This is a genomic window from Micromonospora sp. WMMA1998, assembly GCF_027497375.1.
Classification (GTDB): Bacteria; Actinomycetota; Actinomycetes; order Mycobacteriales; family Micromonosporaceae; genus Micromonospora; species Micromonospora sediminicola.
In genome coordinates this window covers 6,219,439-6,276,533 of the sequence record NZ_CP114911.1, presented here as the reverse complement: position 1 = coordinate 6,276,533, position 57,095 = coordinate 6,219,439, and the positions used below count along the sequence as shown (strand labels likewise).

General features: G+C 73.8%; 51 protein-coding genes and 1 riboswitch (2 of these 52 only partly in view). Of the genes, 24 read left to right on the top strand and 27 right to left on the bottom strand.

Going from position 1 to position 57,095, the window contains the following annotated elements; genetic code table 11:
* Together O7600_RS29245 and O7600_RS29240 are read right to left on the bottom strand one after the other, a co-directional pair.
* Positions 1 to 574, bottom strand: partial view of an IS30 family transposase gene (locus O7600_RS29245; protein ID WP_281588100.1) — the 5' portion only. The gene continues 473 nt to the left of window position 1, outside the view; only the first 574 of its 1,047 coding nucleotides appear in the window; its start codon is at positions 572 to 574; the stop codon falls past the left edge of the window.
* A 366-nt stretch (positions 575 to 940) separates the two neighbouring features.
* Complete coding sequence (locus O7600_RS29240; protein ID WP_281591575.1) at positions 941 to 1,981, bottom strand: phosphatase domain-containing protein; 1,041 nt, start codon at positions 1,979 to 1,981, stop codon at positions 941 to 943.
* 118 nt (positions 1,982 to 2,099) lie between these two features.
* Between O7600_RS29240 and O7600_RS29235 the strand changes: the two genes are divergently transcribed.
* From O7600_RS29235 to O7600_RS29220, 4 genes are all read left to right on the top strand, one after another.
* A complete protein-coding gene (locus tag O7600_RS29235) occupies positions 2,100 to 3,677 on the top strand; it encodes a hypothetical protein (RefSeq protein ID WP_281594296.1) in 1,578 nt (525 codons plus the stop codon).
* Between the two features lie 16 nt (positions 3,678 to 3,693).
* Complete coding sequence (gene yaaA / locus O7600_RS29230; RefSeq protein WP_281591574.1) at positions 3,694 to 4,497, top strand: peroxide stress protein YaaA; 804 nt, start codon at positions 3,694 to 3,696, stop codon at positions 4,495 to 4,497.
* A gap of 109 nt (positions 4,498 to 4,606) precedes the next feature.
* Positions 4,607 to 5,260: a hypothetical protein gene (locus tag O7600_RS29225; RefSeq protein WP_281591573.1), complete on the top strand. Its 654-nt coding sequence runs from the start codon at positions 4,607 to 4,609 to the stop codon at positions 5,258 to 5,260.
* Between the two features lie 60 nt (positions 5,261 to 5,320).
* Entirely contained in the window at positions 5,321 to 6,274 is a 954-nt protein-coding gene (locus O7600_RS29220; protein ID WP_281591572.1) for a TAXI family TRAP transporter solute-binding subunit, read from the top strand.
* Between the two features lie 6 nt (positions 6,275 to 6,280).
* On the opposite strand, the gene O7600_RS29215 is transcribed toward O7600_RS29220, so the two are convergent.
* Together O7600_RS29215 and O7600_RS29210 are read right to left on the bottom strand one after the other, a co-directional pair.
* Positions 6,281 to 7,711: a HAMP domain-containing sensor histidine kinase gene (locus tag O7600_RS29215; protein ID WP_281591571.1), complete on the bottom strand. Its 1,431-nt coding sequence runs from the start codon at positions 7,709 to 7,711 to the stop codon at positions 6,281 to 6,283.
* A gap of 10 nt (positions 7,712 to 7,721) precedes the next feature.
* Positions 7,722 to 8,378 (bottom strand): response regulator transcription factor, encoded by a 657-nt coding sequence (locus O7600_RS29210; protein WP_174528970.1) that lies wholly within the window; start codon positions 8,376 to 8,378, stop codon positions 7,722 to 7,724.
* A gap of 85 nt (positions 8,379 to 8,463) precedes the next feature.
* Here O7600_RS29210 and O7600_RS29205 point away from each other — a divergent pair, with 85 nt between their 5' ends.
* A complete protein-coding gene (locus tag O7600_RS29205) occupies positions 8,464 to 8,802 on the top strand; it encodes a DUF952 domain-containing protein (RefSeq protein WP_281591570.1) in 339 nt (112 codons plus the stop codon).
* Between the two features lie 68 nt (positions 8,803 to 8,870).
* Entirely contained in the window at positions 8,871 to 9,413 is a 543-nt protein-coding gene (locus tag O7600_RS29200) for an acyltransferase (RefSeq protein ID WP_098745492.1), read from the top strand.
* Between the two features lie 54 nt (positions 9,414 to 9,467).
* Here the strand turns inward: O7600_RS29200 and O7600_RS29195 are convergent, their stop codons facing one another.
* The 3 genes from O7600_RS29195 to O7600_RS29185 all read right to left on the bottom strand — a co-directional run bounded on the left by O7600_RS29195 (position 9,468) and on the right by O7600_RS29185 (position 14,271).
* The gene (locus O7600_RS29195) at positions 9,468 to 11,216 is read right to left on the bottom strand and encodes a CDP-glycerol glycerophosphotransferase family protein (protein WP_281591569.1); all 1,749 of its coding nucleotides are present in this window, start codon (positions 11,214 to 11,216) and stop codon (positions 9,468 to 9,470) included.
* Between the two features lie 204 nt (positions 11,217 to 11,420).
* Positions 11,421 to 12,704 carry a nucleotide sugar dehydrogenase gene (locus O7600_RS29190; protein WP_281591568.1) on the bottom strand — a complete coding sequence of 428 codons (1,284 nt, stop codon included), beginning with the start codon at positions 12,702 to 12,704 and terminating at the stop codon, positions 11,421 to 11,423.
* Between the two features lie 4 nt (positions 12,705 to 12,708).
* Positions 12,709 to 14,271 carry a glycosyltransferase gene (locus O7600_RS29185; protein WP_281591567.1) on the bottom strand — a complete coding sequence of 521 codons (1,563 nt, stop codon included), beginning with the start codon at positions 14,269 to 14,271 and terminating at the stop codon, positions 12,709 to 12,711.
* Positions 14,272 to 14,534: 263 nt separating this feature from the next.
* Between O7600_RS29185 and O7600_RS29180 the strand changes: the two genes are divergently transcribed.
* Complete coding sequence (locus tag O7600_RS29180; protein ID WP_281591566.1) at positions 14,535 to 15,731, top strand: hypothetical protein; 1,197 nt, start codon at positions 14,535 to 14,537, stop codon at positions 15,729 to 15,731.
* A gap of 9 nt (positions 15,732 to 15,740) precedes the next feature.
* On the opposite strand, the gene O7600_RS29175 is transcribed toward O7600_RS29180, so the two are convergent.
* Both O7600_RS29175 and O7600_RS29170 read right to left on the bottom strand, forming a co-directional pair.
* Positions 15,741 to 17,618 carry a hypothetical protein gene (locus O7600_RS29175; protein WP_281591565.1) on the bottom strand — a complete coding sequence of 626 codons (1,878 nt, stop codon included), beginning with the start codon at positions 17,616 to 17,618 and terminating at the stop codon, positions 15,741 to 15,743.
* Entirely contained in the window at positions 17,615 to 19,093 is a 1,479-nt protein-coding gene (locus O7600_RS29170) for a hypothetical protein (protein WP_281591564.1), read from the bottom strand. Before O7600_RS29170 ends, O7600_RS29175 begins: the two co-directional genes overlap by 4 nt.
* A gap of 176 nt (positions 19,094 to 19,269) precedes the next feature.
* Here O7600_RS29170 and wecB point away from each other — a divergent pair, with 176 nt between their 5' ends.
* Positions 19,270 to 20,358, top strand: a complete 1,089-nt coding sequence (gene wecB / locus O7600_RS29165; RefSeq protein WP_099161699.1) for a UDP-N-acetylglucosamine 2-epimerase (non-hydrolyzing) — start codon at positions 19,270 to 19,272, stop codon at positions 20,356 to 20,358.
* Between the two features lie 51 nt (positions 20,359 to 20,409).
* On the opposite strand, the gene O7600_RS29160 is transcribed toward wecB, so the two are convergent.
* From O7600_RS29160 to O7600_RS29145, 4 genes are read right to left on the bottom strand one after another with little or no spacing between them, the layout of a single operon-like run.
* Complete coding sequence (locus O7600_RS29160; protein WP_281591563.1) at positions 20,410 to 21,015, bottom strand: hypothetical protein; 606 nt, start codon at positions 21,013 to 21,015, stop codon at positions 20,410 to 20,412.
* Positions 21,012 to 22,400, bottom strand: coding sequence for a glycosyltransferase (locus O7600_RS29155; RefSeq protein WP_253866572.1), 1,389 nt, complete (start codon positions 22,398 to 22,400; stop codon positions 21,012 to 21,014). The genes O7600_RS29160 and O7600_RS29155 overlap by 4 nt, the downstream gene beginning before the upstream one ends.
* Positions 22,397 to 22,963, bottom strand: a complete 567-nt coding sequence (locus O7600_RS29150; RefSeq protein ID WP_281591562.1) for a hypothetical protein — start codon at positions 22,961 to 22,963, stop codon at positions 22,397 to 22,399. Before O7600_RS29150 ends, O7600_RS29155 begins: the two co-directional genes overlap by 4 nt.
* Positions 22,964 to 22,992: 29 nt before the next feature.
* Positions 22,993 to 24,207, bottom strand: coding sequence for a glycosyltransferase (locus O7600_RS29145; RefSeq protein ID WP_281591561.1), 1,215 nt, complete (start codon positions 24,205 to 24,207; stop codon positions 22,993 to 22,995).
* Positions 24,208 to 24,348: 141 nt separating this feature from the next.
* Between O7600_RS29145 and O7600_RS29140 the strand changes: the two genes are divergently transcribed.
* Complete coding sequence (locus O7600_RS29140) at positions 24,349 to 25,995, top strand: glycosyltransferase (RefSeq protein ID WP_281591560.1); 1,647 nt, start codon at positions 24,349 to 24,351, stop codon at positions 25,993 to 25,995.
* A gap of 48 nt (positions 25,996 to 26,043) precedes the next feature.
* Here the strand turns inward: O7600_RS29140 and O7600_RS29135 are convergent, their stop codons facing one another.
* From O7600_RS29135 to O7600_RS29125, 3 genes are all read right to left on the bottom strand, one after another.
* A complete protein-coding gene (locus O7600_RS29135; protein WP_281591559.1) occupies positions 26,044 to 27,069 on the bottom strand; it encodes a Gfo/Idh/MocA family oxidoreductase in 1,026 nt (341 codons plus the stop codon).
* Positions 27,066 to 28,172: a DegT/DnrJ/EryC1/StrS family aminotransferase gene (locus O7600_RS29130; protein ID WP_281591558.1), complete on the bottom strand. Its 1,107-nt coding sequence runs from the start codon at positions 28,170 to 28,172 to the stop codon at positions 27,066 to 27,068. The genes O7600_RS29135 and O7600_RS29130 overlap by 4 nt, the downstream gene beginning before the upstream one ends.
* Before the next feature lie 151 nt (positions 28,173 to 28,323).
* The gene (locus tag O7600_RS29125) at positions 28,324 to 28,956 is read right to left on the bottom strand and encodes a TetR/AcrR family transcriptional regulator (protein WP_099161704.1); all 633 of its coding nucleotides are present in this window, start codon (positions 28,954 to 28,956) and stop codon (positions 28,324 to 28,326) included.
* A 154-nt stretch (positions 28,957 to 29,110) separates the two neighbouring features.
* On the opposite strand from O7600_RS29125, the gene O7600_RS29120 reads away from it, so the two are divergent.
* The 4 genes from O7600_RS29120 (at position 29,111) to O7600_RS29105 (ending at position 34,107) form a co-directional block, all read left to right on the top strand.
* On the top strand, positions 29,111 to 30,013 hold the full coding sequence (locus tag O7600_RS29120; RefSeq protein WP_281591557.1) for an ABC transporter permease: 903 nt from the start codon (positions 29,111 to 29,113) through the stop codon (positions 30,011 to 30,013).
* Positions 30,006 to 30,806: an ABC transporter ATP-binding protein gene (locus O7600_RS29115; RefSeq protein ID WP_281591556.1), complete on the top strand. Its 801-nt coding sequence runs from the start codon at positions 30,006 to 30,008 to the stop codon at positions 30,804 to 30,806. Before O7600_RS29120 ends, O7600_RS29115 begins: the two co-directional genes overlap by 8 nt.
* A 105-nt stretch (positions 30,807 to 30,911) precedes the next feature.
* A complete protein-coding gene (locus tag O7600_RS29110; RefSeq protein ID WP_281591555.1) occupies positions 30,912 to 32,411 on the top strand; it encodes a bifunctional cytidylyltransferase/SDR family oxidoreductase in 1,500 nt (499 codons plus the stop codon).
* Positions 32,412 to 32,430: 19 nt separating this feature from the next.
* Positions 32,431 to 34,107, top strand: a complete 1,677-nt coding sequence (locus O7600_RS29105) for a CDP-glycerol glycerophosphotransferase family protein (protein WP_281591554.1) — start codon at positions 32,431 to 32,433, stop codon at positions 34,105 to 34,107.
* Between the two features lies 1 nt (position 34,108).
* Here the strand turns inward: O7600_RS29105 and O7600_RS29100 are convergent, their stop codons facing one another.
* Positions 34,109 to 34,861 (bottom strand): alpha/beta hydrolase, encoded by a 753-nt coding sequence (locus O7600_RS29100; RefSeq protein ID WP_281591553.1) that lies wholly within the window; start codon positions 34,859 to 34,861, stop codon positions 34,109 to 34,111.
* A 610-nt stretch (positions 34,862 to 35,471) separates the two neighbouring features.
* Here O7600_RS29100 and O7600_RS29095 point away from each other — a divergent pair.
* The gene (locus O7600_RS29095; protein WP_281591552.1) at positions 35,472 to 36,023 is read left to right on the top strand and encodes a hypothetical protein; all 552 of its coding nucleotides are present in this window, start codon (positions 35,472 to 35,474) and stop codon (positions 36,021 to 36,023) included.
* A 58-nt stretch (positions 36,024 to 36,081) separates the two neighbouring features.
* Here O7600_RS29095 and O7600_RS29090 read toward each other — a convergent pair whose 3' ends face one another.
* From O7600_RS29090 to O7600_RS29075, 4 genes are all read right to left on the bottom strand, one after another.
* A complete protein-coding gene (locus O7600_RS29090; RefSeq protein WP_281594295.1) occupies positions 36,082 to 36,936 on the bottom strand; it encodes a C39 family peptidase in 855 nt (284 codons plus the stop codon).
* Positions 36,937 to 37,133: 197 nt separating this feature from the next.
* Positions 37,134 to 37,273, bottom strand: a riboswitch (cyclic di-AMP (ydaO/yuaA leader).
* 307 nt (positions 37,274 to 37,580) lie between these two features.
* On the bottom strand, positions 37,581 to 38,345 hold the full coding sequence (locus O7600_RS29085) for a hypothetical protein (RefSeq protein ID WP_281591551.1): 765 nt from the start codon (positions 38,343 to 38,345) through the stop codon (positions 37,581 to 37,583).
* 148 nt (positions 38,346 to 38,493) lie between these two features.
* A complete protein-coding gene (locus tag O7600_RS29080; protein WP_281591550.1) occupies positions 38,494 to 38,853 on the bottom strand; it encodes a hypothetical protein in 360 nt (119 codons plus the stop codon).
* Positions 38,854 to 38,932: 79 nt separating this feature from the next.
* The gene (locus O7600_RS29075) at positions 38,933 to 40,117 is read right to left on the bottom strand and encodes an acyltransferase (protein ID WP_281591549.1); all 1,185 of its coding nucleotides are present in this window, start codon (positions 40,115 to 40,117) and stop codon (positions 38,933 to 38,935) included.
* Positions 40,118 to 40,264: 147 nt separating this feature from the next.
* Here O7600_RS29075 and O7600_RS29070 point away from each other — a divergent pair, with 147 nt between their 5' ends.
* From O7600_RS29070 to O7600_RS29060, 3 genes are all read left to right on the top strand, one after another.
* Complete coding sequence (locus O7600_RS29070) at positions 40,265 to 41,590, top strand: polysaccharide pyruvyl transferase family protein (protein WP_281594294.1); 1,326 nt, start codon at positions 40,265 to 40,267, stop codon at positions 41,588 to 41,590.
* A 40-nt stretch (positions 41,591 to 41,630) separates the two neighbouring features.
* Entirely contained in the window at positions 41,631 to 42,275 is a 645-nt protein-coding gene (locus tag O7600_RS29065) for an alpha-ketoglutarate-dependent dioxygenase AlkB (protein ID WP_091578626.1), read from the top strand.
* A gap of 96 nt (positions 42,276 to 42,371) precedes the next feature.
* Positions 42,372 to 43,709: a solute carrier family 23 protein gene (locus tag O7600_RS29060; RefSeq protein ID WP_281591548.1), complete on the top strand. Its 1,338-nt coding sequence runs from the start codon at positions 42,372 to 42,374 to the stop codon at positions 43,707 to 43,709.
* A 552-nt stretch (positions 43,710 to 44,261) separates the two neighbouring features.
* On the opposite strand, the gene O7600_RS29055 is transcribed toward O7600_RS29060, so the two are convergent.
* The gene (locus O7600_RS29055) at positions 44,262 to 46,751 is read right to left on the bottom strand and encodes a DNA topoisomerase IV subunit A (protein WP_281591547.1); all 2,490 of its coding nucleotides are present in this window, start codon (positions 46,749 to 46,751) and stop codon (positions 44,262 to 44,264) included.
* A gap of 32 nt (positions 46,752 to 46,783) precedes the next feature.
* The gene (locus tag O7600_RS29050; RefSeq protein WP_281591546.1) at positions 46,784 to 48,883 is read right to left on the bottom strand and encodes a DNA topoisomerase IV subunit B; all 2,100 of its coding nucleotides are present in this window, start codon (positions 48,881 to 48,883) and stop codon (positions 46,784 to 46,786) included.
* 164 nt (positions 48,884 to 49,047) lie between these two features.
* Between O7600_RS29050 and O7600_RS29045 the strand changes: the two genes are divergently transcribed.
* The gene (locus O7600_RS29045) at positions 49,048 to 49,701 is read left to right on the top strand and encodes a methyltransferase domain-containing protein (protein WP_281591545.1); all 654 of its coding nucleotides are present in this window, start codon (positions 49,048 to 49,050) and stop codon (positions 49,699 to 49,701) included.
* A 96-nt stretch (positions 49,702 to 49,797) separates the two neighbouring features.
* Positions 49,798 to 51,054, top strand: coding sequence for a hypothetical protein (locus tag O7600_RS29040; protein ID WP_281591544.1), 1,257 nt, complete (start codon positions 49,798 to 49,800; stop codon positions 51,052 to 51,054).
* A gap of 39 nt (positions 51,055 to 51,093) precedes the next feature.
* On the opposite strand, the gene O7600_RS29035 is transcribed toward O7600_RS29040, so the two are convergent.
* Both O7600_RS29035 and O7600_RS29030 read right to left on the bottom strand, forming a co-directional pair.
* Positions 51,094 to 51,726, bottom strand: coding sequence for a class I SAM-dependent methyltransferase (locus O7600_RS29035; RefSeq protein ID WP_281591543.1), 633 nt, complete (start codon positions 51,724 to 51,726; stop codon positions 51,094 to 51,096).
* A complete protein-coding gene (locus O7600_RS29030; RefSeq protein ID WP_281591542.1) occupies positions 51,726 to 52,163 on the bottom strand; it encodes an Rrf2 family transcriptional regulator in 438 nt (145 codons plus the stop codon). Before O7600_RS29030 ends, O7600_RS29035 begins: the two co-directional genes overlap by 1 nt.
* A gap of 163 nt (positions 52,164 to 52,326) precedes the next feature.
* Between O7600_RS29030 and O7600_RS29025 the strand changes: the two genes are divergently transcribed.
* The 4 genes from O7600_RS29025 (at position 52,327) to O7600_RS29010 (ending at position 55,659) form a co-directional block, all read left to right on the top strand.
* The gene (locus O7600_RS29025; protein WP_281591541.1) at positions 52,327 to 53,538 is read left to right on the top strand and encodes a globin domain-containing protein; all 1,212 of its coding nucleotides are present in this window, start codon (positions 52,327 to 52,329) and stop codon (positions 53,536 to 53,538) included.
* An 82-nt stretch (positions 53,539 to 53,620) separates the two neighbouring features.
* Positions 53,621 to 54,490, top strand: a complete 870-nt coding sequence (locus O7600_RS29020; RefSeq protein ID WP_281591540.1) for an alpha/beta fold hydrolase — start codon at positions 53,621 to 53,623, stop codon at positions 54,488 to 54,490.
* Between the two features lie 53 nt (positions 54,491 to 54,543).
* Positions 54,544 to 55,164: a hypothetical protein gene (locus tag O7600_RS29015; RefSeq protein ID WP_281591539.1), complete on the top strand. Its 621-nt coding sequence runs from the start codon at positions 54,544 to 54,546 to the stop codon at positions 55,162 to 55,164.
* 117 nt (positions 55,165 to 55,281) lie between these two features.
* Positions 55,282 to 55,659, top strand: a complete 378-nt coding sequence (locus O7600_RS29010) for a hypothetical protein (protein ID WP_281591538.1) — start codon at positions 55,282 to 55,284, stop codon at positions 55,657 to 55,659.
* 9 nt (positions 55,660 to 55,668) lie between these two features.
* On the opposite strand, the gene O7600_RS29005 is transcribed toward O7600_RS29010, so the two are convergent.
* Together O7600_RS29005 and O7600_RS29000 are read right to left on the bottom strand one after the other, a co-directional pair.
* A complete protein-coding gene (locus O7600_RS29005; RefSeq protein WP_281591537.1) occupies positions 55,669 to 55,854 on the bottom strand; it encodes a GTPase activator in 186 nt (61 codons plus the stop codon).
* A gap of 63 nt (positions 55,855 to 55,917) precedes the next feature.
* Entirely contained in the window at positions 55,918 to 56,808 is an 891-nt protein-coding gene (locus tag O7600_RS29000) for a DUF72 domain-containing protein (RefSeq protein ID WP_281591536.1), read from the bottom strand.
* Between the two features lie 120 nt (positions 56,809 to 56,928).
* Here O7600_RS29000 and O7600_RS28995 point away from each other — a divergent pair, with 120 nt between their 5' ends.
* Positions 56,929 to 57,095: the beginning of a DinB family protein gene (locus tag O7600_RS28995; protein WP_281591535.1), read on the top strand. Its footprint extends 340 nt past the window's final position; the window shows 167 of its 507 coding nt (coding positions 1-167); the start codon lies at positions 56,929 to 56,931; its stop codon lies beyond the right edge, outside the window.

Genomic DNA, 57,095 nt, shown 5'->3' with positions numbered 1-57,095 from the left:
CCTCCCAATGCCCGGGCACCGCCCGATCGGCGACCTCAGCGGGTCGGGCGCTGATGTTCAACCCGAGCCACGGCCGCACGGAGCGAACCGCCGCCGCGGCCACCGGCCGGCGCCGACGCGCCGCCCGCCCAGACCGCAGGGCCACCTGACGGGACAACTCGGCACGCAGATTCCCCCGCGCCTGCAGGTAGATCGCCTGATAGATCGTCTCGTGCGACACATGCATCTCCGGCCGCAGCGGGTACTCCAGCCGCAGCCGAGCGGCGATCTGCTGCGGCGAACGACGTCGACGCAGCATATCCAGCACCGTCTGACGCAACAGCCCGTCAACAGCTAGCCGCGGCACACGCTTGGCGCGGTTATGCCGCAGAAACGACGCCCACTGCGCCATCGACGGCTGATACCGCTGCCCGTAACGCTCGAACCGGCCCACCTCCCGCGAGACAGTCGACACCGCCCGCCCCAACCGACGCGCGATCGACCGCAACGACTCACCAGCCGCCCGACCCAACCCAATCTGCTCCCGCTCCAGCGGGCTCAACCTCGACGCCACAACCACCCCAACGAAGATCATCCGAAGGGTGTTGCAACCACCGGTTGAACCCGCCTCTGAGGGCCATTTCCTACCAAGATCTCGGGGCTTCTCAGCCTCTGGATTTGTTGTCCCGAGTGGTGGATACGGGTGGGTCGGCCGAGCAGTGGTCGGCTCGCGGAGAACATGGGCCGGGCTCCACCGTCGCGGCGAGCCTCACCCCGTCCCACCGAGAACCGCCGAGGCCACCCAAAACCACCGAAAACCACCGACAGCACCGACAGCACCGACAGCACCGACAGCACCGACAGCACCGAGGATCCCGGGCTCGCAGGCGGGACCACCGACGACCCCCACCCGCCCCGGACCGTCTGGCGACCGCCGACGAGACGAGGGCAGGGGCAAGGTTCAGACCAGATCGGCTTCGCGGAGGAGCTTCCACAGGCCGGCGCCGTCGGGGGCGCTCAGCCACTTCTGGCCCACCGGGCCGGACGAGGAGCGACCCGCGGGCGCGGGCAGGCTGCCGGCCAGCACCGACTGGGTCGGCGACAGCCGACGGATCGCCACGCCGGCCACGTTGTCCGGGTGGGCGGCGGCGAACTCCCGATAGATCTCCGGGTCGTGCTGGCCGTCGTCGCCGATGAGCAGCCAGCGCACCTCGGGGAACTCGCGGGCCAGCCGGGCCAGCGTGGCCCGCTTGTGCTCCCGCCCGCTGCGGAACCAGCGGTCGGCCGTCGGCCCCCAGTCGGTGAGCAGCAACGGGCCGGCCGGGTAGAGGTGGCGGGAGAGGAACCGGGTCAGCGTCGGCGCGACGTTCCAGGCGCCGGTGGAGAGGTAGAAGACCGGCGCGCCGGGGTGGGCGGTGGCCAGGCGCTCGTAGAGCACCGCCATGCCGGGCACGGCGTTGCGGGCGTGTTCGTCGAGGACGAACGTGTTCCACGCGGCGAGCATCGGTCGGGGCAGCGCGGTCACCATCACCGTGTCGTCGATGTCGGAGAGGATCCCGAACCGGACGTTCGGGTCGAGGATGCGTACCAGCGCCTCCACCGGCTCGGCGTCGGCGACGCTGAGGCGTACGCAGCCCCAGCCGGGGGTGAAGTCGCCTTCGACGACGGTGTCGACGAAGCCGCTGCGGTCGGCGGTCACCTCGTGGCGCACGCCGTTGACTTCGATGGTCACCCGGGCGTGCTTGGCCGGCAGGGTGGCGAAGCTGCGCCAGCCCCGCACCTTGTCCAGCCGGCCCCGCCGGCGGGTGTCCGGACGGCCGAGCAGCACGCGGCAGAGCACCCGCGCCCAGCCGGGGGCGCCGTAGCCCGCGTACGCGATGATGTTGGGCTGCCACCCGGTGCGCCGCAGCCGGCGTTCCACCAGCCCGTGCACGGCGTCCTCGATACGGGCGGCGCGGTGCAGTTGCGGCACGGCCAGCTGGTCCGGTGGTGTGGGTGGCACGTAGCAACACTGCCACAACCGGCGGGGGCCGGCCACGCGAGTGATCTACGCCGATCCGCCCCGGGCGCCGGCCGGCAGCGTGCCAGACTTCGTCGTGTCGCAGGTGAAGCGGGACGCGATGGGCCGACCGGACGCGCCGGCGCTGGTGGCGCTGCTGCTCGGCGCGGTCGGGGTGGGTTACCGGCTGGTGCTGACCGTGCTCACGGTGCCCGCCTCGAACAGCGACGAGGCCACGTTCGGCCTGGCCGCCCTGCACATCGCCGGCGGCCACGAACGGCCGGTCTTCCTCTACGGGCAGCGCTACATGGGCGTGCTGGAGTCGTATCTGGCGGCGCCGCTGGTGGGCTGGGCCGGACCGAGCTGGCCGCTGCTGCGGCTGCCGCTGCTCGCGCTCTACGCGATCTTCCTGTGGCTGGCGTACCGGCTGACCCGCCGTCTCTTCTCCCCCTGGCTGGCCGTGGCCGTGGTGGGCCTGCTGGCGCTCGGGTCGGAACGGGTGGTCCGCGACCAGCTCACCGTGGTCGGCGGCCGGCCCGAGGTCAAGCCGGCGGTGCTGGCGTTGCTGCTGATCGCGGTCGCGCTCGGCGAGGACCGGGTGCGGCACCGCTGGCTGGCCACCGGCGGGTTCGGGCTGCTCGTCGGGCTGGCGCTCTGGTCGGACTGGCTGATCGCGCCCTACCTGCTGGTGGCGGGCGTGGTGCTGGTGCTGGCGGTCCCCCGCGATCTGGTCGGCTGGCCGGGCGTGCTGCTGGTGGCGGGTTTCCTGGTCGGCATCGCGCCGGTGGTGAAGGACAACCTGGTGGCGCCGCCGGGCCAGGACTCGCTGTCGGTGCTGCGGGAGGTCAGCACGAAGGAGGGCGTGGCACCGACGATCGTCGACCGGGTGCGCGGCGGGCTGCTGGAGGGGGTGCCGCTGGCCTCCGGGCTGTGCCCGATGGACGGCTGCGCGCGCTGGGCGCAGTGGTTCGGCCTGCTCTACCCGGTGCTGCTGGTGGCCGCCGCCGCGCTCGGGCTGGTCGCGTACCGCCGGGCCGCCGACCATGCCGCGCGGGTCCGGGCCGCGGCGGTCCTCGCGCTGGTCGTCGGCGCGGCGTTGACCCTGCTGGCGTACGTGCGCAGCCCGCTGGCCGCGACCGACCCGCTGGGCAACGCCCGCTACCTGTCGGTGCTGCAGATCTCGCTGCCGGCCGTGCTCTGGCCGCTCTGGCTGGCCGCCGCGCACGCGCTGCGCGCCACCGCCGGCCGGGTGGCCCGGCTGGGCGGCGTCACGGCCGCCGGGGTGCTGGCCGGGCTGACCGCCGCCGCGGTCGCCGGCACGGTGGCGTTCTTGGCCCACACCCCCGGGGTACGGGCCGAGGAGCTGTCCGCCCGCCGGCTGGCCGACACGGTGCTGCGCTCCGGCCTGCACGAGGTGTACGGCGACTACTGGACCTGCAATCGGCTGATCTTCAACACCGGCGAGGCGGTGGCGTGCGGGGTGCTGGACGGCAACCTGACGCCGGGGCAGAACCGCTACCCGGCGTACTGGCAGCGGGTGGGGCGGGCGGACCGGCCCGGATACGTGGTGGCGGTCGGCTCGTCGGCGGAACGCGGGCTGCGGCGGCTGCTCGGCGACCGGGCCGACGCGGCGCTGGTGGCCCAGGTCGGCGACAGTCGCGTCTACCACCCGGACCGCGCCGTGCGACCGTGGCGCTGAGCCCGGCCCGTACGCTGTGCCGGTGCTCATCCTGCTCCCCCCGTCCGAGGGCAAGGCCGAGGCCGGCACCGGCCGGCGGCTGGACCTGTCGCGGCTGTCGCTGTCGGAGCTGAACCCGGCCCGGGAGGCGGTGCTGACCGCGCTGGTCGACCTCTGCGCCGGCCCGGACGAGGCGGCGGCCCGGGACGCGCTGGGCCTGAGTGAGGGCCAGCGCGGCGAGCTGCGGCGCAACGCCCGGCTGCGGGTGGCGGCCACCGCGCCGGCCGCCCGGCTCTACACCGGGGTGCTCTACGAGGCGCTCGACCTGGCCACGCTGCCCCCGGCGGCGGAGCGGGCCGCCCGCCGGTCGGTGCTGATCAGCTCCGGCCTGTGGGGCGCGGTCCGCCTCACCGACCGGATCCCGCCGTACCGGTGCCCGATCGGGGCGCGCCTGCCGGGCGTGGGGGCGCTGGCGGCGTACTGGCGGTCCGCACTGGGGTCGGCCATGACGGCGGCCGCGGGCAACGGTCCGGTGCTCGACCTGCGCTCCGGCGCGTACGCGGCCACCTGGGCGTCGCGCGGGGCGGTCGCCGAGCGCACGGTGACGGTGCGGGTGCTGCACGAACGGGTGGTGGACGGGACGCCGACGCGCTCGGTGGTGAGCCACTTCAACAAGGCGACCAAGGGCCGGCTGGTCCGGGACCTGTTGCTCGCCGGCGCCCGCCCGCGTACCGCCGACGCGCTGGTGGGCGCGCTGCGCGAGCTGAAGTACACGGTCGAGGAGGGTCCCCGGGCCACCGGCCGACCCCGGCAGCTCGACCTCGTCGTCGCCGATCTCTGAGGGCCGGCGTTCGCGCAAATTTTGCTCAAGGCTCGGGCGCAGCGGTTCCCCGACCCGGCGGGGCAGGCCACGGTAGAGGGGCCCTGACGCCGACCAAGGAGCTGTGCCGATGCTCTCCGAGCCCACCACGCTGCTCGACCGGCCCCGCCCGTCGTCGCCGCCACCGCCGTTGGACTGGCTGACCCTGGCCGACGCGTTCGAGGTCGCCTGCATGGTGCGGTGCACGCCACCCCCGGCCGCGGACGTCCGCCGGTTCGACGTCGACCCCTACCGGGGCGGGGTCGCGGAGTTCAACCGGGAGGACGCGGCGCAGCGGATGCGGCAGCTGCTGGGCCGCCTCGACGTGCCGGTGGAGCACGAGCTGACCACGGGCGGCCTGCGCCGCCGGTTCGAGTTGCACCGGCTGTCGGTGCCCGTCGAGCACCGGCCGGCGTACGCGGCCGTGCTGGCGGCCGGCTGGCGGCAGGGCCGACGCGAGCTGCTCGGCGGGCCGGTGCCCGGCGCCTCGACGGCGCGCCGGATCTGGCGTCCGCGCCTGGCCGCCGCGGCGTGGCGGGCGGCGCTGCTCGCCGGCGGCCGGCACGTACGCCGGCACTGCCTGGGCATCCGGCTGGCCGACCGCGACCTGGCGGCGGTGCTGGTGCGCGGCGCGGCCCTGCTGGAGGTGCCGGCGGCGCTGCGACCCGGCTCGGGGTGCTTCCTGGTGAGCGTGCCCAACGGCGAGCACCGGACCCGGATCACCGAGAGCGCCGAACTGGGCTGAGGACACCGCCCGCACGGGCGGGCTTGCGCGGCGGCGGGTGCACGGCGCAGAGTGCAGCCCGTGAGTCGACACTGGTCTGTGCGCGGCCGGCGCCGGACCGCGGCCCCGCTGGCCCTGTTGCTGCTGCTCGTCACCGCCGTCGCCGGCTGCCGCGACGAGCCCACCGAGCCGGTGCGGATCCGGATCGCCACCGGTAGCCCGACCGCCGTCTACCACGCGTTCGGCCAGTCGCTGGCCGCCCTGCTCAACCGGGAGCTGCCCGGGGTGCGCGCGGACGTCGTGGTCACCGCGGCCTCCGCGCAGAACGTCCGGCTGGTCGGCTCCGGCGAGGCGGAGCTGGGCTTCACCCAGGCCGACGTGCTGCCGCCCCGCGAGCCGGAGCACCCCCGCGTGCTCGCCGTGGCGCGCGTCTACGACGACCTCCTGCACCTGGTGACCACCGCCGGTGGACCGGTGCGTACGCTCGCCGACCTGCGCGGCCGGCGGGTGTCGGTGGGCGCCGACGGCTCGGGCACCGAGGTGACCGCCACCCGGCTGCTGGACGTGGCGCAGCTCGACGGCGACCGGGTCCGGCAGGAGCACCTGGGGCTGGACGACTCGGTGACCGCCCTGCGCGAGGGCCGGATCGACGCCTTTTTCTTCTCCGGCGGCCTGCCCGTGCGCGGCGTCGCCGAGCTGGCCCGGCAGACGTCCCTGCGGATGGTCGACCTGGGCGACTGGACCGAGCCGTTGCGGCGCGCGTACGGGGAGGTGTACGTGACCCGGGACATCCCCCGCTCGGTCTACCAGGCGGATCCGGTCAGCACGGTGGCGAACCCGAACTACCTGATCGTCAGCGCCGAGCTGCCCACCGCGCTGGTCCGTGAGGTGACCCGGCTGCTGATGGAGCGGCGGGAAGAGCTGGCCGCCGCGCACCCGGCCGCCGGGCGGATGAGCCCCCGGTCGGCGATCGTCACCACGCCGCTACCGCTGCACCCGGGCGCGGCGCAGTGGTACCGCACGGCCAAGCCCTGACCGGGCTCAGGTGCCGACCGGTTCCCCGGCGCGCCGCGCGGCCGGTTCGACCGCGCCGGCCGCCTCGTCGGGCGGCGCCGGGAACCACAGCTCGGCGACCAGCCCGCGCGGCTCGCCCTGGCGCATGGTGAGCCGGCCGTCGGACGCGTCGACGAGCACCGCGGCGATGGTCAGCCCGAGCCCGGCGCCGTCCACGTTCTGCGCGTCCGGCGCCCGCCAGAACCGCTCGGTGGCCTGGTCCAGCTGGCTGGCCGTCATGCCCGGGCCGGTGTCGCGCACGGTGAGCGTGGTCCCGCCGTCGGCCGGTCGGACGGTCACCGTCACCTCTCCCCCGGCGCCGCTGAACTTGACCGCGTTGTCGATCAGGGCGTCGAGCGCCTGGTCGATCGCGGTGGGCACGGTCCGGGCGTACGCCGGCGCCTCGCCCGGGTCGAGGCGGAGGGTGACCGACCGGTGTCGGGCCAGTGGCAGCCAGGCCGCCACCCGGGACGCGGCCGCCGCCGAGGCGTCCACGGTGACCCGCTGGTTCTCCTCCCGTTCGGCCCGGGCCAGGGTGAGCAGCGCGTCGAGGACGGTGGCCAGCCGGTCGGTCTCCTCCAGCGCCAGTTGGTGCTCGGCCCGGCCGTCCGGGTCGGTGAGGCTGGGTCCCAGCTCCTCCACCCGCAGCCGCAACGCGGTCAGCGGGTTGCGCAGCTGGTGGCTGGCGTGCGCGACGAAGGCCCGCTGGCGGTCCATCACGTCGGAGACCGCGTCGGCCATGTGGTTGAAGCTGGTCGCCAGCCGGCGCAGCTCCGGCGGGCCGACCCGGGGCCGGACCCGGGCGGTGCGGCGGCCCTCGGCGATCTCGTGGGTCACCGAGTCCAGCTCGGTGACCGGGCGCAGCACCCACCCGGCCAGCCCGAACGCGGTGGAGACGCAGGCCAGCACCGCGAGCAGGCCGATGCCGGCGAGCAGCAGCCACCACGCGGTGACGGTGCGGCGCACCGGGTCCGCCGGGGTGGTGGTGACCACGGCGCCGAGCACCTCGCCGCCGTCGTTGATCGGGACCGCCGTCACCAGCGGGCCGTCCACCCACGGCCAGACCGACTCCGGGCCGCTGAACTGCTGCCCGGACAGGGCCGTGTCGAGCGCCGGGCCCGTGCCCGCGCCCAGTTCCCACCCGGGCGAGGCGGCGACGGTACGCCGGTCGCGGTCGACCACCGCCGCGCCGATGCCGTAGAGGTCGTCGTAGGCGGCCAGCTCGCCGCCGAGCGGGCCGGGACCGCCGCCACGCAGCGCCGGACCGGCCAGCGACGCGAAGCGGGTGGCGTCGGCGAGCCGGTCGGCGCGTACCCGGTCGGTCTCCCGGGAGGCCAGGGTGACCGCCAGCGGGGTCTCCAGCGCGAACAGCACCAGCACCATCAGCAGCAGGTAGCTGATCACCAGCCGGCGGCGCACCGGGGTCTCCTCACGCGCCGCGGAGCCGGTAGCCGACCCCGCGCACGGTCTCCACCAGGGTCGGGTCGCCGAGCTTGCCGCGCAGCGACCCGACGTGCACCTCGACGGTGTGCCGGTCGGCCCAGGTGGTGCCCCACACGTCGAGCAGGATGCGGTCGCGTGGCACGGCCACCCCGGGCTGGCGGGCCAGGGAGAGCAGGATGTCGAACTCCTTGCGGGTCAACGCCACCGCCCGGCCGGCCACGGTGACCGTCCGGCCGCCCACGTCGATGCGGACCTCGCCCGCCTCGATCAGGTTGCGCTCCGGGACGGTGTGCGCGGCCCGGCGCAGCACCGCCTCGATCCGGGCCTGCAGCTCCACCATCGAGAACGGCTTGACCACGTAGTCGTCGGCGCCCAGCCGCAGGCCGAGCACCCGGTCGCGTTCCTCACCCCGGGCGGTGACCGCGATGATGCCGAGCTGGCTGCTGCGCCGGCGCAGCTCCCGGCACAGGTCGGTGCCGTCGCCGTCGGGCAGCGTGAGGTCGAGCAGGACCAGGTCGCAGGGGGCGGCGGAGAGCGCGGCGGCGACCGTGGCGGCGTGTTCCACCTGGTAGCCGCGCCTGGTCAGCGCGGACGACAGGGCCGCGGCGACCCGACGGTCGTCCTCGACCAGGAGGATCCGCACCCGTGCCCCCTCTCGTTCGACGCGTCGTCCCGCGAAATGGTGGCAGACGCGCCGCCGGGGCGCGAGGCCGCTCTAGGCTGCGGTCGTGATCTACAAGATTCTCGCCGACGACGAGTGGCGGCAGGCGCGGGCGGCCGGGCGGTTCACCGGCACGGCGTTGGACCGGCAGGACGGCTACCTCCACCTGTCCGCGGCCGACCAGGTGGTGGAGACCGCGCGCCGGCACTTCGCCGGGGTGACCGGCCTGACCCTGCTCGCGGTGGACGAGAGCCGGCTCGGCGAGGGGCTGCGGTGGGAGGTGTCGCGCGGCGGCGCGGCGTTCCCGCACCTGTACGCGGCGCTGCCGGTGGACGCGGTGGTCGCGGCGTACCCGTTGCCGGCGGACCGGCCGGCCGCCGACGTGGTGGCCGAACTGCTCGGCTAGGGGCTCGTTATGCTGCGTCGAACCCGCCCGACGGCGCGACGCAGCGCCCTGCCACGATGCGAGTTGAGATGACTGACAGCAACGATCGGTCCGCCTCCGTCTTCGTCCATCCGACGGCCGACGTGGAGGACGGCGCCCGGGTCGGTGACGGCACCAAGGTCTGGCACCTGGCGCACATCCGGTCGAGCGCCCAGGTCGGCGCCGGCTGCGTGATCGGCCGCAACGTCTACGTCGACGCGGGCGTCACCGTCGGCGACCTGGTCAAGATCCAGAACAACGTCTCGGTCTACCAGGGCGTGACCATCGAGGACGAGGTCTTCGTCGGCCCGTGCGCGGTGTTCACCAACGACTTCCGGCCGCGCGCCCAGAATCCGGACTGGACGATCACCCCGACCCTGGTCCGCCGGGGCGCCTCGATCGGCGCCAACGCGACGCTGGTCTGCGGCATCGAGGTCGGCGAGTACGCGATGATCGCGGCCGGCTCGGTGGTGACCAAGGACGTCAAGCCGTACCAGTTGGTGGCGGGCAACCCGGCCCGGCCGAAGGGCTGGGTCGACGAGAAGGGCGAGGTCGTCTCCCGCGACGTCGACAACCCGCCGCACCAGGGCTGAGCAGCCGACGGGGGCGACGACCGCACCGGTCGTCGCCCCCGTCGTCGGTGCGCCTCAGCCGCAGAGCCGGCCGATCTCGTCCCGGAACCGGTCCATCGGGTTGGACCCGGCCGGGCCGAGCAGATACTCCTTCAGCTCCCGCCGGGCCTCGGCCATCGGGTCGTCCCCGGCCCGGGTCACGGTGAGGATCTTCGGCAGCTGGCCGCAGTCCGCCGAGAGCAGGTACGCCGCCCGGGCGGTGGGGAACTGCCGGCGGAACTCGTCCTCCGGCAGGCCGGCCGGGTTGGCCACCACGTACGGCCGCTCACTCTGCACGAAGTCGGAGACCACACTCGACACGTCGCTGACCAGCAGGTCGGTGGCGTTGAAGCAGTCGAACAGCGCCGGCGTGCGACCGGTGACCACCAGGTGCGCGGTGCCGTCGAGCGAGGTGGGGTCGGTCTGACCGCCGGCGGCCCGGATCCGGGCGACGATCCGCTCGTGGACCGCCCGCGCCTTCGCCGAGCGGGTGCCGGTGAGCGGGTGCGGCTTGTAGACCACCCGCAGGTTCCCGGCGGCCAGCAGCCCGGACACGATCCGCTCCCCCATCAGCACCAGCGAGGTGTGGTAGGGGTCGTCGTCCAGCCAGCCCTCCCAGGTGGGGGCGTACAGCACGGTGAAGAGGTGGTCGGCGGCGCCGGAGCCGAACGTGTGCACACCGGCCAGCTGCGGGCGGCCGACCTCCACGATGTCGCGGTCCAGCACGCCCACCGCGGCCCGGGCGTACCGCTCCCGGCCGGCCGGGCCGGCCACCCACACCTCGTCGTACACCTTGCTGTACGGGTTGACGCTGGCCTGCTTGTCGCTGTCGCCGTGCCCGACGAAGACGTGCTTCGTGCCCGGCTCGCGCAGCAGGTGGATGTTGGCGCCGACGTTGGCCGCGTAGAGGGCGACCCGCAGCGAGCCGAGGTCGAGGTTCATGAAGTCGACGCCGGCCGGCACGCAGATCACCGGCAGCCGGGTGTCGGCCAGCTCGTCGAACGCGTCCGCGGCCCGCAGCAGCACCACCGCGCGGCGGCCGGTCGCCTCCACCGGCGCGAGCCACATGTTGGCCTGGTAGACGTCCTTGGCCGGGCCGGCGAAGTAGAGGGCCACCTCGGGCTGCTCCCGGGCCAGCCAGTCGTGCACGGCGGGCAGCACCCCCGGGGCCTTGCCCCGGCCGCGCAGCGCGGTCGACGCCAGCACGGCGGCGGTGACCAGCCCGGCGACCAGCGTGACGGCCGCGGTGACCACGACCGGGGCGACCCGGTCGACGGCGGCGGCCACCACGGCGGCCGGCACCAGCAGCACGTTGAGCAGCGGCAGCCGCAGTCCGGCCAGCCAGTGCGCCCAGGCCGGCGGCACCGGCACCCGGCGCAGCGCGCCGAGGTCGATGTTGCGGGTGTAGGCCGGCGGGTCGACCCGCCCGTCGATCACCTTGGTCACCGCCGACGTGGCCACCGCCACGGTCCAGAGCGCGGCCGGCAGCAGCAGCACCGCGACGTCGCCGCCCACTCCGGGACGGACCGCGGCGACCACCAGCAGGACCACCGACAGGTCCCGGACCAGGCGGCGGAAGACCTCGCCGAGGCCGGCCTTGTCGAGCAGCTCGGCGGTCCCGGCGTACCGGGTGGCCAGGGCCGCCTCACCGGCCAGGGCGACCACGGCGGCCACCGCGTACGGGACCACCAGGCCGAGGACCCCGGAGAGGATCATGACCGCGTAGCCGAGAAGCGTCGCGCCGACCGCGGCGAGACCCTGCTGGCTGCGTACTCTGCTGAACAACGACACGCTCCCTGTCTGCCCGCCGGTGTCGAAGGGGCCCGATACCGGACGGCTGCGACCCTAAACGGGTCAAGTGACGCAAGTATTGCCGGGGTGTCCGGCAGGTGAACACCGGACGACGAGTTTGCACGCCCGGTGCCGGGCCGGGCACGCCACGCAGCGGGCCCCGGCCGTGGACGGCCGGGGCCCGCTGAACGGACGGCGTCAGCCGCCGATGACCACCCGGCGGACGCCGGTCCAGCGCGCCGGGTCGGTGACCCGGCGGCCGTCGACCAGCACCGTCACGCCCGGCAGGTCGGCCGGGGCGAGGCTGCGGTACTCGGCGTGGTCGGCCTGGATCACCGCGGCGCCGACCGGCTCGCCGTCGTAGCCGGGCAGGCCGTGCGCGGCCAGCTCCTCGTTGGTGTACATCGGGTCGGAGACGTAAGGGGTCGCGCCCCGCCGGCGCAGCGCCTCCACGGTCGGGAAGACGCCGGAGAACGCGGTCTCCTTGACGCCACCCCGGTAGGCGGCGCCGAGCACCAGCACGCCCACCCCGGTCAGGTCGCCGTACGCGGCGGCGAGCAGGTCCACCGCGTAGTCCGGCATGGCGGCGTTGGCCTCGCGCGCCGAGCGGACCACGGTGGCGGCCGGGTCGTTCCACAGGTACATCCGCGGGTAGATCGGGATGCAGTGGCCGCCGACCGCGATGCCCGGCGAGTGGATGTGGCTGTACGGCTGGGTGTTGCAGGCCTCGATGACCTTGGTGACGTCCACGCCGACCGTGTCGGCGAAACGGGCGAACTGGTTCGCCAGGCCGATGTTCACGTCCCGGTAGGTCGTCTCGGCGAGCTTGGCCAGCTCGGACGCCTCGGCCGAGCCGAGGTCCCACACGCCGTTGGGCCGGTCCAGGTCGGCGCGGTCGTCGAAGTCGAGCACCGCCTCGTAGAACCGCACGCCGTGCGCGGCGGACGCCTCGTCGATGCCGCCGACCAGCTTCGGGTAGCGGCGCAGGTCGGCGAAGACCCGGCCGGTGAGCACCCGCTCCGGGCTGAACACCAGGTGGAAGTCGGTGCCCGCGGTGAGGCCGGAGCCCTCGGCGAGCATCGGCGCCCACCGGCTGCGGGTGGTCCCGACCGGCAGGGTGGTCTCGTAGCTGACCAGCGTGCCCGGCTTCAGGCCACGGGCGATGGCCCGGGTGGCGTCGTCCATCCAGCCGAAGTCCGGCACACCCTCGGCGTCCACGAACAGCGGCACGACCACCACGACCGCCTCCGACTCGGCGACCGCGGCGGCGGTGTCGGTGGTGGCCGACAACAGCCCGGCGGCCACCGCCTCCTTCAGCTTGACGTCCAGGTCGGCCTCGCCCGGGAAGGGCACGGCACCGTCGTTGACCAGCTGGACGACCCGCTCGGAGACGTCGGCACCGATCACCCGGTGCCCCTTCGAGGCGAACTGCACGGCGAGCGGCAGGCCGATCTTTCCGAGCGCGACGACGCAGATGTTCATGAAACTACTCTCCTCCTCGGGGGAGACGGCGCCGAAGGCGGGCCGCGACCCGGCGAAGCGTCACCGGCCAGACGGTGAACGCCAGTTGACCTTTGTGGTTGTTGTTGATCGTGACCAGGTGCAGTCGGCTCCCGTCGCGGTGCATCGTCCGGTGCCGCACCGGCGGCCGGAGCCCTCGCAACGGGACGGCGACGCTGCCGGCCGCCCGGACGCGTACCGCTCGGGCCGTCCCCTTCGCGGGGAGCGCCGCCGCCAGGTCCTGGAGCCGGAAGGTGGCCTCCACGGTCGTGCCCATCGGGTCGGCGGGCAACAGCCGCACCACCGCCTTCACCTCGCCCACCTGCACCGACAGGTCGTCGCCCACGAGATCGGCGAGGTCGGGCCGAGGGCTGCGGGCGAGGATCTGAACGCGGCGGTCGCCGTCAGCCCCAGTCACCCAGCGTACCGACACCGCGTTGAGCGCGGCGAGCCAACGGCTCGCCGTCGGCTTCACCTCGTACCACTCCTCGCTCAGGCCCGCGTCCGGCTCGCCGAAACCCGGATAGGCGGCGAACCACCGCTGATCGCGGACGACGGTCGGCGGCAGGCTGTCGCTCGCGGTCTGCCGGATGATCGCGAGCAGGTCGGTCGGACGGCCGTAGGCGGCCGCGCCCACCAGCACCCGGGCGTCCGGCTCGAGCCGGTCGCGGATGCGGTCGGTGAGGTACTCCCGGACCAGCTTGCCGACTCGGGTCCGGACCTGCTCCTGAGTGTCGGCGTCCAGCGCCAGGAAGTCGGGGCGGAACAGCTTCGCGATCTCCCAGGCGAAGTGTCGCCGCAGCACCGCGTCTCGCCGTTCGCCCGGCTCGACCAGCTCGGCGACGAACCGGACGATGCGCTCCACGCACTCCAGCCGGGCCAGGTGGTCGCTGCGGTAGGTGATGTTGGTGGAGTTGAGCCGCTTGACCGCGTAGTAGTAGTCGTAGTCGGCCAGCACCGAGATGCGGGCGGCCCGCACGCACGCCTCCACCGTGAACGGCTGGTCGCTGCCGACGGCCATGTCCTCCGGGAAGCGCAGCCGGTGTCGCTCGACCAGCTCCCGGCGGAACAGTTTGGTGTTCGACAGCGAGAACGGCAGCGGCGAGTCGTACAGGTCGACGTCGGAGCGGGTGCGGTCGAAGATCTCCTGGTGCACGTACCGCTTGTTCACGCCCACCATCCGGCCGAGCACCACGTCCGAGCCCCACTGGTCGGCGGCCGTCACCAGCCGTTCCAACGCCTCCCGGCCGAGGTGGTCGTCCGCGCCGACGAAGAAGACGTACCGGCCGGTGGCCACGTCGAGCGCCCGGTTGCTGGGCGCGGCCGGGCCACCGGAGTTGGCCTGGTGCACCACCGTGATCAGGGAGGGATAGGCCGCCGCGAACCGGTCCAGCTCCGCGCCGCTGCCGTCGGTGGAACCGTCGTCGACCGCGACGATCTCCAGCCGGTCGGGCCCGATCGTCTGGTTCACCAACGACTCCAGACAGGTGGTCAGGTCCGGCATGGTGTTGTAGACGGCGACGACGACCGTCACGTCCGGTTGCCTCACCGGGCGACCGCCGTCCGGAACGAGATGCCGTCAGAACCCATGCCCGTCCGTCTCCGTGTGAACCAGCGTCGCACCCCGCGACCGACCGGAGCGAGTGTACGACAAGCGCCACGCCGGAGACCGCCGCCACCGCGGCTGCCCGACCGCGGTGTCGCCGTTGCTACCCTGCACCCGACCCCGGGCCGCGACGGCGCTCCCGTCGCCCGAGGAGCAGTCACCGGCGGGCCGACGAGCCGGCCGACACCACTCGGACAGGACCAGACATGACCGCGCCGACCCGCCGCGAACTGCCGTCACCGGAGACGGCGACCGGCGGCCGCACCGACCCCGAACCGGCCGGCCGGACCGTCTCCGGCTCCGGCAACCGGCTGGTGGCCGCGTTCCGGTCGGCCCTACCCGCCCTCGTCGGCTACCTGGCCGTGCGGTCGCTGGGCCTGGTCACGCTCTGGCTCTGGGCACGCGCGGTCGGCGCCCGACCCGGCGCGCTGCTGACCGAGTCCGACGGCGAGTGGTATCTGCGCATCGCCCAGCACGGCTACGACGGGTACGAACGCACCCAGAGCGACATGGCGTTCTTCCCGCTCTATCCGCACCTGGTCGGGGCGCTGGAGCCGCTGACCCCCCTGGGTGCCCGTGCCACCGCGCTCGCCGTGGCCGGTGTCGCGGCGCTCGCCGCCGCGTGGGGGCTGTTCGCGATCGGCGAGCACCTGTACGACCGGCGGGTCGGCATCCTGCTCGCCGTGCTCTGGGGGTCGCTGCCGCACAGCATCGTGCAGAACATGAGCTACAGCGAGGGGATCTTCACCGCGTTCGCCGCCTGGTGCCTCTATGCGCTGTTGCGCGGTGACTGGCTCGTCGCCGGGCTGCTCAGCCTCGCCGCGGGCCTGACCCGACCGACCGGCTCGGCGCTGCTCGCCGTGGTCTGCGTCGCCGCGTCGATCGCGGTGCTCCGCCGTCGCGACGGCTGGCGTCCCTGGGCGGCGCTGCTGCTCGCGCCGGCCGGCTGGCTCGGCTACCTGGCCTGGGTGGGCTGGCGCACCGGCCGGCCGGACGGCTGGTTCCACATCCAGGACGCCGGGTGGGGCACCACGTTCGACCTCGGCGTCGACACGGTGCGGGTCGGCCAGCGGGTGCTGGCCCACCCCTCGGCGTTGGCGATGTACGTGGTGACGTTGGTGGTCCTGGTCGCGCTGGCCCTGTTCGTGCTCGGCGCGCTCGACCGGCAGCCGTGGCAGCTCCTGCTCTACAGCGGACTGATCCTGCTCACCACGCTCGGCGCCGCCGGCTACTACCACGCCAAGGCGCGTTTCCTGCTTCCCGCGTTCCCGCTGCTGCTGCCGGTCGCGGTCGCGCTGGCCCGGGCCGGCTGGGCGCGCGCGGTGACCGTGCTGGCGCCGCTGGCCATCCTCTCCGCCTACTTCGGCGGTTACGTGCTGATGATCTGGAACCGGTCGCCGTGAGCCCGGCCGTCACCGGTTGAACGGCCGGACGTCCCAGAGCCACACGTCGTCGACCCGCCGGCCCGGGCCGTAGCAGGCGTCGAGCACCGCGCGCAACTGCTCCTGCCGCCGGTGCCGGGGCAGCGCCACCGCGTCCGCCCGCCAGTGCCGCGCGTCGGCGCGCGCCTGCGCCACCTCGGCCGGTGTCACCTCGACGCCCCGACGGCCCTCGGCCACGAGGGTGAGCAGCTTCGCGGTCGGCTGCGGCTCGACTCCCCAGCGCCCGGTCCGATCTGTCGGCGACACCGGCGCGAGGAAGTAGCCCTGCGGCACCGCGAACTCGGCGAGTGCCGCCGAGCCCCAGTAGACCGAGGTCATGTTGGCCACCGGCACCGGCACCAGGGTGCGGCCGGGAGCCACATGGTCCCGCCACTCGCCCGAGGTCACGAAGTGCGGCACCGGCGGACGCTTCTGCACCGGCAGCGGGGTGGGCAGGACCGGCACCAGGGCGGCCAGCAGAGCGACCCCGGCGACGCGGACCAGCATCGGGTTCTCCACCCGGGTCCGGAGCACCCGGTCGCCGGCAAGAGCCAGCAGCACGCCGACGGCCACGGTGGTGATCAGGCCGAACCGGGCCACCACCACCGCGTCGAAGATCGGCAGGTGCTGCACCAGCGCGAACGGCGCCGGCACGGTGGTGCGCTCGGTGCCCCAGGTCCAGGTGGTGCCGATGGACAGCAGCGCGCAGACCACCCCGACCAGGGTCAGCACGCGCACCGTGACCTCCCGCCGTAGCCACCACGCGGCGGCCACCGCCAGCACCACGAGCGGCCAGCCGTAGAAACTCGCCTGCTCGGTGGTGTTCGGGCCCCAGCCACCGGCGCTGGTCGCGCTGCCGGCGATCGACTCCGTCGCGTAGCGCACGTAGGAGCCGAGCTTCAGCGCGTACACGTCCGGCCCACCGGGATGACCGAGGCGGTGCTGCGGCCCGGCGAACTGCATCCACAACGGGTACGCGGTCACCACCGCGACGAGCGCGCCGGCCACGAGCAGGCCGCCGGCGAGTCGGGGAGCGCGCCGCACGGCGACCCGGGGCGCCACGGCGAGATGGGCGAGCACCACCATCAGGCAGCCGAGCGCCAGCAGGAAGAGGATCTCCACGCTGATGAAGAACTGGGCGGCGACCAGCGCGCCGAGCACCAGCCCGTCGCGCAGCACCCGACCGTCCCGGGCGAGCACCAGCACCCGCCAGCCGATGAACGGCACCAGCCACTGCGCGGTGATGTGCGGGTGGCCGTTGCTGTGCGACACCAGCGCCGGCGCGAAGGCGCAGAACAGGCCACCGACGAAGGCCGCCGCGCGGGAGTCCACCACGTGCCGGGAGAGCACGTGGTACCAGGCGTAGCCGGTGCCGGCCAGGTTGAGGGTGATGAGCAGCACGTAGGCGGTGGGGGCGCCGAACAGCAGGGTGACCGGCGACAGCAGGATCCCGGGGAGCTGCATGCCGACGTTGGTCATCAGGTTCACCCCGTCGGGGGCGTTCTGGGCCGTCGTGAAGAAGGGGTTCTCCAGGTGCCGGACCGCGTGCGCCGCGTAGGCCAGCATCCACTCGTTGAAGCCCTGGTCGTCGGGGCGGCTGCCGAGGAGTCGGCCGTCCACGTCGCGCCAGCCGCGCGCGGTCACCATGAGCGCGCCGAGCAGGTAGACCGCCGCCACCAGCGCGTCCCATCGGCTCCGGTGGCGGCGCGTCGGCCGGTCGTCCGGCTCGACGGCGGGCCGGACGGCGTGCTCCGGCACGGCCGGGAGCGGCCGGGCCGGACCCGCCGCCGCGTCGTCCGGCTCGCGGTCGCCGGGCGCGGCGGGCCCGGTGGGAGCGGGCTCGGAACGACGGGTGTCCGGTGCGGTCATGAGGCAGGAGTGTACGGCCGCGGCGCGGCCTCACCCGACTCCCCCCGTGCCGGCGCACCGGCGCGTTCCCTCCGCCGGGTGAGCCCCGCGTCGAGCGCCGCCACCGCCAGCACCACCAGGCTGATCCGCAGGTAGATGGCCTCCTGGATGCCGAACCGGGTGTACTCGCCGGCGGACAGCATGAGGCTGGCCAGCACGCTCGCGACACTCACCAGCCCGCCGACGACGCCGATCGCGGTCAGCCACCGCCGCCGTCGCACGGCCCCGGTGACCACGCAGGCCAGGACCGCCAGCGCGGCGGCGCCGCCGATCAGGGGCAGGGCCAGGTGACGTGGCGGGTAGAAGACCGACCCGACCGCCTCCGGCAGCATCGTCACCGGGCGACCGTAGGTGTGCAGCTCGGTGCTGCCCAACGCCATCGGCAGGATCCGATGCACCATGATCTCGCCGTAGTGCTCCGGCTCGGCCAACGCATACCGGAAGCCGACCCCCAGTTCGTGCTCCTCGGCCCAGGTCTGCAGCTCCCCGCACCGGGCGTAGGCCTCGGAGAACTTTCGTACGTTCCACCGCCGCACCAGCGCCGGGTCCTCGATCGCCTGGCATTGCGGCATGCCGAGCTCGTCGTGGTACGCCCGGTGCATCGCCGGGTCGCGCTGAACCTCGACCATGAGCCGGTAGAGGAACGTCTCGTCGGTCTGGGAGCGCCCGGAGGCGCTCCATCGGGAGAACGTCTGGTCGGTGGGGCCGAGCAGCGCCGCGTTCCAGGCCAGCCCGGCCAGGAGCGCGCCGAGTGCCACCACCGCCGGCCACCGGCGCGAGCGGTCGCGCCACGCCAACACCACCAGCACCGCCGGCACCAGCGCGATGAACAGCAGCATGTCCTGCCGGACGAACATCCACCACACCGTCACCAGCACCGTCGCCGCGAGCAGCGGCCACGACCGCCGGCGCGCCCACAGCGCCAGCAACCCGAAGGCGAGCAAACCCAGGCTGATCGAGAGCGACTCCGCCGTCAGGGTGTGGTCCCAGACGTACACCGCCCGGGTCAGAGCCAGGACGAACAGCGCGCTCGCGGCGCAGACCCGGGCGGCGGTGGTGCGCAACGCGGTCCACAGCGCCACCACCAGCAGCACCCACGCGGCGGTGCCGATCAGCGCCTGGGCCCACGCCCGCGCCGGGTCGCTGCCGGCGAGCGAGTAGAGCAACGGCGTGCCCCACAGCCGCGGCGCGTGCCCGGTGAAGGAGAGCGTCGCGGTCGGGTTCGGGCCGTCGAGCAGCCCGGCGTAGGAGCGCGTGTCGAAGGTGCGGAACGCCTCGACCCGCGCGGCGATGCTCAGCCGCGTGGCGACGAAGGCGACCAGCAGGACCGCCAGCAGTGGGCGGTCGCCACGAAGCCACGACCGGAACCGGCCGACACCACGCCGATTCGCCGGCTCGGGACGGCGTCGTTCGACGACGGAAGAGTCGACCACCATGGGGGATTCCTCGCGCTCGCGCTGGCCCTGTCGGCATCCGGAAGCGGGACGCTGCGATGTTAGCCTAGATCGCCCGCGTGGCGGTGCACGGTCACCGGCCGTCGCGCGCCGCCGGCCCGCGGGGCGGGCACGACGCCGCCCCGGTCAGCGGACAGTCAATCGGAGGGATCACCCACATGAAGGTCGTCAGCATCGTTGGCGCCCGGCCCCAGCTGGTCAAACTCGCGCCGATCGCCGCGGCGTTCGCCGCCACCGACCACGAGCACGTCATCGTGCACACCGGGCAGCACTACGACGCGGACCTCTCCGACGTCTTCTTCTCCGGTCTGGGCATCCCGGATCCCGACGTGCATCTGGGTATCGGCTCCGGCAGCCACGGCGTGCAGACCGGCAAGACCCTCTCGGCCCTCGACCCGGTGCTGGCCGCCGAGCGGCCCGACTGGGTGCTGGTCTACGGCGACACCAACTCGACGCTGGCCGGTGCGCTGTCCGCGGTGAAGATGCACCTGCCGGTGGCCCACCTCGAGGCGGGGCTGCGCTCGTTCAACCGCCGGATGCCTGAGGAGCACAACCGGGTGCTCACCGATCACTGCGCCGACCTGCTGCTGGCGCCGACCGAGGAGGCGGTGCGCCACCTGTCGGCCGAGGGGCTGGCGAAGCGAGCCGTTCTGGTCGGCGACGTGATGGTCGACGTCTGCCTGCGGGTCCGCGACGCCGTGCTGGCCGGTGGCCAGACCCGCCCGGAGCTGCCCGCCGGCATCGACCCGGAGGCCCCGTACCTGCTGGCCACGCTGCACCGGGCGGAGAACACCGACGACCCGCGACGGCTGGGGGCGCTGGTGTCCGCGCTCGCCGAACTGCCGGTGCCGGTCGCGCTGCTGGCGCACCCGCGCCTGCTGGCCCGCGCCGAGGAGCACGGCATCAAGCTGGGTGGGGGCGCGCTGCACGTCGGTCGGCCACTGCCCTACGCCGGCATGGTCGCCGCGGTGCTCGGCTCGGTCGGTGTGGTCACCGACTCGGGCGGCCTGCAGAAGGAGGCGTACCTGCTGGACCGGCCCTGCACCACGCTGCGCCCGGAGACGGAGTGGGTGGAGACGTTGGTCGACGACTGGAACCGGCTGGTGCCCGAGCCCGCCGCCCTGGGCCGGGACGGCTGGGCCGACACGGCCACCCGTCCCCGGCCGAGCGCCGGTCGGGGCACCCCCTACGGCGACGGCCGGGCGGCTGAGAACGTCGTACGGGTCCTCGCCGAACACGCGCGCTGAAAACCCGGCCCGTCCGGGTGACCGCCGGTCGGCGGTCACCCGGACGGCCGGTCAGGCCGCGGCGGTGATCTGCGCCAGCGGCGGCGGATCGAGTGACGTGGTGGCGACCACGCCCGGGTAGCGGCGGGCCAACTGCCAGCCCAGCGTGATCGACAGCGCGTCGGAGGCCACGATCAGGTCGGCCGGGTCGCGGTCGAGGTCCAGCTCGGACAGTCGCTTGAGGGCGAGCTTCGACAGCACCATCGGACGCACGTTCGTGTAAGCCTTCATGAACACGCGCTTGTGGAACGCACGGCTCAGGCGCTCCTGCCGCCGGCGCAGCCCGCCGGCCGCGCTCTGGCCGGCGAGCCGACCGAGCCCGCCGGCCACCCGCCGGGGCCCGCTGGTCACCACCAAGCGCTCGGCGCGCAGCAGCGGGTGCCGCTTCTCGGCGGCCCCGATGGTGAACAGACGCAGACCGGGCCGCCCGGCCAGTTCGGCCCAGTTGCCCTCGCTGAGCACCACCACATCCAGCCGGGCGCCCTCGTCGAGCAGACGCCCGGCCAGCGCCAGCACCCGGTCGTGCGGCCTGTGGTTGAACGCCAGCAGCAGTGCCCGCGGCTGCCGGGGCGCGGTCACCGTCGGGGTCCGGGCTCCGTCTCCGTCGGCGATCGTCACGATCCCACCTCTCCCGTCTCGATCTTCCGCCGGACCATCGACCGCAGCCGGGCCTCCAGCGGCGCGGTGACCGCCTGCCGGGTGAAGGTGTCGGCGTGGGCACGGGCCTCGGCCCGCTGCTTGGTCGACATGTCCCGGGCGGCCTTGCCCGCGGCGATCATCGACTCGGCGATGTCGTGGACGTCGAGGCTCTCCGGGTTGAACCAGAGCGGATAGCCGGCCAGTACGTCCTGGGCGGCGATCCCCGGCGCGTGCACCGAGACGATCGGACTGCCGCTGGCCATGTACTCGAAGATCTTGCCGGAGGTGACGTACCGCGCGCCGCCGGCGAGGAACACGAGGACGTCACTCTCCTGGTAGACCCGGCCGACCTCGGTCTTGGACACCGGGCCGCGGTAGTGGATGCCGTTGTCCGGCAGGGAGCGACCGTCCTCGTCCGCGGTCAACCCGAGCCGCTCCATGAGCGGAGCCTTGCCCTGCGCGAAGTATCCGAGGTGCCCGTGGATGTTGAGCTCGGCGTCGGCCAGGTCGGGATGGCGCCGGGCGATCTGGAACGCCTCGGCGAGCTGCTCCACCGGCTGAGTGCTGTTCATGGTGCCGAGGAACGTGAACCGCAGCGGCTGGTCCCGATCGGTGCCGGAGGTCGGCGTGGACAGGTCGAGCTGGGTCAGCAGATCCGGGTCCCAACCGTTGGGCACCACCATCATCCGGTCCGCCGCGTTCGGGTAACGGTCGGCGTACCAGGACAGCAGCGGCTTGTTGACGAAGACGGACGCGGACGCGTCCCGGAGGATCCGCTTCTCCCAGCGCCAGGCCGGGTGACCGGGCTCGTACCCGTCCTCCTCGGTGAACATGTTGAGCGTCCAGGCGTCGCGGTAGTCGACCGCGAACGGCACCCCGGTCGCCTTGTGGATCATCCAGGCGGCGGCGAACGACGCGAACGGGTTACCGGTGGCGAGCACCACGTCGAACCGGCGCCGGGCGTGCATCCGCAACGCCTTGCGCACCGACGCGACCGCCCAGGACAGGTAGTGCTCGGGGAAGATCTTCTTCAGCCCGAAGTTGTAGAGGTTGCGCGCCATGATGGGCGACATGCCCCGGAACCGGCCGTACTCGCGCAGGTCGCGTTCCCAGGCGAAGTGGCTGATGGCGGGCCGCTCCACCCGGATCGACGGGTGGACGGTCTCGGCGAGCTGCTCGTCCACCGAGCCGATCACCCGGTGCAGGAACGACAGCGGCGACGCGAACGCTGTCACCTCCCAGCCGTGCTCGGCGAGGTAGTTGGCGGTCGCCCGAGCCCGGTAGACGCCGCTGGCCCGCGACGGCGGGAAGTAGAAGGACAGGTAGAGGATGCGCGGTCGGCGCGGCGTGCGCGTCCGGTTCATGGAGTGTCCCCCTGGGCGGAATCCGGGTCGTCGGTACGGTGCTGGCGATCGGTCGCCTCTCCAGAGTAGTCGTAGCTGAAGCAGACTCTCGGACTCGCGTGCCCGCTCCGGTTCCCCACCAGGCGGGCCGCGTACGGCATCGCGACCGGGTCCGTGACGACGAGCACATCCACCAAAGTACGGGCGAGGAGCTGGTCGATCAGCCGGGGGCGCTGGTCGCCGCGCACCCGCAGGAACGCTCGGTGCGCCGGGTCGGCGAGGCGCCGCTGGTAGGCCCGCTCGGTCCGCTTCGAGATCCGGCGCAGCGGGCCCCGGCCGACGAGGCGCAGCAGCTTGCGCGGCGCCTTGTAGAGCGCCACCTGCTCGAACCGGACCGTCGGCAGGCGCCGCAGGAGGGCGTCCAGCTCGACGACCCGGACACCGGGCGCGAACGTCTCCCGGCTCCAGGGGCCCAGCCGGTCGACCACCACCGTGGCGGCGCCGCCGTCGGCGACGGCCTGGCGGGACTCCTCCACGACGGCGCGCCGCCGGACTCCCCCGACGGACAGGAAAAGGACGTGCATCTCACTCCATCAGCTGCGGCGCCCCGGCGTCAGCGCGCCGGCGCGGCCTCGTCGGAAAACCACAGACGGCGGTGCATGTCGGCGACCGCGCCGTAGCCGTACCGGGCGGCGAGTGACGTGCGAACGAGGGCGGGATCGAGGGCGTGCGGGAACCGCGAGCGCAGCCGCCGGTAACCGGCCACGATCGTGTCCGGGTCGTCCGTGACATCGATCATCTCGCCGGCCGCCGCCTCGATGCCGGACAGTGTCCGCTCCGGGCCGCCGCAGCGGGTGACCAGGACCGGCAGCCCGGCGGCGATGCCCTCGACCACCGCGACGCCGAACGTCTCCCGACGGCTCGGGTGCACCAGCAGGTCGTGCTCCCGCATCAGCCGCAGCGCCTCCTGCGGCGGCACCGCGCCGGTGAACGTGACCGCCTCGGCCACCCCGAGCTCGGCTGCCCGCGCGGTCAGGCTGGTCAGCAACGCGCCCTCACCCACCAGGGTCAGCGTCAGCGACGGGTCGTCCCGCCGGCAGCGCGCGAACGCCTCCAGCAACAGCGGTACGCCCTTGAGCTCGGAGAGCGCCCCGACGAAGAGCCAACGCCGCAGCGTGGTGATCGGCGTCGACCGGGGTTCGTCGAAGGAGATCGGGTTGGCGACGGCGCCGATCCGGTCCGCGTGGTGCGGGAACGCCTCGACCAGGGGGCGGCGGACGCCCTCGCCGACGGCGAGGAAGCCGGCGCACCGGTGGAGCACCTCGTCGTACATCTCCCGACCGCGCGCGGTCTCCAGCACCCTGTCCAGGAAGCTGGCGTGCTCGGTGACGAAGACGCGGGTCTCCGGACCGGCGTTGCGGATCGCGGCCCAGCCGCTGGGCAGTCCCACGTGGGCGTGCACCACCGGCGCGGTGAGCGGCCGACCGCCGAGGGCGGCCCGGAGCGCGTCGTCGTGCCGCTCGGCGATCTCGGCGTGGCCGAGGCCACGCGGCACGGGCACGGGCACGTAGACCAGGTCGGCGCCGCCGACCGTCGGGGTGCGGTGCTGGGCGTGGCGGAGGAGCACGTGGTGGGCGTCCCGGACCTGGCGCTCGCCGTCGCCGTCCAGCGCGGCGACCCAGGCGTCGCAGTGGTAGACGCTCATCCGGTCGGAAACCGGAGCGGTCGCGCCGACCATCGCCTGCACGAACGAGCCACGGAAGGGCAGTTCGCGGGTCGGATACCAGGGCGTGATCACGACGACGTCCCGTTCAGAAGTTGCCGGCACCCGAACCTTCCTCGCCGCACGTAGGGACCGCGCCACGTTAACATGCACGCTGTCCTGCGCGCCCCGCCGACCCGCCGCCCCCACCGCCGGCGGGGCGGGCCACCGATCTCCGCGTCCGCCCGTCGAAAGGATCCCGCCCTGATGGGTAGCAAGCTCGCAGCCGGCGTGCTGCGTCGCGTCACGGCTCCCCGGGTGGTGCGGCACCGCGCGGCGGCCCGCCTGATCCACGGCCTCGCGGCCGCGCCGCTACTGCCGACCGGGGCGCGCGCCGCCCTGGCCCGCCGGCTGCGCGCAGGCATGATCGGGGCGGGCTGGCCGGCCGGCGAGTCCCGGGCGGCGCTGGTCACGGTGGCGGGCGCGGTGGACCCGGCGGTCCGCGCCGACCTGCTCGCCCAGGAGGCCGCCGACGACCTGGCCGAGGGACGCACCCCTTCGCACCTGCTGGCCGCCGTCTCGGCCGACCTGGGCGAGGCCGACCGCGCGTACGCCCGGGGCGACGGCGCCGCGGCGGCTCGGCGGCTCTACCGGGTCCTGCACACCCAGTTCCACCGGGTGATCCACTTTGACCAGCTCACCTCCCCCCTGGTCGAGGATCCGGCCGCCTTCCTCGCGCCGCTGCACGGCAGCGCTGTGGGCCGTGCACTGCTCACGCCGCGCGGCCGCGTCACACCGGCGGCCCTCGCGCCCACCGACCGACCGCTGCGCCTGTTGCTGATGCTCAACGGCAGCGCGCACTTTCTCGGCGCCGTGCGCGAGCGGTACGCCGACCATCCCGGGGTCGAAGTGCGCTACCTGCGGCTGGACGACGACCCGGTGGCCGGGCCGCTGACCCGGCAGAGCCGGAACATGGTGACCGAGGCGCTGCTCGGCGGCACCGAGTACGGCGAGCAGATCGAGCGCTGGCTCCGCCCGCACCTGGACTGGGCGGACACGGTGTTCGTCGACTGGGCGGTGGCGACCGCGGCGATGACCAGCCTGGTCGATCCCGGCGACACCCGGATCGTCGTACGGCTGCACAGTTACGAGGCGTTCGGCCGGTGGCCGCACCTGATCGACTTCAGCCGGGTCGACGACGTGGTCTTCGTCTCCGACCATCTCCGCGACTTCACGCTGCGGGTGACGCCGGGGCTGACCGGCCCGGACGCGCCCCGCACCCACGTGCTGTGCAACGCGCTGGAACTGGCGCCGTTCCGCCGCGCGAAGGACCCGGCGGCGCGGTTCACCCTCGGCCTGGTCGGCACCAGCGCCGTGGCCAAGGATCCCCGGTGGGCGATCGAGGTGCTGCGACTGCTGCGGGCCGAGGACGAGCGCTACCGCCTGCTCCTGGTCGGTGGGGGCCTCGACACCCGCCGCAGCCGGGCGGCCCGGGACTACGCGACCGCGCTGGAGGCCGATCTCGCCGAGCTGGAGCCGAGCGGCGCGGTGGTCCGCGTCGGTCACACCGACGACGTGCCCGGCGTACTCACCGGCATCGGAGTGGTGCTCAGCAGCTCGGTGCGGGAGAGCTTCCACTGCGCGGTGGTGGAGGGCGCGGCCAGCGGCGCGGTGCCGGTGGTCCGGGACTGGCCGTTCTTCGCCGACGGCGTGCACGGGGCCCGTACCGTCTTCCCGGCCGACTGGGTGGTCGACTCCCCGGCGGCGGCCGCCGCACGCATCCGGGCGGTCACCGCCGACGAGCGGGTCTGGCGGACCGAGGGCGCGGCGGCGGCGGCGCATGCGCTGGCGACGTGGGACTGGTCGGTCAACGCACCGCACTTCGACCGCATGCTGGGGATCGAACAGCGGTGACCCGGGGCGCCGGCCGGGCGTCCGTGGACGCCCGGCCGGGCGGGCTGATCAGGCCGACGCGGCGACGGAGGCGTCGGTCGGGCTGACGAAGACGGTCCGGCCGTCGGAGGCGGACTCCAGCAGACCGGCGGCGACCTGCACGGTACGCAGGCCCTGTCGCAGGGTGACGATGTCGCTCTGCTTGCCCTCCACCGCGTCCCGGAAGCGCTCGTGCTCGACCAGCAGCGGCTCGCGCTTCGGGATGGCGTAGCGGACCATGTCGCCCTCGGCCACGCCGCGGAACGCGCGCAGCGCCTCCCACTCGGTGTCGATGGCGGCGTTGGCGTAGAAGGTGAGGTCCGCGGTGAGCGTGTCGGCGATGAAGCAGCCCTTGTCGCCGGTGACCACGGTGGACCGCTCCTTGAGCGGGCTCAACCAGTTGACCAGGTGGTTGACCATCGTGCCGTCGGAGAGCTGGCCGACGACGGCGACCATGTCCTCGTGCAGCCGGCCGCTGCGCGAGACGGTGCGGGCGGAGACCGAGGTGTATTCCCGGCCGGTCACCCAGGCGGTCAGGTCGATGTCGTGGGTGGCCAGGTCCATCACCACGCCGACGTCGGCGATGCGGTGCGGGAACGGGCCCTGGCGGCGGGTGACCACCTGGAAGACCTCGCCCAGCTCGCCGGCCTCCAGCCGGGTCCGCAGGCTCTGCAGCGCCGGGTTGTAGCGCTCGATGTGCCCGACGCCGGCGACCAGCCCGGCGGTCTCGAACGCCTCCACCAGCTTCGTGGCCGCGTCGACCGACTGGGCCAGCGGCTTCTCGATCAGCGCGCAGACGCCGTTGGCGGCCAACTCCAGGCCGATCGACTCGTGCAGCGCGGTCGGGCAGGCCACCACCGCGTAGTCGACGCCCAGCGCCAGCAGGTCGCTCAGCTCGGGTACGACCGGCGCGCGCAGCGTGCCGGTGACGTCGCCGGCGGGATCGACCACGCCGACCAGCTCGACACCGTCCAGGTTGGACAGCACCCGGCCGTGGTTGCGACCCATGGCGCCGAGGCCGATCAGCCCGGCCCGCAGCTTGCGGCCCCCGCTCATCGGGCACCGCCCGCGAGGTTCGCGCCCTCGGCGATCCGCTCCAGCTCGGCCTGGCTCAGCGACGGGTGCACCGGCAGCGAGACCACCTCGGCGGCGGCGCGCTCGGTCTCCGGCAGGTCCCACGCGCCCGGCTTGCCGTCCACGAGGTACGGCTTGAGCCGGTGGATCGGGGTCGGGTAGTAGACCGCGTTGCCGATGCCCAGCTCGGTGAGGCGGGTCTGGGCGGCGTCCCGGTCGCCCCGCACCCGCACCGTGTACTGGTGGTAGACGTGCTTCGCGCCGTCGGCGACCGGCGGGGTGACCATGCCGGTGATGGCGGAGTCGAGGAACTTGGCGTTGGCGCGACGCTGCTCGGTCCACCCGTCGAGCTGGCCGAGCTGCACCCGGCCGATGGCGGCGGCCACGTCGGTCATCCGCATGTTGGCGCCGACGATCTCGTTGGCGTACCGCTGCTCCATGCCCTGGTTGCGCAGCAGCCGCAGGGTGCGGGCGAGGTCCGCGTCGGCGGTGGTGATCATGCCGCCCTCGAGGGAGTGCATGTTCTTGGTCGGGTAGAAGCTGAAGCAGCCGGCGGTGCCGAAGGCGCCGACCGGGGTGCCGTTCAGCTCGGCGCCGTGCGCCTGGGCGGCGTCCTCGACGACGGCCAGGCCGTGCTGCTGCGCGATCGCCATGATCCGGTCCATCGCGGCGGGGTGTCCGTAGAGGTGCACCGGCATGATCGCGACGGTCTTCGGGGTGATCGCGGCGGCGACCGCCTCCGGGTCGACGCAGAAGCTGCCCGGCTCGATGTCCACGAAGACCGGCTCGGCGCCGACCAACCGGACCGCGTTGCCGCTGGCGGCGAAGGAGAACGAGGGCACGATGACCTCGTCGCCCGGGCCGAAGCCGAGCGCCATCAGGGTCAGCTGCAGGGCCGAGGTGCCGGAGTTGACGGCGACGCAGTGCCGGCCGGCGACCAGGTCACCGAACTCCTCCTCGAACGCCGCGACCTCCGGGCCCTGGACGACCCGGCCGCTCCGCAGCACCCGGACAGCCGCCTCGATCTCGGCCTCGCCGATGATCGGTCGTGCTGGGGGAATGAACTCTGGATGCGGCCCGACCATGGGGCTTCCTCCTGTCGACGCGTGACTCATGTGGGGGACGTTGGGGGATGGTAGCGGTTTGGGATGAAAACCGGTTGATCGCGGCCATTGTCCGGCCGGATGTCGTGCGCTGTTCATGATCGACGGGCGCTCCCGTCGGCGGGCGCCGGGGTCACACTTCCACCCCGTCGCGGACAGGCTCCACGCATGCTACCCGCAGGGCGGCGACTATCGCGGCGGCCAGGCGCGGCACCTCCGTGGGCTCCAGCGTGGCCCGGGAGATCGCCATCCGCCAGTAGACCGGCCCGACGATCAGGTCGACCGCGGCCCGCCGGTCGGTGTCCGGGGAGAGCTCGCCGCGCTCCACCGCCCGACCGATCAGGATCCGCCCGACGGCCTGCTGGTAGTCGTCTAGCGCGGCCTGTAGCTTCTCGGCGATCTGCGGGTTGCGGGACGCCTCGGCCAGCAGGTCCGGGATGATCTGCGCGGCCAGCCGGTGACGCAGCGCACGCGCCATCACGTGCAGCAGGATCTCCAGGTCGCCGAGCAGGCTGCCGGTGTCCAGCAGCGGGATGTTCCGACCCGCCACCGCCGACACCATGTCCAGCACCAGGTCGAGCTTGGAACGCCAGCGGCGGTAGATCGCGGTCTTGCTCACACCGGCCCGGCGGGCCACCGCCTCGATGGAGAGGCGGCCGTAGCCGACCTCGGCCAACTCCTGCATCACGGCGGCGCGGATGGCACTGGTGATCTCCCCGCGCAGCACCGCCGCGCCGGCCGGGGCACGCCTCTTCTCGGTCGTCACGTGGGACAATGTAGCGCAACGACGGTACGGTTGCGTCCCGACGTTCGGTGGACTACCTTCCATGCAGCAGCGAGGCGACTCCTCCCCGCCCGGCCACGCTGGATGTCTTCACCGCAATGCTCCCCATCAGCACGAAAGATCGGAGCGCCTGACCATGGCCAACACCGCGGTGGCCGACCCCGAATCCGGACTGACCCGGGCCGAACTGGCCCGGCGGTACGGGCTGCGGGTCGCCGGGGAACGACCGCCACTGGGCGAGTACACCCGCCGGTTGTGGGCGTACCGGCACTTCATGACCGCGTACTCGCGGGCGAAGGTCGCGTCCTCGCTGAGCAACACCCAGCTCGGGCAGCTCTGGCAGGTGCTGACACCGCTCACCAACGCGGCGGTCTACTTCCTGATCTTCGGCGTGATCCTGTCCCAGAACCGGAACGTGTCGAACTTCATCGCGTACCTGTGCACGGGCGTGTTCATCTTCATGTTCACCCAGACCGCGGTGTCGAACGGCACCAGCGCGATCACCGGCAACCTGGGCCTGATCCGGGCGCTCCAGTTCCCCCGGGCCGCGCTGCCGATCACCGTGACGCTCGTGCAACTGCAGCAGCTGCTCATGTCGATGGTGGTGCTGGCCGCGATCGTGCTGTTCACCGGCGAGCCGATCACCTTCCGCTGGCTGCTGCTCGCCCCCGCCCTGCTGCTCCAGACGATCTTCAACATCGGGCTCACCATGATCATGGCCCGGATCGGCTCTAAGGTCACCGACCTCAAGCAGATCATGCCGTTCGTCATGCGCACCTGGCTGTACGCCTCCGGCGTGCTCTACCCGGTGGCGCTGTTCCGCAAGCACCTGCCGCTCTGGGCCGCGAATCTCCTGGAGTGGAACCCGCCGCTGGTCTTCATCGAGCTGGCCCGGTACGCGCTGCTCGACTCGCACCAGGCCAACCTGGTGAGCTCGCCGCCGAAGCTCTGGGCCCTGGCCCTGTTCTGGGCGGTCGTCATGGGCATCGGCGGGTTCGTCTACTTCTGGCGCGGAGAAAAGGAGTACGGCCGTGGCTGAGCAGACCCTGCCGCTGAACGCCGGCCCGGTCACCGACTCGGGCCGCGTCCCCACCGTGGTGGTGGACGACGTGCACGTGATCTACCGGATCCACAAGGGCGCGACCGGCGGCAACAACCCCGTCTCCGCGCTCAAGCGGATCGTCTCCCGCACCAAGGCGCCGAACATCCGCGAGGTGCACGCCGTCAAGGGGGTGAGCTTCACCGCGTACGAGGGTGAGGCGATCGGCCTGATCGGCAGCAACGGCTCCGGCAAGTCGACCCTGCTGCGGGCCATCGCCGGCCTGCTCCCGCCGGCCCGCGGCGCGGTCTACACCCAGGGCCAGCCGTCCCTGCTCGGCGTGAACGCCGCGCTGCTCAACGACCTCTCCGGCGAGCGCAACGTGGTGCTCGGCTGCCTGGCCATGGGCATGGTGCCGGAGGAGGTCAAGCGGATCGCCCCGGAGATCATCGAGTTCTCCGGGATCAACGAGCGGGGCGACTTCGCCTCGCTGCCGATGCGCACCTACTCCTCCGGCATGGGCGCCCGGCTGCGCTTCGCCATCTCCTCGGCGAAGAAGCACGACGTGCTGCTCATCGACGAGGCCCTGGCCACCGGCGACCGCAAGTTCCGCGCCCGCAGCGAGCAGCGGGTCCGGGAGCTGCGCGACAGCGCCGGCACGGTCTTCCTGGTCAGCCACTCGATCGGCTCGATCCGGGACACCTGCGAGCGGACCATCTGGCTGGAGAGCGGCGTCCTCAAGATGGACGGCCCCACCAAGGAGGTCTGCGACGCGTACGAGAACCAGAAGTAGCCGGACGGAGCGCACCGCCCCGGGTTCCCGCCCGAGCGGTGCGCTCCGCCGTACGCGTTAAGGTTTTCGGATCCATCCGCTTTTCACCCAGAGTGAGGTACGGCAATGACGCAGGACCACACCACCGCACCGGACGCCGCGCCGGCGAGCCCGGCACCCTGGCGCCCCACGCGTACGGTGGCCGTGATCCTCGCCGGTGGCACCGGGACCCGCCTCGGCCTGGGCATTCCCAAGCAGCTGCTGAAGATCGCCGGTAAGCCGATCATCGAGCACACCCTCGCTGTCTTCGAGGCCGCGCCGGAGATCGACGAGATCATCGTGCTGATGGCCACCGGCCACGTGGGCGACGCGGAGCGGATCGTCGCCGACGCCGGTTTCCGCAAGGTCACCAAGGTGATCGAGGGCGGCGAGACCCGCAACGACACCACCCGGATCGCGCTCGACGCGGTCGGCGAGGGCGACGTCAACATCCTCTTCCACGACGCGGTCCGCCCGCTGGTGAGCGCCCGCATCGTGCGGGAGTGCGTGAACGCGCTCTGGTCCTACTCCGCGGTCGACGTGGCGATCCCCTCCGCCGACACGATCATCCAGGTCGACGCGGACGACTGCATCACCGACATCCCGGTCCGCTCCCGCCTGCGCCGCGGCCAGACCCCGCAGGCGTTCCGCTCCGGCACCATCCGGGAGGCGTACCGCCGCGCCGAGGGCGACCCCGACTTCGCCGCCACCGACGACTGCGGCGTGGTGCTGCGCTACCTGCCGGGCACGCCGATCAAGGTGATCGACGGCTCGGACGAGAACATCAAGGTCACCCACCCGGTCGACGTGCACCTGGCCGACAAGCTCTTCCAGCTCGCCGCCGCCCAGGCGCCCCGGCTGAGCCACGGCGGCTACGCCGAGGAGCTGACCGGCCGGACCATCGTGGTCTTCGGCGGCAGCTACGGCATCGGCCACGACCTGGCCGAGCTGGCCCGCCGCTACGGCGCCCAGGTGTTCCCGTTCAGCCGCTCCACCACCGGCACCCACGTCGAGCGCGCCGAGGACGTGGCCGCCGCGCTGAAGACCGCGTTCGAGGCGACCGGCCGGATCGACTACGTGGTGGTCACCGCCGGCATCCTGGAAAAGGGCGCGCTGGCCGAGATGGACGACGAGACGATGGACCGTCTCCTGCACGTCAACTTCGTCGGACCGGTCACCATCGCCCGCCAGTCGCTGCCCTACCTCCAGCAGACCAAGGGTCAGCTGCTGCTCTACACGTCCAGCTCCTACACCCGGGGCCGGGCGCGCTACGCGCTCTACTCGGCCACCAAGGCCGCGCTGGTCAACCTGACCCAGGCGCTCGCCGACGAGTGGGCGGAGTTCGGCGTACGGGTCAACTGCGTCAACCCGGAGCGCACCGCCACCCCGATGCGGACCCGGGCGTTCGGCGAGGAGCCGGAGCACACGCTGCTCTCCTCCGAGGCGGTCGCCCAGGCCTCCCTGGACGTGCTGATCTCCGAGCTGACCGGCCAGGTGGTCGACGTACGTCGGGCCCCCGGCGAACCGGTCGCCGCCGTGCCCGCCCAGCCCGGCCCGCACCGGTCCGAGCTGTCCGCCGACGCCTGAACCCGACAGGACGTGCCAGATGCGTGGTGACCTGGTTCGCAAGCTGCTCGCCCGGGTGCTGACCACCGGGCTGGCGGTGCTGGCCTTCCTCGTCGTGGCGCTCACCGGCGCCACCGGCTGGGGCCTGGCCCTGGCCGGCGCGGCGCTCGCCGCCACCGCCTGGGAGCGCCGGGTCCGGCCGTCGGCCGACGGCCTCGCCGAGACGGTGCTGGTCGCCGCCGGCATCCTGGTCGGCTACGCCCGGCGCCTCGACGGCGGATTCGACCCCGCGCTGGCGGCCACCGCGCTCGTCCTGCTCGGGCTGGTGCTGCTGGTCGGACCGCTGCGCCAGGCCGGCGCGCTGGAGATCCGGGCGGCCAACCTCTCGGTCCGCACCTGGGCGCCAGTGGTCGCCGCCCGACTCGGCGACGCGCTGCTGGTGCTGCTCGCCGTGGTGGCGCTCGCCGCCGCCCTGACGCTGCCGGCCTGGACGGCGCTGGCCGCCGCGCTGCTGGTCGGCGCCGGCTGCGGGGCGGTCGCGCTGGACCTCGCCCGGCGCCGGTTCCGCCCGCCCGCCGGAGGTGGACCGGTCGGCCGGGCGCTGCGCCGCCACCAGCCCGAGTTCGTGCTGCACTTCTCCGCGCCGCCCGGCTCGGAGTACCAGGTCACCATGTGGCTGCCGTACCTGGAACGGATCGGCCGCCCGTTCCTGGTGGTGCTGCGCGAACCGGAGCTCCTGCCCACGGTGGCCGCCGCCACCCGCGCCCCGGTGGTCCTCTGCCCCACGCTGAAGGCGCTGGACGAGGCGCTGGTGCCCAGCCTGCGGGTGGCGTTCTACGTCAACCACGGCGCGAAGAACGCCCACGTGATCCGGTTCAACCAGCTCACCCACGTCCAGCTGCACCACGGCGACAGCGACAAGGCGCCGAGCGCCAACCCGGTGTCGGCGATCTTCGACAAGATCTTCGTGGCCGGGCAGGCGGCGATCGACCGGTACGCCCGGGCCGGGGTGGACATCCCCGCCGACAAGTTCGTCGTGGTCGGCCGCCCCCAGGTCGAGGCCATCGAGGTACGCCGGGAGCCGGTCCTCGCCTCCGCGCACCCGACCGTCCTCTACACCCCCACCTGGACCGGGCACCACGCCGACGCGAACTACTGCTCGCTGCCGGTGGCCGAGACGCTGATCCGCCGGCTGCTCGACCGGGGGGCGACGGTGATCCTGCGCGCCCACCCGTACACCGACAAGAACCCCGCCTCGGCGCGGCAGCTCGCCCGGCTCACCGAGCTGCTCGCCGCCGACCGGACGCGGACCGGCCGGGCCCACCTGTGGGGCGCGGCGGCCGCCCGGGAGCTGACGTTGACCCAGTGCGTCAACCGCGCCGACGCGCTGGTCTCGGACGTCTCCGGGGTCATCTCCGACTGGCTCTACTCCGGCAAGCCGTACGCGGTCACCGACACCGGCGCCGACGGGGAGCACTTCGTCGAGCGGTTCCCGCTGGCCGCCTCCGGCTACGTGCTGCGCCGCGACATGTCCAACGTGGACGACGTGCTGGGCGCGCTGCTCGACACCGACCCGAAGGCCGCGGAGCGGTGGGCGGCCCGCACCCGCTACCTCGGCGACTTCCCGGCCGACCGGTACGCCGAGACGTTCCTCGCCGCCGCCCGCCGCGAGCTGGAGCCCGACTGGGCCGTCCCGGTCCCCCGCGCGGCCGTCTAGCTCACAGGTAGGGATCCAGCAGGGCCAGCACCGCCGCCGGGTCCTCCACGTGCGCGTTGTGGCCCAGCCCGGGCAGCGTCGCCACCGGCACCCCCAGCTCCTTGAGCTGCGCGTCGCTCACCATCGGGTCCAGCTCGCCCCGGGCCAGCAGCACCGGCACGTCGGTGGCCGCCAGCAGCGCGGGCAGCCGCGGCTCCCCCACCGCGAACGCGGCCGGGTCCATGGCCAGCCGCCAGCGGCCGCCCTCCCGGCGCAGCCCCGCGTCCACCACCGGATGGTCCGGGGCGAACAGACCGGCCAGCCCGGAGACCCGCAGGTAGCGGCGAGCCGCCTCGTCCCGGCTGGCGAACCAGGTCACCGGCCGCGCGGCCAACTCGCCCGCCTTCGCCAGCTCCGCCGGTGACCAGACCACCTTGATGCCGAGGCCGACCACCGCGTCGACGGGCAGACCCCGCTGCCGGGCGGCCAACACCAACGCCACCACGCCCCCGAGCGAGTGCCCGAGCAGCACCAGCCGGTCCCGCGGACCGAGCCGCTCGGTGACCGGACCGAGCCCGTCCACCACCCGCTGCGCCAGCGCCGCGAACGAGTACCCGGACAGCGGTGGCGACCAGCCGTGACCGGCCAGGTCCGGTGCGAGCCAGCGGCCCGGCCAGCGGCGCTCCAGCAGCGGCGCCCAGGGCAGCCACACCTCCTCGGTGGCGCCCATGCCGTGCAGGAGCACCAGGTGACGGGTCCCCGTCGTATCGCCCATACGGCGCAGTCTGCCACCGTACGGACACGACGCGCGAGGGCCGACGCCGTACGACACCGTGGTACGACGGGTGGAACGTCATGGGTGTGTCCCGGGCCGTGAGACACCCATGGCGTTCCACCGACGAGGTTCACGGCCGGTGGGTGGAACACCATGGGTGCCTCCCGGGCCGCCAGACACCCATAGCGTTCCACTGACGGAGTTGTCGGGCGTTGGGTGGAACGTCATGGGTGTCTGCCCACGTCGGGATCCGCCCGGGTGCTCCGTCCCGCCCTGCCTGAATGGCCGGGGGTGTCCGGTTCGACGGTGGTGGGCGGCACCCCGGGCGCGGAATCGGCGGTGGGTCGGCGGCGTTGCAACCCGGTGAACGACCAAGCAGGCGAACCCCCGCCCCGCCCGTGTCCCCGCCCCGCGGGAATGACGGCCGGTAGCCGGTCGTTACACCCGGTCTCGTCGCCGCACGGCCGACCCCCGGCCCCGCGAGCAGCCGAACCCCGGCCCTTTCGTGACCCGCCCCCGGGGCCACGAGCCGGATCCCCCCTCAAGACTTTGAGTGCGCCTGACGGTGCCCACACCCCCCGGTGTGTTGACCCCCGAATGGAGCCCCCTCATGAACACGATCCTGCGTAAGAGCATCCTGGGTATCGCTGGTCTGGCCTTCACCGGTGGCGTGTTCGCCGGCCCCGTCGCCGCCCACGCCGACACCCCCGCCCACGCCGCCGGTAAGCCCGTCGCGGTCGCCTCCGTGCAGGGTGAGCAGTCGACCATCACGCTGAACGACGAGCAGACCGCCAACGCCAAGGCGATCATCGCCGCGACGAAGAAGGCCGGCCTGCCCGAGCGGGCCGCGGTGATCTCGATCGCCACCGCCCTGCAGGAGTCGAAGCTGGAGAACCTCGGGCACCTCGGCGACCGCAATGACCACGACTCGCTGGGCCTGTTCCAGCAGCGCCCGTCCAGCGGTTGGGGCACGCCGGAGCAGATCACCGACCCCGAGTACTCCACCCTGGCCTTCCTCAAGGGTCTGAAGCAGGTCGACGGCTGGGACAAGATGCCCCTGACCGACGCCGCCCAGACCGTGCAGGTCTCCGCCTACCCGGACGCGTACGCGCAGTGGGAGAAGCAGGCCACCGACATCGTGGCCGAGCACTGGACCAAGTAAGACGCGAAAGGCCGGCACCCCGGACAGGGGTGCCGGCCTTCACGCGTAGTGAAAGGGGTCAGGCGGAGTAGCCGCGCGTCGCCATCCAGTTCGCCAGGTCGATGGTGGTGACCCAGTACGAGGGCAGCGACGGGTCGGCCGAGTCGGCGATCCGGACGGTCCGGCCGTCGTTCTTGTAGCCGACCACCGCGATGTAGTGGCCGCCCGGGAACGAGTGCCAGCCACCGTCGGTGTCGGTGGCGTCGCCGGCGACGTTGGCGACGACCGCGCGGCCGTTGCTGATCGCCGTGACCACGTCGGCCTGGAGCCGGTCCATCTGCGCCGGGGTGGCCGCGCCCGGGATCATGCGGGTCCGGTACGGGTTGCCCTTGACCTGCTGGTTGAGCACGCGGGTGGTGTCCTCGGCCGAGTTGGTGCCCATCTCGGTGGTGCCGAGGGCGACGGCGAGCGTGTCCTGGCTCCGCTCGATGCCGGTGGCGCTGAGCGCGTTCCGCACCGCGGCCGGGCCGCAGTAGTAGTAGGTGGTCTGCGCCTGGTAGTCGTAGTCGAGCACCCTGCTCGCCGGCGGCTTCGGCTTGGGCTTCGGCTTGGTGTCCGGGTCGGTGGTGGCCTTGGCCGCCGGCTTCGCCGAGGGCGAGGCGGTGGGTGCGGCGCTGGGCGAGGCGCTCGGCGAGGGGACGGCGATGCGGGCCTCGCCGCGGCTGGCGGCCTCGCCGAGGCGGGAGCCGAGTTCGGCGACCGCGACGGTGTTCTCCGACCGGGACGGGGTGTTGTCGTCGGTGGCGGCGAGGGCGACACCGGCGCCGCCGGCCAACACGAGGGCGGCGGCCGAACCGGCGATGATCTGGTACGGGCGCTCGGTGGCGAGACGCCGCAGCTGACGCTTCAGGTGGTGCTTCACGGGTTCCTCCAGGGCGTGAGCGGCACACGCCGGCCCCACACGCGGAGGACTTCACGCGCGTTCGACGGGGCGGGACGGCCGCAGGACGGAGCACCCGGACAGCCGGGCGCACACGGGGGGTCGGGTGGGCGTCGCCGTCAGGCGAGCGCCGGCACCACCAGGCCGTGGAGGTGGGGGGACGATCGGGGGGTGGTTCGCACGAGGAATGGAACTCCTTCCGTGGCCGCCGACCGGGTTAGCTGACGGATTCGGGCGGGAAGTACGCCCTACCGCGGGCCGTGGCTCGCGGATTCACCCCGGTGTTGCTGTGGGTCCCCGGTTCGTGTGCACGATTAGGCGGGTCGGTGCGGCGTCGCCGTCTGCGATCGGAAACCGCACCGGACGCGCCGACACTACCGGTGGGTACGCCTCAAGCCAAGCGCTCCCACCTGCGTAAACGTCGCCAACGACTACGGATATCGGAACAGCCGGTTACTGACTTCACTCAATGGGGACAAGGGTTCGAGCCGGCATCGGAAGGCGAAAAGCGGGCATCCGACCAGCCGACGCCCCGCAATTGCCGGGTTCGCTGACCGGTTGTGCGCCGAGCGCCCGTTTCCGGGCCGCACGTGAGCGGGCTCACCGCATTCGGGTAACGATTCGGCGGAGACCGCCACTCAGCCGACCCCGGCCGGCCGCCAGCGGGCGCCGCGGACGACGGCGGGCACCGGGACGCGGCTGGCCGACGCGACGCGGGGGGCGGGCGACGGCCGTACCGCAGCGGCCGCCGCGTAGGTCTCGGCGGCCAGCGTCCGCGCCGCGTCGGCGGCGAGCTCCGCGTCCCGCCAGGCCTGTCGCTCCCGCTCGGCGGCCACCTCCCAGGCCGCCCGTCGACCGTCGCGGATCGTCCGGGCCAGCACGATCTCCTGCTCGGCCGGATGGCGACGCGGGTCCCACCCGTTGCGGTGAGCCAGCACATCCGCGAGCTGCCGGGCGGTCAGGTCGCCCCGCCAGTGCGCCGCCATGGCGGCGTGGTGCAGCCAGCGCTCCCGCGCCGCGTACTCGGACGGGGTGTGTGGCGTGCGCGGCGCGGGCAGCGCTGCGGCGCCGGCAACGCGGCGGGCGGCCACCTCCGCCTCGTCGAAGGCCACCCACGCCCGCTCCGCCTCGTCCTGGACGGCCAGCCACCGCTCGCGTCGCCGACGGGCGGTCTGGGCGGCTCCGGCGGCAGCCACCGCCACCTCGTCGGCGTAGCGGGCGAGGTCCGCCCGGTGCAGCGCCTCCGCGTCGGCCGGATCGGGTTCGAGATCCGCCGCGCCGTCGCGGTCGGGGCGGGCGACCAGCACGGCGAGCAGGCCGAGGGCGAGCACGAGCAGGGCCGACCAGATCGCGGCGGCCTCGGGGACGGCGGTGAGGAAGTGGTAGAGAACGGTCTGCGACATGGTCGGCACCTCACGGAGAAGACGTGGCGGGAAGGTCGCACGCCGGTCGGGGCGGGGCGCGGCCGCAGAACGGGCGCCGCCGGGCCGCCGAGGCGGGTGCGGGGTGAGGTTCGGTGGGTGCGGGGACGGGCCGGGACGGCCCGTGAGGTCAGCGGGCGGGCGGGGCCCGCGGGCCGACCGGCGCCGGGTGCCGACCGGCCGGGACCGGCTGCCGGTGGTCGGGCCGCGCGACCGCGTCCCGGGGCGCGGGCTCCGGGACGCCGGTGGAGGGGTCCGGCCGCTCGGCGACGTCGACACGTTCGGGCCGCGCGGCGGCCGGCGTGCCCGTCGGGGTACGCGACGTCAGGCCGACGGCCGGGCCGGCCGGCGCCGGGGCGGCCGTGGCGACACCGGCGGACAGCGTCGTGGCGCCGAGCGAGCAGGCGACGACCACGGCCAGGCTGGCCAGCATGCGTGCCGCCCAGCGCGCCACCCACCACACGGGACAGGTGAGCGCGATCGGAAGCACGGGTACAAATTACCGCCGATCCCCCCGCCGCGCACTCTCGGTCGGCGTGTCGTGACACCACCGACCAGGGTGGACGCGCTCAGTCGGGGCGGCGCCGCCCGGCGTACTCGATCGGGGTGGGGGTGCCGCCGTCGGCGGGCGACCTCGGCGCGGGCACGGACGGCGCCGGCGCGGCGGCGGCCGGCGTGGGGCGGGGCCGGCGCGGGCCGAGACGGCGCATCATCGGCACCTCCACCCAGCGGTGCAGGGCGGCGGCGAGCGCCAGGTTGAGCAGCAGGAAGCCGAGCACCGCGAGCGGGCCCCGCCACCCGGGCAGCCCGGTGCCCCAGTCGCCGGTGAGCCGCAGCACGGTCACCATGACCAGCACGTGGACCAGGTAGAAGGCGAAGGAGACCTCGCCCAGCCAGACCATCGGGCGGGACCGCCAGGGGGTCCACCGACCCCGCACGTCGGCCCGCGCCGCCCCGGTGATCACCAGCAGGTACGCCACCGCGAGCAGCGCCGCCCAGAACTCGGCCCGGACCCAGAACGCGGCGACCACCCAGGTGCCGACGAAGAGCAGGCTGGCCACGGTCAGGTCGGGGCCGCGCCAGCGGTTGCGGCGCATCAGCTCGGCGGCGGCCGCGCCCATCCAGAACTCGAAGGACCGGGTGACCGGGAAGATCTGGGTGAACCACCACCGCTGCTCCTCGGGCACCAGCTGCTGCCCGGGCCACAGGGCGAGGATGAGCAGCGGCGCGGCGACCAGCACGACCCGCAGCGCCCCGGTACGGGCCCGACGCAGCCACGGCACCGCGAGCGGCAGGCACAGGTAGAAGGCCAGCTCGCAGGAGAGCGACCAGCTCACGTTGTTGACGCTGTAGAAGTAGCCGCCGAACGGGATCCACGCCTGGACCAGGAAGAGGTTGCCCAGGGCGGCCAGCCGTGGCACCGGGTCGGCGAACCAGGCCGCCACGGCCAGCGCCGCCAGGAAGGTGACCACGTGGTTCGGGTAGATCTTGGCGACCCGGCGCCACAGGAACGTCCGCCCCGGCTCGCCGTCGCGGTACGACCAGACCAGCACGAATCCACTGAGGATGAAGAAGAACTCGACCCCGGACAGGCCCAGGCTGAACGCCTTGTCGACCACCGCCTTGAGATCCGGCTCGGCGACGATCCGCATGGTGCCCGCGTGGAAGCCGAAGACCAGCAGAGCGGCGACCCAGCGCAACCCGGTCAGCGACGGCAGGCGCGGAGCGCGGGTGGTGGTCGGCGCACTGGTCATTCCGGGCACCCTACCCGCCGGGAGGAGCGGGGTGCCGAGGCCCGGCCGGGCCCCGGCGGGCGACGGATAGGATTTCCGTTCCTGCCCGAGCGGGCGCCCACCCGGCCCGCCGGACACGCCGTGCCAGTACGGAAGGTGACCAACCGGATGCACCAGCGGATCCTGCTCCGCGCCCGCAAGGGCCCGTTCGACGTCCTCACGCCGGAGGAGACGTTCGCCGGCAACTGGATCGGCGACAACACGGGCAACCTGGTCTTCAGCCACGCCGCGCACAAGCTGCTGGCCACCTCCACGGCGGAGATCACCGCGACCCGCAGCCCGGCCGACCCGCGCCTCGCCGACGAGATCAACGAACGGTACGACGTGTTCGTGGTCCCGCTGGCCAACGCCTTCCGCCGCAGCTTCGTGCACCGCCTCACCCCGATGACCCGGCTGATCGAGCGCCTGAAGATTCCGGTGGTCGTCCTCGGCGTGGGGGTGCAGACCAACGTCGACGGCGACCGGGAGTACCTCCGCCAGATCGACGAGCCGGTCAGCGCGTTCTGCCGGGCCGTGCTCGACCGGTCGCACAGCATCGGCGTACGCGGCGAGGTGACCGAGAGCTACCTGCGGACGCTCGGCTTCTCCGCGGTGGAGCAGATCGGCTGCCCGTCGATGTTCCTGCACGGCGACACCTTCCGGCTGGACAAGCCCCGGGCCGAGCTGAGCACCGACGACCGGGTCGCGCTGACCATCTCCCCGTACGTCGCCTCGATGGCCGCCGTCGTCCGCCACCACCGGGAGCGCTACCCGAACCTCTGCTACGTGCCGCAGGACCTGCGCACCCTGGGCACCCTGCTCTACGGCGACGCGCCCGAGCACCGGGGCAAGAGCGGCGAGATGCCGCTGCACACCTCGCACCCCCTCTTCGTCGAGGACAAGGTGCGGATGTTCGTCGACCCGTGGACCTGGATGGCGCACCTGGCCGACTACGACTTCGCCTTCGGCACCCGGATCCACGGCACCATCACCGCGCTGATCTCCGGCACCCCCGGCTACCTCTTCGCGCACGACTCGCGCACGCTGGAACTGGCCCGCTACTTCGACATCCCGCACCGGATCATGCGGGACGTGCCCGCCGACGTCGACGCCGCCGACCTCTACGCGGAGGCCGACTACACCGCGCTCAACTCCGGCCACAAGGCCCGCTTCGCGACGATCACCGCGTTCCTGGCCAAGCACGACCTGGGCACGTCGTTCGCCGACGGCGACAGCGCCGCCCGGTTCGACCAGCGGGTCCGCGAGACGGTGTTCCCGCCGGCGGTCCGCCCGGTCGGCGCCGCCCCACGCGAGGAGCTGCTGAGCCGCATCGAGCGGCTGCGCGACGACAACCGCGCGCTCGCCGACACCGTCGCCGCGCTGCGCGGCCAGGGGCTGCGCGAGCGGATCAAGCAGGCCGTACCGGGCCCGGTCCGCCGGATACTGGGCCGCTGACCGTCGTACGCCTGTTCGACTCCGGGGTACGATCGGCGGCGTGTCCGACGTCGCGTACCAGCCCTCGATGCTCGACCTGGCCGAGCAGGGCCCGACCCTGGGCCCGCTCGCCGGGCCGACCGGGCCGCGCCGCCACGAGCTGAGCCGGGGCGCCTGGGTCGACCACCTGCCCGGCTGGGTGCGCGGCTCCGACGCGGTGCTCGACACGCTGCGGCGCGACGTCCCGTGGCGGGCCGAGCGCCGCACCATGTACGACACCGAGGTCGACGTGCCACGCCTGCTCTGCTGGTATGCCGCCGGCCGCCCGCTGCCGCACCCGGTGCTGACCGCCGCGCGCGACGCCCTCACCCGGCACTACGCGCCCGAACTGGGCGAGCCGTTCGTCACCGCCGGCATGTGCCTCTACCGCGACGGCCGGGACAGCGTCGCCTGGCACGGCGACACCCAGGGCCGCTCCGCGCACACCGACACGATGGTGGCGATCGTCTCGTTCGGCTCCCCCCGCCAGTTGCTGCTGCGTCCGCGCGGCGGCGGTGGCACCAGCCTGCGCTTCCCCCTCGGGCACGGCGACCTGGTCGTGATGGGGGGCTCCTGCCAGCGCACCTGGGAGCACGCGGTGCCGAAGACCGCCCGCCCGGTCGGCCCCCGGGTCAGCGTCCAGTTCCGACCCGCAGGGGTGGCCTGACCACCGGTCCGGGCCCTCCCGCGGGCCGACTCCGTGCTAGAAACAACTCCCAGGGTCGATCACGCCCCCGTCACCCGACGACGGAAAGGGCGACCGATGACCCAGTCCCCCACCACCCGCCGGTCCCCGTGGGCCCTGCACGGCGACGGCCGCTCGGTACGCCCCGGCGACGTGGTCCACCCCGACGAACGGCTCTCCTGGCCGCGCACCGTCGGCGTGGGCGTGCAGCACGTGGTCGCCATGTTCGGCGCCACCTTCACCGTCCCGCTGATCACCGGCTTCCCGCCGGCCACCACGCTCTTCTTCTCCGGCATCGGCACGCTGCTGTTCCTGCTGATCACCGGCAACCGGCTGCCGTCGTACCTCGGGTCGTCGTTCGCGTTCATCGCCCCGGTCCTGGCGGCCAAGACCGGCGGCGGGATCGGCGCGGCGCTCGGCGGCATCGTCGTCGCCGGCGTCGCGCTCGCCCTGGTCGGTGTGGTGGTCCACCTCGCCGGCGCCCGCTGGATCGACGCGCTGATGCCCCCGGTGGTCACCGGCGCGATCGTCGCGCTGATCGGCCTGAACCTCGCGCCGGTCGCCTGGGACGGCGGCGGCGCCGGCACCGGCGTCAAGGCGCAACCGCTGATCGCCCTGGTCACGCTGGCCGCGATCCTGGTCACCACGGTCGTCTTCCGCGGCTTCCTGGCCCGGCTGTCGATCCTGCTCGGCGTGGTCGTCGGCTGGGTGCTCGCCGCGCTGACCGGTCAGCTCGACCAGCAGGCGGTCAGCGGGTTGCGGCAGGCCGCCTGGGTCGGGCTGCCGGAGTTCCACACCCCGAGCTTCAGCCTCCGCGCCGTGGTCCTGGTCATCCCGGTGATCCTGGTGCTGATCGCGGAGAACGCGGGGCACGTGAAGGCGGTCGCCGCGATGACCGGCCGCAACCTCGACCGGGACATGGGCCGGGCTTTCCTCGGTGACGGCGTCGCCACCGTGCTCGCCGGCTCCGGCGGCGGCTCCGGCACCACCACCTACGCGGAGAACATCGGCGTGATGGCGGCCACCCGGGTCTATTCGACGGCCGCCTACTGGGTGGCCGGCGGCACCGCGATCCTGCTCGGGCTCTGCCCGAAGTTCGGCGCGCTGATCCTCACCGTGCCGGCCGGCGTGCTCGGCGGGGCCACCACCGCGTTGTACGGCCTGATCGCCATCCTGGGGGCGCGGATCTGGATCGAGGGGCGGGTCGACTTCCACGACCCGGTCAACCTGCTGACCGCCGCGGTCGCGGTGATCGTCGGCGCCGCCAACTACACGCTCACCGCCGGGGACCTGTCCTTCAACGGCATCGCCCTGGGCACCGCCGCCGCGCTGGTGATCTATCACGGCATGCGCCTGATCGCCCGCCTGCGCGGCACCACCCCGGAGTCCCGCCGAGGCCCCGAACCCGAACTCTGACCGCCGACCCGGCCCGGGTCAGCCGGCGCGGCCAGGCCGAGCCGGGCCGGGCCAGGCCGAGCCGGGCCGGGCCGAGCCGGGCCGGGCCAGGCCGAGCCGGGCCGGGCCAGACCGAGCCGGGCCGGGCCAGGCCGAGCCGAGCCGGGCCAGGCCGAGCCGAGCCGGGCCAGGCCGAGCCGAGCCGGGCCAGGCCGAGCCGGACCGGGCCTGGCACGGCAGGGACGAGTCCGCGGCGGCCTGCCTGTCTGGAGAGCAGGTGCTCCGGGACCGGTACACCCACGGCTTCTCCGGAGGGACGGCAGACCATCTGCGAGCGATATACCGCTGAGTCATATTTATGACTCAGCGGTATATCGCTCTCTGGTGGCGTGCTCGCAGGCGAGGCTACCGACGGTGAGCATCCCGCCCGACGGCCGCCGTGCGCGCCGGGTGCGAGCACCGGTCGCGGCACAGGTTCGGCCGGTCGAGGATGGCGCGGCACCGCTGCTCGGCGAGGCCGAGCCCGCCTGGCGGGTGGGTGGGTGGGTGGGTGGGTGGGTGGGTGGGTGCGGGTCAGTCGCGGTCGACGTGGTGGCCGACGACGGTGGGGCCGAGCATCACGGCGAAGCCGGAGCCGTCGCGGCGCGGATCGGCCGGCGGCAGCTCCACCGGATCACCGTTGGCCGTGGCGCCCACCGGCCGAGGGCCGATCCAGGCGACCGACAGATCCGTCTCACCCTTGAGGAACCGCTGGGCCCGTACGCCGCCGGTCGCCCGGCCCTTCGCCGGGTAGGCCTTGAACGGCGTCACCTTCACCGTGGCGCCGGTCGAGGTGACCACCATCGGCTCGCCGTGCGTCGCGTCATCGGTGCGGACCGCGCCGAAGAAGACCACCCGAGCGCCGGCCGGCAGGCTGATGCCGGCCATCCCGCCACCCTTGGGGCCCTGCGGCCGGACCAGGGACGCCGGGAAGCGCAGCAGTGACGCCTCCGAGGAGACGAACGTCAGCGTGTCGGTGGCGTCACCGAGCCAGGTCGCCCCGACCACCTCGTCGCCGTCGCGCAGCGACATCACCTCGAACTCGTCCGAGCGGACCGGCCAGTCCGGCGCGCAGACCTTCACCACGCCCTGCCGGGTACCGAGCGCCAGGCCGGGCGACCCCTGCGCGGACGGACCCAGCGGGGCCAGCCCGACGACGGTCTCCCCCGGCTCCAGCGGCACCAGTTCGGCGGCCGACATGCCCCCGCGCAGCGACACCGTGCCGGACTGTTCCGGCAGCACCGGCAGCGGCAGGACGTCGATCTTGAACGCCCGGCCGGCGCTGGTCACCACCAGCACCCGGCCCCGGGCCGTGGAGTGCACCACGGCGCGTACCGCGTCGTGCTTGACCCGGCCGCTACGCCGGCGCGCCTCGGCGGCCTCCTCCGACTCGGCCGCGGTGCGGGCCACCAGGCCGGTGGCGGAGAGGATCACCTGGCACGGGTCGTCGGCCACCTCCAGCGGGCCGGCCGGCACCGACGCCGCGAGGACCTCCTTGAGGTCGCCGTCGACGAGCGTGGTGCGCCGCTCGGCGCCGAACTGCCTCACCACCGCGGCCAGCTCGTCCGAGACGAGCTTCCGCAGCACCTTCGGATCGTCGAGGATCTTCGACAGCTCGGCGATCTCGCCGCGCAGCTTCTCCTGCTCGGCCTCCAGCTCCAGCCGGTCGTACCTGGTCAGCCGGCGCAGCGGAGTGTCCAGGATGTAGGTGGCCTGGATCTCGGAGAGCTTGAACTTCTGCATCAGGCCGTCCTTGGCCGCCTGGGCGTCCTCGCTCGCCCGGATCAGCTTGACCACCCGGTCGATGTCGAGCAGCGCGATCAGCAGGCCGTCGACCAGGTGCAGCCGCTCCTCCCGCTTGCGCTTGCGGTAGGAGCTGCGGCGGGTGACGACCTCGTAGCGGTGCGACAGGAAGACCTCGAGCAGTTCCTTGAGCCCGAGCGTGCGCGGCTGCCCGTCCACCAGCACCAGGTTGTTCACGCCGAACGACTGCTCCAGCGGGGTGAGCCGGTAGAGGTCGGCCAGCAGCGCCTGCGGGTTGACGCCGACCTTGCACTCCACGACGAGGCGGGTGCCGTTCTCCCGGTCTGTCAGGTCCTTGACGTCCGCGATGCCGGTCAGCCGCTTGGTCTTGTTGACCTCGTTGGTGATGGCCGCGATGACCTTCTCGGCGCCGACGCCGTACGGCAGCTCGGTGACGGTGATGGCCTGCCTGCCACGGCTGCCCTCCAGCGGGCCGATCTCCACCCGGCCGCGCATCCGCACCACGCCGCGCCCGGTCTCGTACGCCCGGCGCACCTCGTCCAGGCCGAGCAGCAGCCCGCCGGTGGGCAGGTCGGGGCCGGGCACGAACTCCATGAGCTTGTCCAGCGTGGCGTCCGGGTGGTTGATCAGCCACCGGGCGGCCTGGACCACCTCGCCGAGGTTGTGCGGGATCATGTTCGTCGCCATGCCGACCGCGATGCCCGACGCGCCGTTGACGAGCAGGTTCGGGAACGCCGCCGGCAGCACCGTGGGCTGGGTCAGCGAGCCGTCGTAGTTCGGCTCGACGTCGACCGTGTCCTCGCCCAGCTCGCCGACGAGCAGCATCGCCTCCCGGGACATCCGGGCCTCGGTGTATCGCGCCGCGGCCGGGCCGTCGTCCGGGCTGCCGAAGTTGCCGTGCCCGTCGATGAGCGGGACGTTGAGCGAGAAGTCCTGCGCCAGCCGCACCATCGCGTCGTAGATCGCGGTGTCGCCGTGCGGATGGTACTTACCCATTGTGTCGCCGACGATGCGGGCGCTCTTGACGTGGCCCCGGTCCGGGCGGTGGCCCTGCTCGTACATCGACCAGAGGATGCGCCGGTGCACCGGCTTGAGCCCGTCCCGGGCGTCCGGCAGGGCCCGGGAGTGGATGACCGAGAACGCGTACTCCAGGTAGGAGTCCGAGACCTCGGTGACCAGCGGGTTGTCGAAGACCCGGGCGCCGGCCTGGTCGAAGGCGGAGAGGTCCGCCTTGGCGCGGTCGTCCTTGCGGCGTGCCATGGTGCAGCTTCCTTCCGAAACGAGCCCGAGGGTCAGGCGTCGATGGCGTCGCGGTCGACGCGGTCGGCGGAGTCGATCAGCCAGTTGCGACGCGGCTCGACCTTCTCCCCCATGAGCAGTTCGAGGATCCGCTCGGCGGCCTCGACGTCGTCGAGCGTGATCCGCCGGACCGCACGGGTGGCCGGGTTCATGGTGGTGTCCCACAGCTCGTCGGCGTCCATCTCACCGAGGCCCTTGAAGCGCGGGATCGGGGTGACGATCTGCTTGCCGGCCTTCTCCAGCTTGCGGACCGTCGCCTCCATCTCCGCCTGGGTGTAGGTGTAGACGGTCTGCGGGTTGCGCCCCTTGGTGGTGATCTTGTGCAGGGGCGGCATCGCCGCGTAGAGCCGGCCGGCCTCGATCAGCGGACGCATGTAGCGGGCGAAGAGCGTGATCAGCAGCGTGCGGATGTGCGCGCCGTCGACGTCCGCGTCCGCCATGATCAGGACCCGGCCGTACCGCATGGTGGAGAGGTCGAACGTGCGCCCGGACCCGGCGCCGAGCACCTGCACGATCGCCGCGCACTCGACGTTGTCCAGCACCTGCTGAAGGTTCGCCTTCTGCACGTTGAGGATCTTGCCCCGGATCGGCAGCAGGGCCTGGTATTCGGAGGAGCGGGCGAGGCGCCCCGTCCCGAGGGCGCTGTCCCCCTCCACGATGAACAACTCACTTCTGTCGATGCCTGGTGCACGGCAGTCGACGAGCTTCGCCGGCATCGCCGCGCCCTCCAGCGCGGTCTTGCGGCGGGCGGCGTCCTTCTGCTGCTTCTGGGTGAGCCGGACCCGGGCCGCGTCGACGATCTTCTGGAGCACCGTGCGGGCCTCGGCCTTGGTGCGGCGATCCTCCAGCCAGCTCTTGAGGTGCGCCTCGACCAGGCCCTGGAGCACCTTGGTGATGCCGGCGGTGGAGAGCTCGTCCTTGGTCTGCGAGGTGAACTGCGGCTCCGGGATGCGCACGTGCACCACGGCGGTCATGCCCTCCAGGACGTCGTCCAGGGTGGGCGCGTCCTCCTTGGGCTTGAGCAGGCCACGGGCGTTGCGGGCGGCGTCGGCCAGGGTGCGGGCCAGCGCCCGCTCGAAGCCCTTGCGGTGGGTGCCGCCGTGGGCGTTGCGGATGGTGTTGGTGAAGCACTCGACGGTGCGTTCGTAGCCGGTGCCCCAGCGGAACGCGATCTCGACCTCGGCCCGGCGCTGCACGTTGGACTGCATCACGCCGTTGGCGTCGGCGGCGTTCTCGCGGTAGGTGCCCTCGCCGGTGACCAGGAGCGTGCCGGAGACCGGGCGGTCGCCGGCCGGGGAGAGGAACTCCACCATGTCGGTGAGGCCGTCGGGGAAGTGGAAGCGCTCCTCGACCGCCTCCTCGCCGGTCTCGTCGCGCAGCCGGTAGGCCACGCCGGGGACCAGGAAGGCGGTGTTGCGCAGCTTGAGCCGGACCGCCTCGGTGTCGAGCGCGGCCCCGGTCTCGAAGTAGCGGGGGTCGTGCCACCAGCGGATCGAGGTGCCGGTGCGCTGGCCGCGCTTCATCGCGCCGACGATCTGCAGGCCGGGGCCGGGGGTGAACGGCGCGTCGGGGCCGTCGCCGTCGAAGATCCCGGGTACGCCGTGGCGGAACGACATGGCGTGCACCTTGCCGCCCCGGCGGACGGTGACGTCGAAGCGGCGGGACAGGGCGTTGACCGCGGAGGCGCCCACGCCGTGCAGGCCGCCGGACGTCTTGTAGCCCGAGCCGCCGAACTTGCCGCCGGCGTGCAGCCGGGTCAGCACCAGCTCGACGCCGGAGATGCCGGACTTGGCGTGCACGTCGGTGGGGATGCCCCGGCCGTCGTCGTCGACCTGCACCGATCCGTCGGCGTGCAGGATCACGTCGACCTTCGTGGCGTGACCCGCGACACCCTCGTCGGTCGAGTTGTCGAGGATCTCGTTGACGAGGTGACCCACGCCACGACTGTCGGTCGACCCGATGTACATGCCGGGGCGTTTGCGGACGGCGTCGAGCCCCTCCAGGTGGGTGAGGTCGTCGGCGCCGTAGAGCGTCTCAGGCTGTGCGGTCAACTGGTCGTACTCCCAGGTCTCGGCGGTGGTGGTGCCGTTCACCGTGTGATCCCCCACGGCGATCGCCGGGCGCGGCGCGCCGGAGCGAGCCTAGCCCGGCGCTCCGACAGGTCCGTGTCACCGGGTGCGGTGCGTTGTCCGGTTACCCTGCGGGCCGGGTCGGTGCCGCCACCGGACACGGCGGCGCCCGGAGCGGGGAGGCGTCCATGCACGTCAACGACGCGAGCCGGGGATCGTCTTCCCGGCCGTCGGCCGAGGATGAGGCGATCGGCCGGTTCGAGCGGCTCTACGCGGAGGCCGAGCGGGGTGCGGCCGAGGTGCCCTGGGACCTGGCGGCGCCGCATTCCCTGCTCGCGGAGTGGACCGGGCGGACGCGACCGGACGGGTCCGGGCGCCGCGCGGTGGTGGTCGGGTGCGGCTTCGGCCGGGACGCCGAGCACCTGGCCGGCCTGGGGTTCACGACGGTGGCCTTCGACGTCTCCCCGACCGCGGTGCGGGCGGCGCGGCGGCGGCGCGCCGGATCGCCGGTCCGCTACGAGGTGGCCGACCTGTTCGACCCGCCGGCCGACTGGGCGGGCGGCTTCGACCTGGTGCTGGAGAGCATGAACGTGCAGGCGTTGCCGGTCGGGCTGCGCGCGCGGGCCACGGCCGCGGTGGGGCGGCTGGTGGCGCCGCGCGGGATGCTGCTGGTGATCGCGGCGGGCCGGCGCCCCGGCGAGGCGGTGGACGGTCCGCCGTGGCCGCTGACCCGCGCCGAGGTCGAGTCGTTCGGCGCGGCGGGGCTCACGCCGGGGCCGGTCGAGGAGATCACCGCGCCGGACGGCGGGCTGCGGTGGCGCGCGGAGTTCCACCGCTCCTGAGCCGGTGTCGGGCCATTGACGCCCGTCACACGCCCGTGATCTGATCGCCTCCTTGAAGAATCTTTCACATTTCGATGTGTGAGGGGGAGGTCGGGCATGTCCGTGTTCCGTCGTACCGTGCTCGCGGCGGCGATGGCCGTCGCCGCGGTGGCGCTGCCGGCCGCGGTGGCGCCGGCCCCGCCCGCCGCCGCGGCGCTGCCCACCGCCGCGGTGGCGTTGGGTGACAGCTTCATCAGCGGCGAGGGCGCCGGGGCGTACGCGCCGGTGGTCGACGTCAACGGGGTGGCCCAGGGCTTCCCCGGCTGGTCGGCGGCGAACGCCAACGCCTACTTCTGCCACCGCTCGCCGAACGCCTCACTGTTCCGGGCCGACCTGCCGGGCATCGCCGCCCGGTTCAACCTGGCCTGCTCGGGCGGGCAGCCGTACGACATCGCCAACGCCTCGGCCACCCGGGCGAAGGGTCGGCAGGTGGCCGCCCAGCTCGACCAACTGCGGGCGGTGGCGCAGACCCACGACATCGACCTGGTGCTGGTCGGCCTCGGCTCGAACAACAGCTCGTTCACCTTCGGCAGCGTGGCGGAGAAGTGCGCCAACCGGTTCATCGCCGACGCCTGGACCGGCTGGTGGGAGTTCTGGGCGTACCTGGGCGGCCCGGTGGAGCAGAAGCCGTGCACCGACGCCGACCTCGGCACGGCCGCGCAGTTCTCCGCCGCGACCGCGGAGACCACCGCCGCGCTGCGGCAGCTGCTCACCACGCTCGACCAGGTCGACGCCGACGGCCAGCACCGGGTGGTGTTCCAGGACTACACCAACCCGCTGCCGTACGAGCTGGACCAGAGCTACTGGAGCGAGGACAGCCGGGACGACACCCGGGACAAGTTCCGCGCCCTGGGCGCCGAGCGGTACGCGGCCGGCTGCCCGATCCACCGGGCCAGCCTGGCGCCCGGCCAGCGGTTCTCCCAGGGGCTCGGCACGCTGGTCAGTTCGGTGCGTGGCACGCTGGCCGCCGAGTTCCCGACCGACGACCTGGTCTATCTGAACGTGCAGCGCGCGTTCGACGGCGCCCGGCTCTGCGAGTCGGCGGGCAGCCCGGCGAACGCCCTGGCCACCCCGATCCGCCTGATGGACGGTCCGACCGGCGTCTTCGTCACCAGCCTCTCCGGCAAGGACAAACTCGACATCCAGCGGATCGCGAACGCCTGCGGCACCTACTTCCAGACCTGCCAGGAGTCGTGGCACCCGAGCGCCGCCGGCCACCAGGTGCTCGGCCGGTGCCTGAGCGGCGCGGCGGCGACCGGCGCCCGCAGCGTCTCCTGCGTCCGCGCGCCGGACGGCACGGTCAGCGTGGGCTGAGCAGGCCGCCCGGCGTCCCGCGTGCGGGGCGCCGGGCGGTCAGGCCCGGACCGCCGCGCCGAGCACGTGCGGCGAGGCCGGCGCCGGGAGCCCGGCCTCGGGGAAGCGGAACCGGTCCAGCCCGGTGACGGTGAAGCCGGCGGCACCGATCGCCGCCACGGTGTCCCGGGCGGTGTGGCAGCCGGCGCAGAACAGCGGCCAGAGCGTCGCGTCGGCCACGCGTTGGGCCCGGCGCAGACCTGGTGTCTGCGCCACCACGTGCTCGTAGAAGCGCAGCTCACCGCCGGGACGGAGCACCCGGCGCGCCTCCGCCAGCGCCACCGCCTGGTCCGGCACCGAGCAGAGGACCAGGGAGAACACCACCGCGTCGGCGGCGCCGTCGGCGACCGGCAGCGCTTCGGCCAGGCCGGCGGCCACGGTCACCGGCACCCGGGCGGCGGGCGCGGCCTCGCGGGCCAGCGCGCGCAGGCGCGGCTCCGGCTCGACGGCGAGGACCCCGGTCACGGCCGGCGGGTAGTGCGTCAGGTTGCGTCCGTTGCCGGCGCCGACCTCGACCACCCGACCGCGCAGCCCGGCGACCAGCCGTCGCCGGTGCGCGGCGACGCCGGCCTCGTCCATGGCGACGCTGGCCCGGGCGAAGATCCGGGCGAAGATCGGGTGGGAGACGGCCATCAGCGGCCCGCCGGCGGAGCGCCGAGGCTGAGCAGGAGCGGGCCGGCGGCGCCGTCGACCAGGTCGCCGAGGCGCACCCCGTCGAGGACGGCGAGGAACGCGGCCTGGGCGCGGCGCAGCTCGCCGCGCAGCCGGCAGCCGGCGACCAGCGGGCAGGCCGGTTCGTGGCAGTTGACCACCTCGTCGTCGCCCTCGAAGGCCCGGACCACCTGGCCGACGGTCAGCTCGCCGGCGTGCTCGGCGAAGGCCACCCCGCCGGAGCGGCCCCGGATGGTCACCAGGACGCCGAGCCGCTGCAACCGTTGCACCACCTTGGCGACGTGGCTGCGGGGCAGCGCGAGTCGGGTGGCGAGTTCGTCCACCGTGGCGCGGGCCGGGGACGCGGCGGTCAGCATGGCGATGCGCAGCGCCATGTCGGTCGACCGGTTGAGCCTCACGCCCCGACCCTAGCCAGTCGGCGCCGTCCGCGACACGGGCAGATCGCCGCGCGGCCGGGGTGACCGGCGCCACCTCGGCCCCGGGACCTTCGACCCTAAAGAGGAACAAGAGACTCCTGTTTCGTGGTGATCGACCCGTTCGACACCAGAAGGAGACTCAGTCGTGCTCTCGGAATCCTCCACCGCCGTGGTGACGGCGACCCTGCCCGCCGTGCGGGCACACGGCGAGGCGATCACCGGCCGGTTCTACCAGCGGATGTTCGACGCCCACCCGGAGCTGCTCGACCTGTTCAACCGGGGCAACCAGGCGAACGGGCAGCAGAAGGCCGCCCTCGCCGCCGCCGTGGCGGCGTACGCCGGGCACCTGACCGGTGACGCCGGCGCGCCCTGGGGGCCGGTGCTGGACCGGATCGCGCACAAGCACGCCTCCCTCGGGATCACCGCCACCCAGTACCCGGTCGTCGGCCGGCACCTGCTGGCCGCGGTCGGCGAGGTGCTCGGCGACGCCGTGACCGCGCCGGTCGCCGCCGCCTGGGACGAGGTCTACTGGCTGCTGGCCTGCGAGCTGATCGCCCGCGAGGCGCGCCTCTACGCCGGGGCCGGCGTACCCGAGGGCGGCCCGGTCTGGCGGGACTGGCGGGTGACCGGGCGGGCCCGGGAGACCACCGACGTCGTCTCGTTCACCCTCGCGCCGGCCGACGACGGCGTCGCGCCCGACTTCACCCCCGGCAGCTACGTCTCGGTGGCGGTCGACCTGGACGGCGGCCGAGGGCGGCAGATCCGCCAGTACAGCCTCTCCGGCCGGCCCGGCGCCGACCGGTGGCGGATCACCGTGAAGCGGGTACGCGGCGTGGCCGGCGCGCCCGACGGGCTGGTCTCCGGGCACCTGCACGAGCGCGTCGCCGTCGGCGACACGCTCCGGCTGAGCCCGGCCTTCGGCGAGGTCGACGCCACCGGTGACGGCGGACCGCTGCTGCTGGTCAGCGCCGGCATCGGGCTCACCCCGGCGATGGCGGCGCTGGCGCGCCTGGCCGACCGCGACCCCGGCCGCCAGGTGACGCTGGCGCACGCCGACCGGGCCCCCGCCGCGCACGCGTTGCGCCACGAGCTGCCCGCGTTCCAGGAGCGGCTGCCGAACCTCACCGTCCAGCTCTGGTACGAGGACGCCGTCGACGGCGATCTGGCGGGGCTGAAGGCGGAGGTGTCCCCCGGTCTGATCGAGCCGGGGCGGCTCCCGGTCGCCGCCGGGGTCGCGGCGCACCTGTGCGGGCCGATCCCGTTCATGAACGCGGTCCGCGGCGATCTGCTGCGCCGCGGCGTACCGGCCGACCGGATCGCCTACGAGGTGTTCGGCCCGGGGATGCTGCCGGGCTGACCGATGAGGCGGGCGCCGGCCCAGGCGGTCGGTCCGCCACCCCTTGCTACCCGCCGGTAGCTTCGGCCCGTACGCTGGGCCGGTGAGCGGGGAGTACGCGCAGGAGTACGTGGACGTCGACGGGGCGCGCCTCGGCGTGCAGATCTACCCGGAGCCGGCCGGGCCGCCCGGCGCGCCGGTGGTGCTGATCTGGCCGGCCATGGGCGTTCGGGCCCGCTACTACCGGCCGTTCGCCACCGCGCTGCGCGACGCCGGGCTCGCCGTGGTCGTGGCCGACCTGCGCGGCACCGGGGAGAGCACCCCCGCCCCCGCCCGCACCTGCCGGTACGGCTACGCCGAGCTGGCCACCGACGTCGGCGCGGTGCTCGACGCGCTCAAGCCCCGGCTGGACGGCCGCACCCGGCTGCTGCTCGGGCACTCGCTGGGCGGGCAGGTCGCCGTGCTGCACCAGGCGCTGCACGACGCCGACCGGGTCGACGGGCTGGCCCTGGTCGCGGTGGGCATCCCGTGGTGGCGCCGGTATCCGGGGCTGCGCGGCTGGGGCGTGCTGCCGTACACCCAGGGCATCGCGGCGGCGGCCCGGCTGCTCGGCGTCTGGCCCGGCTGGGGGTTCGGCGGCCGGCAGGCACGCGGCGTGATCCGGGACTGGGCGCAAACCGCCCGCACCGGCCGGTTCCCGGCGTTGGACGGCGTCGACGCGGAGGCCGCCGTGCGACGGATCCGCACCCCGGTGCTCGCGATCAGCGTCGACGACGACCAGTACACGCCGCACGAGACGCTGGACCACCTCTGCGGCAAGCTGGCCGCCGCGCCGGTGACCCGGCACCGCTACACGGTCGCCGAGGCCGGCGCGGCGCTGGACCACTTCACCTGGGTCCGTGCCGCCACGCCGCTGGCCGGCCGGGTCGCCGCGTTCGTCGGCGCCCTGCCGGCCCGTGATTCGAGGGCGTGAGCACGGCGAGGACGGGTATGCCGCACCGCCCGAACACGGCGGAGGGGGATCTGATGTCCGAACGGCACACCACGCTGCGCTCGATGCACGACCTGGGCCTGGCGGCCTGGTTCGGCGGCTCCCTGATGGGAGCGCTCGGCGTCAACGGCGCGGCGGCACGAATCGACGACACGACGCAGCGGCTGCCGGTGGCCTCGGCCGGCTGGGCCCGTTGGACGCCGGTGAACGCGGCGGCGATCGGCGCGCACCTGGCCGGCGCGGTCGGCGAGCTGGTCACCGAGAGCCCGCGGATGGCCCGGCAGTCGGGGGTGGGAAAGGCCAGCGCGGTGAAGACCGGGCTGACCGTCGCCGCGCTGGCGGTCACCGGCTACAGCCGGCTGGTCGGCATGAAGCTGGAGAAGGCGGGCGGGCCGCCCGTCATGGGGACCACCGAGCCGCACCAGCACACCCCGGCGAACGTCGCCGCGAGCCAGCGACAGATGAAGATGCTGCAGTGGGCGATCCCGGCGCTGACCGGCGCGCTGGTCGTGGTGACGGCGTACATGGGCGAGCAGCAGAAGCCGGGGCAGGTGTTCCGCGGCATGCTCAGCCGGGCCGGCGGGATGCCGAAGAACCTCGGCAAGATGGCCGCCATGGGCGCGGCCGGGCGTTCCCTGGTCGGCGCGGCTCGCTGACCACCGCGCGGCCGGCGACCCACGTCGGGGTGGGTCGCCGGCCGCGCGGTGATGGCCCCGACCCGACGCGTGCCGGACGACCGGCGCCGGGTGATCCAGGCACTGTGAGGTGAGACCATGACGAGCAGGGACGCCCCGGGCGAGGAGCGCGGGCCGGAGTCGGCCGCGCCGTGGGGCACCACCGACGGGTTCGACGCCGACCCGCCGTGGGGCGCGGGTGACCGCGACCCGATGGACGAGGGCAGTGAGGAGACCGCCGTACCCGAGGGCCGGCGCGGTGAGCGTCGCGCGGCCGGGGCCGGACCGGGCGGCCCGAAGGCGGGCCGGCACGGGTTCGGACCGGTCGAGCCGACCCGGACGACCGAGGCGGGGCCGGGCGCGCCGCCCGACCCGGCCCCGTCGCGACGGACGTTCCCGGACGACCGGGCGGACGGCGACCTCGGCGACAACGCGCTGGAGGAGGCGACCGGGATGCGCCCGGAGACCCGCCCCTGAGCGGAACCGTCAGGAGCCGGTGCCGTCCTCACCCGGCCGGCCCGGCGCCGACGGCTCGTTGTCCGGCACCGGCGGGTCGGCCACCGGGTGCCCGGTGTCGTCCACCAGGTCCGGCGCCATGCTGCCGCCGTGCGCCTCCTCGGCCTCCCGGGTCGCCCGGGGGTCCCGGCCGGCCTCGTCGCGTCGTTCGTCCACGTCTCCCCCTCGCTGCGCTCCGGTGACCACAGCGGCGGTACCCGGGAGCGGGGTGGGGAAACCTCAGGCCCGCGCGGCGGCGGGGGCGACGTCGAGCAGGGCGGCGAGGCGGGCGGCGTCCCGCTGGGCCTGGTCGCCGCAGCAGTTGTTCATCAGCACGTGCAGCTCGGTGCTCTGGTCGGCCAGCTCGCGCAGCAGCACCGACCAGTGCCGCAGCTCCCGCTCGCCGTAGGCGTAACGGAACCGGTCCTGCTTGTCGCCGCTCTCCCAGGCTGTGCTGTGCCCGTGGAAGCGGATCACGGCCAGGTCGGTGGTGGCGACGAGGATCGGTGGCACCGAGGAGGCGTGCCCCTGCGGCATGTCCACACAGGCGTACCCGAGCCCGTTCTCGCGCAGGAACGTCACGGTGTCCACCACGGCGTCCTCGGTGAACCACGACGAGTGTCGCAGCTCGACGGTGACCGGCCAGGGCCGGCACCGCCGCGCCGCGGCCAGGATCCGCCGCCGGGCCGCGTCGCCTCGGGCCAGCCAGGGCGGGAACTGCAACAGCACCGCGCCGAGCCGGTCGGCCGCCGCGAGCGGCGCCAGCGCCGCGTGGAACCGGTCCCACAGCTCGTCGTACGCCCCGGCGGGCAGGTCACGCCAGCGGACCCGGCTCGGCCCGCCCGCCGGTCGCAGGTCCCGGGGCAGCGCGTCGACCGGGGTGTGGTGGCCGGTGAAGAGGCGGAACGCCTTGACGTCGAAGGTGAACCCGGGTGGGGTGGCGGCGGCCCACGCCGCGGTCGTCTCCGGCGCCGGCACCGCGTAGTACGAGGTGTCCACCTCGACCAGACCGAAGTGCTCCGCGTACCAGCCCAGCCGGCCGGCCGGGGTGTTGATCCCGCGCGGGTACCAGCCGGAGCGGACCAGCATCTGGTCGGCCCACGAGGACGTGCCCACCTTGATGACACCCATGTCATTCAGTTCACCGCCACCCGGGCGGATCGGCAACCGGAGGCTCCGGTGTGGAGCCTCGGAACTGTCGGTGCGAGGTCGTACGGTGACGTCGGGTCGTCGATCGGAAGGACGGGCGGCATGGACGTCAGCGAGGAGGTTCTCACCGGGGAGCGGGCGGATCTGCTCGCCGCCCTGCGCCGGCACCGCGGCTTCCTGCGGCAGACGGTGGCCGGGCTCGACGACGAGCAGGCGGCGCGCCGGAGCACGGTCAGCGCGCTGTGCCTCGGCGGGATCGTCAAGCACGT

Coding starts and splice junctions, on each gene's coding strand:
- O7600_RS29235 (WP_281594296.1), top strand. CDS start 2,100: ATGGGCCGACCGGACGCGCCGGCGCTGGTGGCGCTGCTGCTCGGCGCG.
- O7600_RS29225 (WP_281591573.1), top strand. CDS start 4,607: ATGCTCTCCGAGCCCACCACGCTGCTCGACCGGCCCCGCCCGTCGTCG.
- O7600_RS29200 (WP_098745492.1), top strand. CDS start 8,871: ATGACTGACAGCAACGATCGGTCCGCCTCCGTCTTCGTCCATCCGACG.
- O7600_RS29190 (WP_281591568.1), bottom strand. CDS start 12,704: ATGAACATCTGCGTCGTCGCGCTCGGAAAGATCGGCCTGCCGCTCGCC.
- O7600_RS29180 (WP_281591566.1), top strand. CDS start 14,535: ATGACCGCGCCGACCCGCCGCGAACTGCCGTCACCGGAGACGGCGACC.
- O7600_RS29175 (WP_281591565.1), bottom strand. CDS start 17,618: ATGACCGCACCGGACACCCGTCGTTCCGAGCCCGCTCCCACCGGGCCC.
- O7600_RS29170 (WP_281591564.1), bottom strand. CDS start 19,093: ATGGTGGTCGACTCTTCCGTCGTCGAACGACGCCGTCCCGAGCCGGCG.
- wecB (WP_099161699.1), top strand. CDS start 19,270: ATGAAGGTCGTCAGCATCGTTGGCGCCCGGCCCCAGCTGGTCAAACTC.
- O7600_RS29155 (WP_253866572.1), bottom strand. CDS start 22,400: ATGAACCGGACGCGCACGCCGCGCCGACCGCGCATCCTCTACCTGTCC.
- O7600_RS29150 (WP_281591562.1), bottom strand. CDS start 22,963: ATGCACGTCCTTTTCCTGTCCGTCGGGGGAGTCCGGCGGCGCGCCGTC.
- O7600_RS29140 (WP_281591560.1), top strand. CDS start 24,349: ATGGGTAGCAAGCTCGCAGCCGGCGTGCTGCGTCGCGTCACGGCTCCC.
- O7600_RS29135 (WP_281591559.1), bottom strand. CDS start 27,069: ATGAGCGGGGGCCGCAAGCTGCGGGCCGGGCTGATCGGCCTCGGCGCC.
- O7600_RS29130 (WP_281591558.1), bottom strand. CDS start 28,172: ATGGTCGGGCCGCATCCAGAGTTCATTCCCCCAGCACGACCGATCATC.
- O7600_RS29120 (WP_281591557.1), top strand. CDS start 29,111: ATGGCCAACACCGCGGTGGCCGACCCCGAATCCGGACTGACCCGGGCC.
- O7600_RS29110 (WP_281591555.1), top strand. CDS start 30,912: ATGACGCAGGACCACACCACCGCACCGGACGCCGCGCCGGCGAGCCCG.
- O7600_RS29105 (WP_281591554.1), top strand. CDS start 32,431: ATGCGTGGTGACCTGGTTCGCAAGCTGCTCGCCCGGGTGCTGACCACC.
- O7600_RS29100 (WP_281591553.1), bottom strand. CDS start 34,861: ATGGGCGATACGACGGGGACCCGTCACCTGGTGCTCCTGCACGGCATG.
- O7600_RS29095 (WP_281591552.1), top strand. CDS start 35,472: ATGAACACGATCCTGCGTAAGAGCATCCTGGGTATCGCTGGTCTGGCC.
- O7600_RS29085 (WP_281591551.1), bottom strand. CDS start 38,345: ATGTCGCAGACCGTTCTCTACCACTTCCTCACCGCCGTCCCCGAGGCC.
- O7600_RS29075 (WP_281591549.1), bottom strand. CDS start 40,117: ATGACCAGTGCGCCGACCACCACCCGCGCTCCGCGCCTGCCGTCGCTG.
- O7600_RS29070 (WP_281594294.1), top strand. CDS start 40,265: ATGCACCAGCGGATCCTGCTCCGCGCCCGCAAGGGCCCGTTCGACGTC.
- O7600_RS29060 (WP_281591548.1), top strand. CDS start 42,372: ATGACCCAGTCCCCCACCACCCGCCGGTCCCCGTGGGCCCTGCACGGC.
- O7600_RS29055 (WP_281591547.1), bottom strand. CDS start 46,751: ATGGCACGCCGCAAGGACGACCGCGCCAAGGCGGACCTCTCCGCCTTC.
- O7600_RS29045 (WP_281591545.1), top strand. CDS start 49,048: ATGCACGTCAACGACGCGAGCCGGGGATCGTCTTCCCGGCCGTCGGCC.
- O7600_RS29040 (WP_281591544.1), top strand. CDS start 49,798: ATGTCCGTGTTCCGTCGTACCGTGCTCGCGGCGGCGATGGCCGTCGCC.
- O7600_RS29035 (WP_281591543.1), bottom strand. CDS start 51,726: ATGGCCGTCTCCCACCCGATCTTCGCCCGGATCTTCGCCCGGGCCAGC.
- O7600_RS29015 (WP_281591539.1), top strand. CDS start 54,544: ATGTCCGAACGGCACACCACGCTGCGCTCGATGCACGACCTGGGCCTG.
- O7600_RS29010 (WP_281591538.1), top strand. CDS start 55,282: ATGACGAGCAGGGACGCCCCGGGCGAGGAGCGCGGGCCGGAGTCGGCC.
- O7600_RS29000 (WP_281591536.1), bottom strand. CDS start 56,808: ATGGGTGTCATCAAGGTGGGCACGTCCTCGTGGGCCGACCAGATGCTG.